This window comes from Nocardia sp. NRRL WC-3656 (assembly GCF_000720265.1).
GTDB lineage: Bacteria > Actinomycetota > Actinomycetes > Mycobacteriales > Mycobacteriaceae > Nocardia > Nocardia nova.
Window position 1 is genome coordinate 57,672 of the sequence record NZ_JOJF01000003.1, and the last position, 57,671, is coordinate 115,342.

At 68.1% G+C, this 57,671-nt stretch carries 47 protein-coding genes and 1 pseudogene (2 of these 48 cut by a window edge); 20 read left to right on the forward strand and 28 right to left on the reverse strand.

The window, feature by feature from the left end:
* The 3 genes from IG65_RS0105395 to IG65_RS0105405 all read right to left on the reverse strand — a co-directional run.
* On the reverse strand, positions 1 to 30 hold the 5' end (the start) of the coding sequence (locus IG65_RS0105395) for a helix-turn-helix domain-containing protein (protein ID WP_030513707.1). It extends 210 nt beyond the left edge of the window; the window shows 30 of its 240 coding nt (coding positions 1-30); it begins with the start codon at positions 28 to 30; the stop codon falls past the left edge of the window.
* 99 nt (positions 31 to 129) lie between these two features.
* Complete coding sequence (locus IG65_RS0105400; protein WP_030513708.1) at positions 130 to 948, reverse strand: hypothetical protein; 819 nt, start codon at positions 946 to 948, stop codon at positions 130 to 132.
* A 107-nt stretch (positions 949 to 1,055) separates the two neighbouring features.
* Positions 1,056 to 2,264: an erythromycin esterase family protein gene (locus IG65_RS0105405; protein ID WP_030513709.1), complete on the reverse strand. Its 1,209-nt coding sequence runs from the start codon at positions 2,262 to 2,264 to the stop codon at positions 1,056 to 1,058.
* A gap of 113 nt (positions 2,265 to 2,377) precedes the next feature.
* Here IG65_RS0105405 and IG65_RS0105410 point away from each other — a divergent pair, with 113 nt between their 5' ends.
* Both IG65_RS0105410 and IG65_RS0105415 read left to right on the forward strand, forming a co-directional pair.
* Complete coding sequence (locus IG65_RS0105410; RefSeq protein ID WP_030513710.1) at positions 2,378 to 3,073, forward strand: MerR family transcriptional regulator; 696 nt, start codon at positions 2,378 to 2,380, stop codon at positions 3,071 to 3,073.
* 89 nt (positions 3,074 to 3,162) lie between these two features.
* Positions 3,163 to 3,633, forward strand: a complete 471-nt coding sequence (locus tag IG65_RS0105415; RefSeq protein WP_030513711.1) for a hypothetical protein — start codon at positions 3,163 to 3,165, stop codon at positions 3,631 to 3,633.
* 89 nt (positions 3,634 to 3,722) lie between these two features.
* Here IG65_RS0105415 and IG65_RS0105420 read toward each other — a convergent pair whose 3' ends face one another.
* From IG65_RS0105420 to IG65_RS38925, 3 genes and pseudogenes are all read right to left on the reverse strand, one after another.
* Positions 3,723 to 4,058, reverse strand: a complete 336-nt coding sequence (locus IG65_RS0105420) for a hypothetical protein (RefSeq protein ID WP_030513712.1) — start codon at positions 4,056 to 4,058, stop codon at positions 3,723 to 3,725.
* 519 nt (positions 4,059 to 4,577) lie between these two features.
* Positions 4,578 to 5,411, reverse strand: coding sequence for a collagen binding domain-containing protein (locus tag IG65_RS38920; protein WP_231509075.1), 834 nt, complete (start codon positions 5,409 to 5,411; stop codon positions 4,578 to 4,580).
* A 144-nt stretch (positions 5,412 to 5,555) separates the two neighbouring features.
* Positions 5,556 to 7,274, reverse strand: a pseudogene (locus IG65_RS38925) (MFS transporter); the annotation flags it as partial.
* A 287-nt stretch (positions 7,275 to 7,561) separates the two neighbouring features.
* Here IG65_RS38925 and IG65_RS0105430 point away from each other — a divergent pair.
* Positions 7,562 to 8,524: an acyl-ACP desaturase gene (locus tag IG65_RS0105430; protein WP_030513714.1), complete on the forward strand. Its 963-nt coding sequence runs from the start codon at positions 7,562 to 7,564 to the stop codon at positions 8,522 to 8,524.
* 32 nt (positions 8,525 to 8,556) lie between these two features.
* Here the strand turns inward: IG65_RS0105430 and IG65_RS0105435 are convergent, their stop codons facing one another.
* The 14 genes from IG65_RS0105435 to IG65_RS0105500 form a co-directional block, all read right to left on the reverse strand.
* Positions 8,557 to 9,261 (reverse strand): MBL fold metallo-hydrolase, encoded by a 705-nt coding sequence (locus IG65_RS0105435; RefSeq protein WP_030513715.1) that lies wholly within the window; start codon positions 9,259 to 9,261, stop codon positions 8,557 to 8,559.
* On the reverse strand, positions 9,258 to 9,488 hold the full coding sequence (locus IG65_RS34415; protein ID WP_036523422.1) for a hypothetical protein: 231 nt from the start codon (positions 9,486 to 9,488) through the stop codon (positions 9,258 to 9,260). The genes IG65_RS0105435 and IG65_RS34415 overlap by 4 nt, the downstream gene beginning before the upstream one ends.
* A 59-nt stretch (positions 9,489 to 9,547) precedes the next feature.
* Positions 9,548 to 11,848, reverse strand: coding sequence for a glycosyl hydrolase family 65 protein (locus IG65_RS0105445; protein WP_156055497.1), 2,301 nt, complete (start codon positions 11,846 to 11,848; stop codon positions 9,548 to 9,550).
* Between the two features lie 88 nt (positions 11,849 to 11,936).
* Entirely contained in the window at positions 11,937 to 12,740 is an 804-nt protein-coding gene (locus tag IG65_RS0105450) for an acyl-CoA thioesterase domain-containing protein (RefSeq protein WP_030513718.1), read from the reverse strand.
* A gap of 42 nt (positions 12,741 to 12,782) precedes the next feature.
* Positions 12,783 to 13,412, reverse strand: a complete 630-nt coding sequence (locus tag IG65_RS0105455) for a hypothetical protein (protein ID WP_030513719.1) — start codon at positions 13,410 to 13,412, stop codon at positions 12,783 to 12,785.
* 40 nt (positions 13,413 to 13,452) lie between these two features.
* On the reverse strand, positions 13,453 to 14,409 hold the full coding sequence (locus IG65_RS0105460) for an MlaD family protein (RefSeq protein ID WP_030513720.1): 957 nt from the start codon (positions 14,407 to 14,409) through the stop codon (positions 13,453 to 13,455).
* Positions 14,406 to 15,503: an MlaD family protein gene (locus tag IG65_RS0105465; protein WP_030513721.1), complete on the reverse strand. Its 1,098-nt coding sequence runs from the start codon at positions 15,501 to 15,503 to the stop codon at positions 14,406 to 14,408. Before IG65_RS0105465 ends, IG65_RS0105460 begins: the two co-directional genes overlap by 4 nt.
* Positions 15,500 to 16,603 (reverse strand): MlaD family protein, encoded by a 1,104-nt coding sequence (locus tag IG65_RS0105470; RefSeq protein ID WP_036523477.1) that lies wholly within the window; start codon positions 16,601 to 16,603, stop codon positions 15,500 to 15,502. The genes IG65_RS0105465 and IG65_RS0105470 overlap by 4 nt, the downstream gene beginning before the upstream one ends.
* A complete protein-coding gene (locus tag IG65_RS0105475) occupies positions 16,603 to 17,646 on the reverse strand; it encodes an MlaD family protein (protein WP_231509064.1) in 1,044 nt (347 codons plus the stop codon). Before IG65_RS0105475 ends, IG65_RS0105470 begins: the two co-directional genes overlap by 1 nt.
* Positions 17,634 to 18,638 carry an MlaD family protein gene (locus tag IG65_RS0105480; protein ID WP_030513724.1) on the reverse strand — a complete coding sequence of 335 codons (1,005 nt, stop codon included), beginning with the start codon at positions 18,636 to 18,638 and terminating at the stop codon, positions 17,634 to 17,636. The genes IG65_RS0105475 and IG65_RS0105480 overlap by 13 nt, the downstream gene beginning before the upstream one ends.
* A complete protein-coding gene (locus tag IG65_RS0105485; protein ID WP_051755414.1) occupies positions 18,639 to 19,697 on the reverse strand; it encodes an MlaD family protein in 1,059 nt (352 codons plus the stop codon).
* A 4-nt stretch (positions 19,698 to 19,701) separates the two neighbouring features.
* Entirely contained in the window at positions 19,702 to 20,565 is an 864-nt protein-coding gene (locus IG65_RS0105490; protein ID WP_030513726.1) for an ABC transporter permease, read from the reverse strand.
* The gene (locus IG65_RS0105495; RefSeq protein WP_030513727.1) at positions 20,565 to 21,422 is read right to left on the reverse strand and encodes an ABC transporter permease; all 858 of its coding nucleotides are present in this window, start codon (positions 21,420 to 21,422) and stop codon (positions 20,565 to 20,567) included. Before IG65_RS0105495 ends, IG65_RS0105490 begins: the two co-directional genes overlap by 1 nt.
* 148 nt (positions 21,423 to 21,570) lie before the next feature.
* A complete protein-coding gene (locus tag IG65_RS0105500; RefSeq protein WP_030513728.1) occupies positions 21,571 to 22,470 on the reverse strand; it encodes a phosphotransferase family protein in 900 nt (299 codons plus the stop codon).
* A 208-nt stretch (positions 22,471 to 22,678) separates the two neighbouring features.
* On the opposite strand from IG65_RS0105500, the gene IG65_RS36425 reads away from it, so the two are divergent.
* Positions 22,679 to 24,991, forward strand: coding sequence for an MFS transporter (locus IG65_RS36425; RefSeq protein WP_063833538.1), 2,313 nt, complete (start codon positions 22,679 to 22,681; stop codon positions 24,989 to 24,991).
* Between the two features lie 43 nt (positions 24,992 to 25,034).
* On the opposite strand, the gene IG65_RS37615 is transcribed toward IG65_RS36425, so the two are convergent.
* From IG65_RS37615 to IG65_RS0105530, 5 genes are all read right to left on the reverse strand, one after another.
* Positions 25,035 to 25,199 (reverse strand): hypothetical protein, encoded by a 165-nt coding sequence (locus tag IG65_RS37615; RefSeq protein ID WP_156055498.1) that lies wholly within the window; start codon positions 25,197 to 25,199, stop codon positions 25,035 to 25,037.
* Positions 25,200 to 25,266: 67 nt separating this feature from the next.
* Complete coding sequence (locus IG65_RS0105515) at positions 25,267 to 25,962, reverse strand: PAS and ANTAR domain-containing protein (RefSeq protein WP_051755416.1); 696 nt, start codon at positions 25,960 to 25,962, stop codon at positions 25,267 to 25,269.
* A gap of 108 nt (positions 25,963 to 26,070) precedes the next feature.
* Positions 26,071 to 27,018 (reverse strand): AraC family transcriptional regulator, encoded by a 948-nt coding sequence (locus tag IG65_RS0105520; RefSeq protein ID WP_030513731.1) that lies wholly within the window; start codon positions 27,016 to 27,018, stop codon positions 26,071 to 26,073.
* Positions 27,019 to 27,197: 179 nt separating this feature from the next.
* A complete protein-coding gene (locus IG65_RS0105525; protein ID WP_030513732.1) occupies positions 27,198 to 27,866 on the reverse strand; it encodes an HAD family hydrolase in 669 nt (222 codons plus the stop codon).
* Between the two features lie 153 nt (positions 27,867 to 28,019).
* Positions 28,020 to 30,251: an MMPL family transporter gene (locus tag IG65_RS0105530; RefSeq protein ID WP_081879284.1), complete on the reverse strand. Its 2,232-nt coding sequence runs from the start codon at positions 30,249 to 30,251 to the stop codon at positions 28,020 to 28,022.
* Positions 30,252 to 30,792: 541 nt separating this feature from the next.
* Between IG65_RS0105530 and IG65_RS0105535 the strand changes: the two genes are divergently transcribed.
* From IG65_RS0105535 to IG65_RS0105550, 4 genes are read left to right on the forward strand one after another with little or no spacing between them, the layout of a single operon-like run.
* On the forward strand, positions 30,793 to 37,233 hold the full coding sequence (locus IG65_RS0105535) for a type I polyketide synthase (RefSeq protein ID WP_030513734.1): 6,441 nt from the start codon (positions 30,793 to 30,795) through the stop codon (positions 37,231 to 37,233).
* 42 nt (positions 37,234 to 37,275) lie between these two features.
* Entirely contained in the window at positions 37,276 to 38,682 is a 1,407-nt protein-coding gene (locus IG65_RS0105540; RefSeq protein ID WP_030513735.1) for a condensation domain-containing protein, read from the forward strand.
* Positions 38,683 to 38,715: 33 nt separating this feature from the next.
* Positions 38,716 to 39,399 carry a hypothetical protein gene (locus tag IG65_RS0105545; RefSeq protein WP_030513736.1) on the forward strand — a complete coding sequence of 228 codons (684 nt, stop codon included), beginning with the start codon at positions 38,716 to 38,718 and terminating at the stop codon, positions 39,397 to 39,399.
* Complete coding sequence (locus tag IG65_RS0105550; RefSeq protein ID WP_081879285.1) at positions 39,396 to 40,832, forward strand: MFS transporter; 1,437 nt, start codon at positions 39,396 to 39,398, stop codon at positions 40,830 to 40,832. The genes IG65_RS0105545 and IG65_RS0105550 overlap by 4 nt, the downstream gene beginning before the upstream one ends.
* A gap of 420 nt (positions 40,833 to 41,252) precedes the next feature.
* Here IG65_RS0105550 and IG65_RS0105555 read toward each other — a convergent pair whose 3' ends face one another.
* Positions 41,253 to 42,527 (reverse strand): MFS transporter, encoded by a 1,275-nt coding sequence (locus tag IG65_RS0105555; RefSeq protein ID WP_030513738.1) that lies wholly within the window; start codon positions 42,525 to 42,527, stop codon positions 41,253 to 41,255.
* A 545-nt stretch (positions 42,528 to 43,072) separates the two neighbouring features.
* Here IG65_RS0105555 and IG65_RS0105560 point away from each other — a divergent pair.
* The 6 genes from IG65_RS0105560 (at position 43,073) to IG65_RS0105585 (ending at position 49,204) form a co-directional block, all read left to right on the forward strand.
* Positions 43,073 to 44,656: a lipase family protein gene (locus IG65_RS0105560; RefSeq protein WP_231509065.1), complete on the forward strand. Its 1,584-nt coding sequence runs from the start codon at positions 43,073 to 43,075 to the stop codon at positions 44,654 to 44,656.
* Between the two features lie 97 nt (positions 44,657 to 44,753).
* Positions 44,754 to 45,941, forward strand: coding sequence for an NAD(P)/FAD-dependent oxidoreductase (locus tag IG65_RS0105565; RefSeq protein WP_030513740.1), 1,188 nt, complete (start codon positions 44,754 to 44,756; stop codon positions 45,939 to 45,941).
* A 108-nt stretch (positions 45,942 to 46,049) separates the two neighbouring features.
* Positions 46,050 to 46,874: a DUF1684 domain-containing protein gene (locus IG65_RS0105570; protein ID WP_030513741.1), complete on the forward strand. Its 825-nt coding sequence runs from the start codon at positions 46,050 to 46,052 to the stop codon at positions 46,872 to 46,874.
* A complete protein-coding gene (locus tag IG65_RS0105575; RefSeq protein ID WP_030513742.1) occupies positions 46,871 to 47,899 on the forward strand; it encodes an LLM class flavin-dependent oxidoreductase in 1,029 nt (342 codons plus the stop codon). The genes IG65_RS0105570 and IG65_RS0105575 overlap by 4 nt, the downstream gene beginning before the upstream one ends.
* Before the next feature lie 74 nt (positions 47,900 to 47,973).
* Positions 47,974 to 48,567 (forward strand): DUF4291 domain-containing protein, encoded by a 594-nt coding sequence (locus tag IG65_RS0105580; RefSeq protein ID WP_030513743.1) that lies wholly within the window; start codon positions 47,974 to 47,976, stop codon positions 48,565 to 48,567.
* 226 nt (positions 48,568 to 48,793) lie between these two features.
* Positions 48,794 to 49,204 (forward strand): hypothetical protein, encoded by a 411-nt coding sequence (locus IG65_RS0105585; protein WP_156055499.1) that lies wholly within the window; start codon positions 48,794 to 48,796, stop codon positions 49,202 to 49,204.
* On the opposite strand, the gene IG65_RS34420 is transcribed toward IG65_RS0105585, so the two are convergent.
* A complete protein-coding gene (locus IG65_RS34420) occupies positions 49,191 to 50,507 on the reverse strand; it encodes an MATE family efflux transporter (RefSeq protein ID WP_081879288.1) in 1,317 nt (438 codons plus the stop codon). The two genes, IG65_RS0105585 and IG65_RS34420, sit on opposite strands and share 14 nt — an antisense overlap.
* A gap of 146 nt (positions 50,508 to 50,653) precedes the next feature.
* On the opposite strand from IG65_RS34420, the gene IG65_RS0105595 reads away from it, so the two are divergent.
* From IG65_RS0105595 to IG65_RS0105610, 4 genes are all read left to right on the forward strand, one after another.
* A complete protein-coding gene (locus tag IG65_RS0105595) occupies positions 50,654 to 51,169 on the forward strand; it encodes a GtrA family protein (RefSeq protein ID WP_081879289.1) in 516 nt (171 codons plus the stop codon).
* Between the two features lie 77 nt (positions 51,170 to 51,246).
* Complete coding sequence (locus IG65_RS0105600) at positions 51,247 to 52,635, forward strand: hypothetical protein (RefSeq protein ID WP_036523485.1); 1,389 nt, start codon at positions 51,247 to 51,249, stop codon at positions 52,633 to 52,635.
* Positions 52,636 to 52,685: 50 nt separating this feature from the next.
* Entirely contained in the window at positions 52,686 to 53,924 is a 1,239-nt protein-coding gene (locus IG65_RS0105605; protein ID WP_030513748.1) for a MoxR family ATPase, read from the forward strand.
* The gene (locus tag IG65_RS0105610) at positions 53,921 to 55,150 is read left to right on the forward strand and encodes a VWA-like domain-containing protein (protein WP_030513749.1); all 1,230 of its coding nucleotides are present in this window, start codon (positions 53,921 to 53,923) and stop codon (positions 55,148 to 55,150) included. Before IG65_RS0105605 ends, IG65_RS0105610 begins: the two co-directional genes overlap by 4 nt.
* A gap of 16 nt (positions 55,151 to 55,166) precedes the next feature.
* Here the strand turns inward: IG65_RS0105610 and mug are convergent, their stop codons facing one another.
* Positions 55,167 to 55,730 carry a G/U mismatch-specific DNA glycosylase gene (gene mug / locus IG65_RS0105615; RefSeq protein WP_030513750.1) on the reverse strand — a complete coding sequence of 188 codons (564 nt, stop codon included), beginning with the start codon at positions 55,728 to 55,730 and terminating at the stop codon, positions 55,167 to 55,169.
* 289 nt (positions 55,731 to 56,019) lie between these two features.
* On the opposite strand from mug, the gene IG65_RS0105620 reads away from it, so the two are divergent.
* Positions 56,020 to 56,943 carry an alpha/beta hydrolase fold domain-containing protein gene (locus IG65_RS0105620; protein ID WP_030513751.1) on the forward strand — a complete coding sequence of 308 codons (924 nt, stop codon included), beginning with the start codon at positions 56,020 to 56,022 and terminating at the stop codon, positions 56,941 to 56,943.
* Positions 56,944 to 57,104: 161 nt separating this feature from the next.
* A protein-coding gene (locus IG65_RS0105625) for a family 1 glycosylhydrolase (RefSeq protein WP_030513752.1) crosses the window boundary here: on the forward strand, positions 57,105 to 57,671 show its 5' portion. Its footprint extends 780 nt past the window's final position; the window shows 567 of its 1,347 coding nt (coding positions 1-567); it begins with the start codon at positions 57,105 to 57,107; its stop codon lies off the right edge, out of view.

Below are 57,671 nucleotides of genomic sequence, written 5' to 3' on the forward strand. Positions count from 1 at the left end.
GACGGGCTGGGTGTCGAGTGGTTCCAGCACCGCCGCCAGCCCGGGCCGCGCGGCATCGCCGGCGGCGACGGTGTATTCGAACTGCAGATCACTTCTGCGGCAGATGTTTTCGTCACGGTCGAGGCAGCGTCAGAGTTCGGCGAGGATCCGGGCCTCGGCGTAGCCCGACGGTATGTCGGGCCGGGCCGCGGTCGCAATGCCCACCCAGTACGCCGGTGTCCTCCGGGACAGGCGGGTGCGCAGCAGCGCCGTCGTGTCGCGGCCGTCGTCGCCCGGCGGCAGCGGCATCAGCGCGACCCAGCCCGACATGTCCATTCGCAGAAGAACTCCCGGCATCGATTCGACCCGGTGGCGCAGATCGGCCGCCGTATCACCGATATCGGAGCCCAGCCGGAACACCGTGATCAGGTAGCGCTCGGCGAGCCGGACGGTGGTCCGCCCGGGCCATTGCTGCGGATCACGCCCGGTGAGCAGAGCGTCGGTCACCGCGCGCCGGTGTTCCATGAGCTCATAGTGGGGATCGTGCGCGCGGTCGGCCGCGGCCGCCACGATGCGCTGGGTGAGCAGGCCGAGATAGCGCATCAGCGGCGCGGCCGCCCCGAGCAGCAGTTCGCGGTCGCTCGCCGTCGCCGAGTCGAGCAGGCGATCCCAGACCAACGCCGCCCCGAGCCGGTAGCGGTCCAGGACATCGGTGACCGCCGCACCGTCGCGGACGCGTTCGACCGCGAGCCGCACCATATCGGCGGTGTCGTCCTCGCCGGGTTCGATCCCGGTGCGCAGATAGCGGAAGAACAGGTCGACGTTGAGTTTCACCCCGTGCGCGAAATCCGCGGCCACCAACGATTCCGGCAGCCGCGGATACGGTGGCACCACTGCGTAGAACCCGTCCACCATCGCCACGACGCTGCGGTGCAGCTCATCGATTCCCGGTCCCGGTGGCGATGTCATGGCAGGCCCCTCCGTCCCGCGCGACGATTACGGCGACAACATTCGCTCGATGGTATCGGTCCCGCGCCGGGGTGGCCTGCGGTTCGGATTCGAACCCGAAGGTTCCGCTACCAGTAGCGGACCTGCTTCCCGTCGGTGTCGGTGATGAAGACGGTGGCGTCGGCGGTGTCGAGATCCGCCCGGCGCAGCGGGATGTGGCCGAGGACGATCGGTTCGCCCGTGGCGATCGCGGCGGGCAGGTGCTCGCGCAATTCGCCTGTGGGAAAAAGGGTTCGGCGCGTCGTGGCCTCTGCCAGCACGCCCTGAAGGGTGGCCGGATCGGCGGCGGGGGCGCCGTCGGTCGTCACGACCGTGTAGCGGGCTCCCAGGCTGAGGGCGACGAGGGCTCCGGCTCCGCCCCAGCCGGGCGCCTCCTCACCGGGGGAGTGCGCGCGCTGGAGGTGGGCATTGTGCGCGAAGACGAGACTCGGCCCGCGATGCCGCTCCCGCTCGACGATCGTCAGCAGATTCGCGGCCATCATCTCGGCGCGCAGGCTCAGCAGGTCGCCGAGGCGATCGGTGGATGGGGTCGCCATGGCCGCGTGATAACGCAGCAGACCCTGTGCGGTGCGGGCATGGTCGGCAGCCCGGTCGTAGCCGGACGGATCGGCGGGCCGCAGCCCCGGACCCGCGCGGTGCAGGGCACTGGCGAGGTCGTCGGCGACGATGCGCAGGGCGCGGGCCCGGTCGGAATCGCCGATGGAGGCGGCCGGGTCGAACATGGCCGCCTCGTTCGTCCAGTCGGCATCCGCACCGGCCAGGGCGTCGAGGTCGGCTGCCGACGCCGGTCGCAGCGCCGCGGGCAGAGAGTCGGCGACCGCGGCCAGCGCATGTCGCGGACTCGGTGCCGCGGAGATCTCCACCGGTGCGTCGAATCCGTAGCAGTGCACGCGAGCCTCCGGCGACCGGCCGGTGTTGTAGGCGCGCAGCCATTCGACGAGTTCGCGATTGCCCGGTATCGCGCCGAAGCCGTGGCTGAACCCGGTGGCGAGGACCTCGTCGATATCCGCGGTGGCGCCGCGGACGTAGTCGTCGACGCGGGTGGCGGCGAAGAAGTCGATCTCGAGCGCGATCGACCGGAATCCCCGCTGCACGAGGTGGGCCAGAATATCGTTGCGCAGCAACGGAAATGCCGCGATGCCGTGTGTCGGCTCGCCGAGGCCGAGCAGGGCCGGGGCCTCAGGGCGCGCGGCGAGCAGTTCGTCGAGGGTGCGGCCCAGGTTCACCGGGTCGCCGAGCGGGCGGCCGATGGCACGCAGTGTGGTGGCAGTGGACATGGATACCCCTTTCCGGCAGCGAATACCTTCGACACTATCGTTGAAGGTTCGAGTGAAACTTCTGCCGAAGCGACCTGGAAAACACCCGTAGAAGTCTCAAACGGAGGTACATCCTGCGACCCGTCGATCTCGCCCGCGGACACGGATTGTCCGCTCAGGCGATCCGCAATTACGACGAGGCGGGCATCCTGCCGCCGGCCGAGCGCACCGACACCGGGTATCGCCGCTACACCGCGCTGCACGCGCTGGCGCTGAGCGCATTCCTCGCCCTTCGCGCCGGGCACGGACATCGGCAGGCCGCGGAGATCATGCGTTCGATCCATCGCGGCGACCTCGAATCGGCCTACCGGCTCATCGACGCCGCACATGTCGCGCTGCTGACCGAACGCGGCACTCGCACCGAAGTCGCCGCGGCCTTGAGCGGCCTGTCCGCCGCGCCCACACCGGTTGCCGGCCCGCCCCTGACCGTCGGCGAGCTCGCGCGCCGGCTCGGGGTACACCCGGCCACCTTGCGTACCTGGGAAACTCACGGCATCCTGCGCCCCGAACGCGACCGCGTGACGGGCTATCGCCGATACGGCCCGGACTGCGTGCGCGACGCCGAAATCGCCAGGCAACTGCGTCGCGGCGGCTATCTGCTCCCGCAGGTCGCGCAGTTCCTGGAGTCGTTGCGCGCGGCGGGCGGCGCGCAGGCGCTGAGTACCTTTCTCGATGCGTGGCAGGATCGCCTGATCACCCGCAGTCGACATCTCGTGACCGGCGCGGCTCGCCTCGACGAGTACCTGACACAGGTGGATCGGGTCCGGTAGCCGGTCCGGACGGTCGCGGCGCGCCGTAATGGGTTGTGGCGGTGGGGCGATGGGTACGTCAGGAACATGATCACACCCAAGGAGGCAGCGTGAAACGATGGATCGTGCGTACGTTGGCGATGGCCGGTGCGGCGGCGCCGCTGGCGTTCGGCGGCGTGGCCGGCGCCGACACTCCCGGGCCCGTGTACTTCTCCGCCGGGAGGTTGAACTGCTCTATCGCCGACGACGGCAGCGTGGGATGCGACCTCGCCGATCCGACGTGGATGTCCATCCAGCTCGGCGGCAATGTATCGGTGCCGGTGCCCTTCCCGGTCCGCGAGGTCGTCATCGACGTGCCGTGGGCGCCCGCGCATCCGGGGTTCGATGCCGGGACTCCGCATACCCTGCCCGGCGGCAATCCGGACATCTCGACCTACGGCCAGAGCGCCGGGTCCGGGCCGACGGCCGGACCCGCGGTCTCCCACGCCGGGTCGACGTGTGCGGTCGGGTTCCACGGCAGCTTCTCCTGTGATGCGAAGGGCCACCACTTCTTCTACTACGAGCAGATCACCGGCAGCTGATTCCGCCGGCCAATCCCGGTGGCGCAATTCGCCCGCACTCCGATGGACGGAAGCCGGACGGATTGCGCACCAGGGTTTTTCCGGGCCGATCAAATGCCGTGCAATTCGGGCAGTTCGCCGCCGGCCCAGCGCGCATAGGTGTGTTCGGGGGTCACCGTGATGACGTCGGTGATCGCGAGGAGGTCGGCGGGGATAACCCGGTCGGCGAAGTGGTCGAGGCTCGGAACGACCACGGCCTCGGCATCGAGGCGCACCGCCGCGTCGATCAACTGCTGGATCGGATCGATGGTGCGGTTGCTCAGTGCCACGGTCTTGCACAGGTTGTAGCCCAGACGCCCTGCCAGCCATCGGATTTGGGACTCGTCCCAATGCTGGTGCCGTCGCGAGACATCTCTGCGCAGATATCCGAGGGCAAGGAAGGTCATGTCGGTCCATCCTCGAGTCGACTACACGCGGGCGAACTCGGTGGCCAGGGAGCTTCAGTCTCAGCATCTTTCTGGCAAACTCGAGCTTAACGGCGTTTTTCGTGCCGTGACAAGCAGCGGCTGCGGCACCGGCGGCCGGGTGTCCGGTCGAGTTTGCTGAGGCGGAAATCGTTCTGCGCAGGTAGCGGCCATTTTTCGGCGCCCCGCGGAGTGCGCCGAAGATCAACGGGGACAGGCGTTCAGGGCACTTTCATCGCCGCCGGATGCCCTCTTCTTCGCTGATGGCGTGGGTGGGAAATGTCGACCCGAGGCGGCCGCTGTCCCGTGCATCCGCAGTGCCGCGCCGATGTCGCGTCCAGCCCGCAATCTTCGGCGAATCATGTTTCTACGCAAGCCATTTCGGAGAGAGATGGCGATCGGCATCCCTGCCGTGTCGCCTCCTCGCGCCGAAACACACGTGGCCCCAGCACCGCACTGTGCTGGAGCCACGCGGAGGCCGACGATCTCGGCCGATCTCGGTCAGTCCCGGTCGTATGCCGGTTCCGAGGGGTCCGGTTCGGCGGCGTCGCTGCCGGAGGGCAGGTCGTAGCCGAGCCGCACATCGTGTTCGACGGCGCCGCCGGCGACCTCGACCCGGCCCTCGCGCGGCGGGTAGCCGCGAACCACCACGGTGTGGGTGCCTTCGGTCAGGTCGGTCACCGTGTAGCGGCCGTCGCCGTCGGTGCGGGCGGTGCCGAGTACCGCGCCGGTCTCGTCGAGCACCGTGACCAGGGCGTCGGGCACCGCCCGGTCGCCGGCCCGGACCGCGCCGGTGAGCACGGCCAGCGGGGTCAGTTCCACATCGTGGTGCAGGACGCCGCTGTCGGGCACGGTCAGAGTCATGGCGGCCGGGCGCAGATGCGCGGCCACCGCGACGAGTGTGTAGGTGCCGCCCACGACACCCGAGCACAGGTATCCGCCGTCGGCATCGGTGACCGCCGCGCCGACGACCTGGCCACGCAGATCGGTGAGAGTGACGGTCGCGTCGGGAACCGCCCGGCCCGCCGCGCGGACGAAGCCGGACAACTCACCCGAACCGTGCAGTGTGACGTCGAGGCGTTGCGGGCGGCCGTCGACCGAGACGGTGACCGCGGTCGGCTGCTGCCCGCGGGCCGACACGATCAGCACGTAGCTGCCGGGGGCCGGCGGATCGATCACGTACCCGCCCTGCGGATCACCGGTGGCCCGCGAGACCTGATGTCCCTGCTGATCGATGAGCGTCAGCGCCACACCGTCGAGCGGATGACCGTCGGTGCGCAGCACGCGTCCGGTGATCGAACGCTGCGACCGGGCGGGCGGAGCCGTCGCGGGCATCACCGCGGTGGCCGCGGGCGTGTGGCGACCGGCGGATACGGCATGTCCGTTGGTGGCCGGCCGGCCGGTTTCGGCCTCGGCGTCCACATCGGTGATCAGACCGGCGCCGGCCGCTTCGGCCAGTTCCTGCGCCTCGTGTTCGACGTAGTCGCCGCGGGCGAACCAGGACGCGATCGAACCGAGCAGCATCATCACCGCGGCGGCGAGGAACACCACCACCAAGCCCGAGTGGAACGGGTCGGAGATCAGGTGCGGGAAGAACTCCTGGCCGGTCAGCACATCGGAGTGCACCCCCGGCTTGTCCAATGTGCCGCTCGGGCCGAGCAATTCCTTGAACGGGTTGTAGCCGAGGAAGGTCGCGAACAGGCTGCCGACCGGCGGCATATCCGCGATGTGTCCCGCGACGTCGGCGGGGACGCCCTGGTCCTTCAGCCCGGAATTCATCGCGCCGGGCAGGGTGCCGGACAGGCCGACGATCATCAGCGAGAAGAAGATGCCGATCGACAGCGCCATACCGCCGTTCATCAGCGTCGCGCGCATACCGGAGGCGACGCCGCGCTGCGAGGCCGGGACCGCGGACATGACCTCGGCGGTGTTCGGGGAGGTGAAAATACCCATGCCGAGGCCGTTGAGCAGGATGATCAGCGCGAACAGCCAGTAGTTGAAGTTCACCGGGATCACGATCAGCAGGACGAAGGTGATCGCGGCGAGCAACAGGCCGCCGGTGGCGAACAACCGCCCGCCGAAACGGTCGCTCAGATAGCCGGACAGCGGTCCCGAGACCAGGAAGCCGATGGTCAGAGGCAACATGTAGATACCGGCCCACAGCGGCGTCGATTCGAAGTCGAAGCCGTGCAGCGGCAGCCAGATGCCCTGCAGCCAGATGATGAGCATGAACTGCAGGCCGCCGCGGCTGATCGAGGCCATCAGGCTCGCGAAACTGCCCAGCGCGAAGGTCCGGTTGCGGAACAGGCTCAGGTGGAACATGGGCTGGCGCGACTTCGCCTCGATGACGCAGAACAGCACGAGCAGCACGATGCCGCCGATGACTCCGGTCAGCACCCACGGGTTGCCCCAGCCGGTCTTGGAGTCGCCGTAGGGCTGGATGCCGTAGGTGATACCGGCCAGCAGCGCCGTCAGGCCGAGGGCGAAGGTGACGGTACCCGGGATGTCGAGCGACCCGGGCGTGCGTGCGCCGTTGTCGCGCAGCGACTTGTAGGACCAGATGGTGCCGAGGATGCCGAACGGCACGCTGACCCAGAAGATGGCCTTCCAGTCCCATTCGGCCAGCAGACCGCCGACCAGCAGACCCAGGAACGAACCGGCCACCGCCGCGACCTGGTTGATGCCCAGAGCCATGCCGCGCTGCCTGGCCGGGAAGGCGTCGGTGAGGATGGCCGTCGAATTGGCCATCAGCATCGCGCCGCCGACACCCTGCGCCACACGCCAGGCGATCAGCCATATCGCACCGCCGCCGAGATCGAACGGATCGAACGACAGCGCTATCGCGCAGACGGTGAATATGACGAAGCCGAGGTTGTAGATGCGCACTCGGCCGAACATGTCGCCGAGGCGGCCGAACATCACCACGAGCACCGCGGAGGTGAGCATGAAGCCCATCAGCATCCACAGCAGGTAGCTCACGTTGGCGGGTTCGAGCGGATCGAGGTGGATCCCGCGGAAGATCGCCGGCAGGGAGATGATCACGATCGACGAGTTGATCGTGACCATCAACATGCCGAGGGTCGTATTCGACAGTGCCACCCACTTGTAGTGCGGGTGGTCGTGATCTACCCGGAGCCGGCGGCCGACGGTCTGGATGTCGGAGGCATCCAGGTCCTCGGCGGGTTGGGCGGAAGCCAAGTTCTCTCCCTCATCGACAGGAAAACGGAATGGGTCTCCAAATAATATAGTTGCGATGGCTAACTAATTGAAGAGGAGTATGTCACGTCCGAATTGTCCGGACTCTAGGTTTGATTCGGCGGGCATGTAATCGGTGTGCGACGTGATCGGCGCTCTCGAACCGGGGACACGGCGGCGGAAACTTCCGGCAACCACAGGTCGACGGGTAGCGTATCGCCGCGCAACACTGCTCTCGGATCGCCCTTGTGTGTCGTAAACCCGATGGTTACCTTCTCGAAAGGAATTGCATGCCAAAGGATTTGACGCAGTTGCAGTTGCTCACCGAACTGGAGCCGGTCGTCGCGGACCAATTGGACCGGCATCTGGCCACCGCCAAGGAATGGCATCCGCACGATTATGTGCCGTGGGACGAAGGCCGCAATTTCGCCGCACTCGGCGGTGTCGATTGGGATCCCGAACAGTCTCGTCTGTCGGAGGTGGCGAAGGTCGCCATGATCACCAATCTGCTCACCGAGGACAATCTGCCCTCCTATCACCGGACCATCAGCGAGCATTTCTCCCGCGACGGCGCCTGGGGCACCTGGGTCGGGCGCTGGACCGCCGAGGAGAACCGTCACGCCATCGCCATGCGCGATTATCTGGTGGTCACCCGCGGGGTCGACCCGGTGGCGCTGGAGCAGGACCGGATGGTGCACATGACGCGCGGCGTGCACGCGCCCGAGTACTTCCACGGCGTGCTCGACCAGGTCGTCTACGTGACGTTCCAGGAGCTCGCCACTCGCATCAGCCACCGCTCCACCGGCCGGGTGTGCGGTGATCCGATCGCCGACAACATGCTCGCGCGGATCGCGGCCGACGAGAATCTGCACATGATCTTCTACCGGTCGATCGCGGCGGCGGCGTTCGATCTGGCGCCGGATCAGGCGATGGAATCGGTCACCGAGATCGCGAAGAATTTCGCCATGCCCGGCACCGGAATGCCGAACTGGCGGCGCAACGGTGTGCTGATGGTCAAGCACGGCATCTACGATCTGCGCCAGCATCTCGACGAGGTGCTCAATCCGGTGCTGCGGCACTGGAATGTCTTCGGCCGCACCGATTTCACCGAGCGAGGCGAGCGCGCCCGCCAGGAGCTCGCCGACTATCTCGACAAGCTCGGCCGCGACGTCGTGCGCTTCGAGGAGCAGCGGGTGCGCATCCTGGCCCGGGAGGCGGCCAAGGCCGAGACCCGGGATCCGGCACGCGTGTAGCCGGGCCGGTGAAATCGGTTGGGCCGGTGAGATCAGCGGGCCATGGGTTTTCCGTGGCCGGGTATCAGCAGCCGCGGCCGGTGGGCGATCAGGGATTCCGCGGTGGTGTGGGTCTGTGTCTCGTCGTGGTTGAAGACCTCGGGTAGTGCTTGGAGTCCGGTGTCGGGAAGCAGTGGATGGCCGGTGACCAGGGCGTCGCCGCTGAAGAGGATGCCCTCGTCGGGCATGAGGTAGGCGGTGTGGCCGGTGGTGTGCCCCGGCGTCGGGACGGCCACGATACCGCCGGGCAACTGCCGCAGGGTGTTCTCGTCGTAGGTGGTGGCGGTGGGGACGCTCATGCGGACGTGGCCGCCCAACGCGCGCAGTGTCTGGAACACCCACCGCGGTCCACCGGGAGTGCCGAGCTGGCGGGCCATGTCCACGGGAGTGATCTGCTGCAGATATTCGCGACGCGCGTGCGCGGCCTCGTCCGCGCCCGTGTAGACGGGCACACCCGTGCGTTCGACCAGGGTCGGGATGGCGCCGATGTGGTCGAGATGGGCGTGGGTCAGCAGAATCGCCACCAGATCGGCCGGTTCGTGGCCGATCCGGCGGAGCGAATCGAGTACCGCGCCGGTATCGCGCGGATAGCCGGCGTCGACGAGGACCACGCCGGAATCGCCGGTGATCAGCGACCAGTTGACGTTGGTTCCGGCCACCACGTACACCGAATCGGCGACCTGCTCGATGGCGCTCATGCGGCGATCCTCCCGCGCTCATGCCGTTCACCGGACAGTCGCGAGCGGCCGGCGGCGGTGTTCTCCCGCGTCCGCGCGCTCGGCGAGCGCGGGACGACTGCGGTGTCGGATGCCGCGTCGCGGCGGAGTGTGGTGACCCGGTGCTGCGGGTCGCCGAGGTCGAAGTGGTTGCGCACACCGGCGATGGTGGTCGTGGTTGCCGCATCGCGCAACCGCGCACCGCTCACCTCGGCCGTTCCGTCGCGAGGGGCCGGCCGTTGGCGCTGTCGCACATCCGCTGTACGTCTCAGCACGCGGCGCGGGTGGGGATCGAAAGGGGTTGTCCGGGAACCAGTTCGACGGGGCCGCCCGGCGTCTGCAGGGTGATCGGGTCGCCCGAGGTGAGGGTCAGCGTGGTGTTCGCGGGCGTGATGTGAACGGTCGTCCGGGTGGCGCCGATCGCGAGGCCGCGAATGGTCAGGCCGTCGGGGAAGCCGCCGGGCAGCATCGGATCGATGGACGGGCCGCCCTCGGTCCAGCGCAATCCGAGCGGTGCGTAGAGCAGTCCCTGCAGGAATCCCGCGGCACCGGTGACGAAGATCCACGCCGACTGCCCCTGCGCGTTGGCGCCCGACCGGTCCCCGCGCGCCTCGGCCTGGAATCCGTACGGTTCGCGGGCATATGGCTGCACGGATCGGTCCAGGTAGTACTGGGTGCGACACGGGTCGTAGCGGGCACTGAGGATCGCGCCGACGCTGTTGCTCATATTCGGGCCGTCCGGATCGGTGCGGTCGAAGTAGTAGCGCATGGTCGCGGCCGGCGAATAGCCGGGCGCCGCATAGGTGAAGGGGTAGCTGAGCAACACCGTGTCGGCCTGTTTGATCGGGGCGCCGGTGTAGCCGAGATATTCGGCGGGCACCCCCGGCGCGATATCGGGCGGCATCGCCATATGCGCTGCGATATCGGCCCAGCGCGGGTCGACGGGAAGACCGGAGAGTGCGGCGGCCCGGGCGGCGATGTCCATCGTGTTGCGCACGCCGCCGTTGGTGAGCGCGTTGTCGACCGAGAAGGTGACGTACTCGTCGGATCCCGCGGCCGGGGCGAAATGGTAGGCACCGTCGGGCAGTTTCGGCCCGATCCGCGCGGTCAGGTAGTCGGCGATCGCGGTGATCACCGGCGCGCCGCGGGTGCGCAGCCATTCGCTGTCGCCGGTGGCCAGGTAGTACTGCCATTGGGCCAGGGCGATCTCGTTGTGCAGATGTTCCTCGGTCAGGCCGCAGCCGATCGGGGACGCGCAGCGCTGCGCGGGCCCGTCGTCCCAGGGATACAGCGCACCGGGCAGTCCGTAGCCGCGGGCGTTGGCCCGGGCGGCGGGCAGTGCGGCGGCGCGGAATTCGACCACGGTGCGAGCCAGGTCCGGATACAGCGCCAGCAGCGTCGGGAAGATCCAGGTCTCGGCATCCCAGAACGTCATGCCCCCGTAGTCGTCGGACGACAGTCCGGCCGGTTGCACCGACCAGCGCTCGCCCGCGCGCACGCTGGCCAGAACGGAATACAGCGCGGCGCGGATCCATCGGGTGTAGTCGGTGCGCCCCGGAGTCTCGATGGCGGGCTGCCACAACCGATCCCACTGTGCGGCATGGGCGGAATGCGTGGCGTCGAACCCCTGGGCGCGGCCCGATTCGGCCGCGGCGGTGGCGGCGGCCAGGGGATCGAGTCCGTAGTCGGTGGAGGAGATGCCGGTGTAGGCGGTGAAGGTGTAGCTGTCGTTCCCGGTGACGGGCAGCAGATAGCGGATCCCGTCGGCGCCGGGCAGCGCGGTGCCCGCGGCCTGCGGCGGGGAATCGACGGACGACACCACGAATGCCGTATCGGAGGTTCCCTCGGCGCGGACTCCCGACACCGTGCGTCCGCTGCTCGGATCGGCCGTCGTCGTCACCGGGACGACCCGCCGCGCCGCCGCGCCGTCGATCCGGTCGACGACCGCGAGCTCGCCCGGGCGCTCGGGAGTGACGGTCAGTTTCTGCACCGCGAGATCCGGCCGGTCGCGGGAGACGAAGGTGTCGTAGCGAAGCCGCAGCCGATGCTCGGGATCCGGTGTCCAGTCGGCCCGGGTGGTCACCGTCGCGGTGCGGAAGTCCAGCGTCTGCCGGTAGTCGTGCACGGTCGCCGGGTCCACGTCCGCGTCGTAGCGGTGACCGTCGACTTCGACGGCCAGCCCCGTCCACGCGGGCAACGCCGCGATCACCTGGGTGTACTGCGGCGACCGGAGGTATTCCGGTGACAGTGCGGCCTGCGCGTAGAAGCCCGCCAAATACGTTCCGGTATAACGGGATTGCTGCAGCGGGAAGGAGGTCCGCGCCGCGTCGCCGTAGTCGTGGTAGCCGCCGCCGCTGGGCGGCAGTACCGTCCCGATCCGGCCGTTGCCCAGATACGGCGCGGCATGGAAATCGCCGGGTGCGAACGATTCCGCTGTCGAGGACCACAGCTCGTCCGCCGGGATCGCGGTGGCCACCGGTGGCGGTGCGGCCACCACACCGAGGACGACGATCACTACCGGCCACAAGCGCCGACGCCGCGCAGCGGGCGTCCTTCGGATCGGGCTCACCCCGACGATCGTCGGAACCGGCCGTCGCGTGGTCAACCCGACACGCGCGGCGCGGTTCGATATCGGGCCGGAAATATCGCCCGGCGCCTCAGTCTTCGGAGAAGTCGATCCCGTTCGCGGAGAAGTCGATCTGGGCGGCCGCGTTGCCGACGGCGGTCACCATGCCGGTGCCGATCGGCCCGCGGGAATCGAAAAGCGTTGCGGTGCCGACGGATACACCGTTAGCGGTGAGGTGGGTCTCGGCCCGCAGCCCGATCCGGTCGCCGACGGGCAGGCGGTCGAGTGCCACGGTGAGGTCGGCATTGATGTATCCGATGCCCTGCGACCCCCAGTTGGTCACCAGGCTGGTGGACTCGGCGGCGACCACGGCCTCCACGAACGCGCTGCGCTCCTCACCCTCGACCGCCCCCAGCGGCACCGCCCACAGGCTTTTGCGGCCGGAGTTCTGGTGATCGCCCATCGACGTCGACCAGTCGTTGTCGCTGCGATACCACCAATCCACCCCGGCGTCGGCGGGTGGGTCGAACGGATGCTCGGAATGCCACTCCTCGCCCGGAGGGGCCTCGGTGGCGCGCAGCTGAACCAGGCGCGCTTCCGCGACCTCGACCTCACCCTGGCGCACTGTGGCCGAGGCGATGTGGATCCGCCGCCCGGCGCGGATCACCTCGGTGTGCACCTCGAGGGGCTGTCCCTTCGCCGCCTTGAACAGGTCGATGGTGAATCGAGCCGGCACGAAACCGGCCAGCCCGTGTTCCCGTTCGAGGGTGCGCGCGGCGGCCGCGCAGACGGCGGGGCCGCTGAGCATGTCCGCGCCCCAGCGGCCGTACGCCCACTTCCGGGGCAGGTACCGACCGGCGTCGTCGACGGTGAACATGGCAGGCATATCGGTCATCAGCTCATAGTGTCCTATCGTCGTCGGCGGCCTTCGGCCGACTCACTTGGTGGGCAGGGCGTTCTGCAACCCGCCGACGTCGGTGATCTTCCAGTCCGCGTTGCGGTCGATGGTGAGCGAGTAGGTCACGGTGGTGCGACCGCCGTCGGGAGTCTGCGCGCTGGTCGATGTCACGTCCAGGTAGGCGTTGACCTTGTAGATGCCGTCCGATTCGGAGGTCACCGCGGCCGACAGTGGCGTCGCCTTCGACGTCCACTGCAGCGGGAGCAGGATCTGCTCGAGTTGCGGTGCGGTCGCGTCGAATTTCGCCGCCAGCTGCGTGGTGGTGCCGGCCTTCAACCGCTCGATCCAGCTCTTCACATCGTGATAGTCGATGGTCGACGCGCCGACGGCGTACTTCGATGCGATGTCCTCGGCGTGTTTGTCGCCGGCGGCCGCAGCGTCACGATCGGACAGGGTGGAACGCGCCGAGAAGTACAGGCACCCGAACACGATGCCGACCGCCAGCAAGACGACGATCACCGCGGTCGTCACCACGGTGGAGAGCCGGACGGCGATCGTCAGCGGCGCCCGCCGCTCGGTGGCAGCCGCGGAAGACTGTGCGGCACCGGATTTTTCGTCCTTGTTTGCCTCCGCCGCCCGGATGTCCTTCTCGTCTACTGCTGTGCTCATCGGTTCGTTCCTCCTGCCTGCTGGGCTGGGTGGTACTCGGCTATTTGACGGCGATCCGGAAATGCAGCGTCCCGTCGGGGTCGACGCCCTGCAGCGCCTGGCTGATCAGCGCGCTGACGTCGATATGTGGCGAGCGGTGCACGGCCTCGGTGAGGACCGGCTGTAGGGCCGGGCCCAATGGCGCCACCGCCGGCCCGATCTTGTTCAGCAGCTCGGTCAGTTGCCCGAGGAACGGAACGAGGCCGTCGCCGGTGTAGTAGCTGTCCACCGGTTGTTTGTTCGACAGCACGGACCCGCCCTCGACGATCTTGATCAGCATGGTGCCGAACAGTCCGAGTTGCGGTCCGGCGGTTTCCAGCGAGGGCCCCAGCCAGTCCATGTTCCCGCCGAGGGCCTGCATGTCGGCGAACAGTTGCCGCATGGCGCCGGTACGGCTCAGCAGTGTGGCCGCCAGCAGGTCGGACGAGTGCTGCAGCGTGCGCATCGCCTGATCGGTACCCGTCAGCGCGGTGTCGAAGGTGTCGACCAGCCGCGCCACCGCCTCCGGGTGGATCTGCTCGAGCAGCTGTACCGCCCGCGTCGACAGCGCCGTGATGCTCATCGGCAGGTGCACCCGCTCGGTCGACATCGTTTGTCCGTCACGCAGATACGGCCCAGCCGGGCTCGTCGAGGCGAATTCGATGTACGGCTCGCCGAGTGCCGACAGCTGTTCGATATGGATCTCGCTCGTAGCCGGGATGTGATACTTGTCGTCGATCTTCAGCCGGACGAGCACGCCGGAGGCCTGTTTGCGTACCGTCTCCGCCTTGCCGACCGCGACCCCGTCGAACAGCACCGGCGAATTCGGGCCCAGCCCACCGGATTCGGCGAGCCGGAGATCGGCGGTGAAGAAGGACTTGCGCGGATCGAGGTGCAGGACGCCCACCGTCATGTAGACGATGCCGAAGACGAGCACGGCGGCGATCGCCGTGAGCGAGACGATCGATCGAATTCTCATCGGACCGCTCCGATCATCCGCAGCGTGTCGACGATGCGGGAGGTCTGTTCCTCGGGTGTCGTGCCGACGGCCGCGGACGGCGGCACCGCGACGCCGACCAGGTTGATCTTCGGTCCGCGCTCGGCGAACGGAATGATCTGCGATTGCAGCAGATTCGTCAGTGTCGCCATATTCGACGGGGAGTCGGTGTCGAGCGGTGCGCTGCCGAACAACATCGGCACCACCGCGCGCGCGGCGGCCGTGGTCGAATCCAGCACCGGCCCCAGCCATTTCGTCGACGGCGCGAACGGGCCGAGGGCGGTGAGGACGAAGACGACACCGATCTCGGCGCGGATCACATCGGTGGTGTGCTGCACACCGTCCGGGGTGAGCAGCGGATCCCACGTCGACGTGTGATTCAGCAGGCCCTCGTCGACCGTGGCCTGAATACCGCTGACCAACTGGTGAATCGAATCGGTATGTGCGGCAAGGTCACCGAGATCCGATCCGAGGACCTCCGATATCCGCGCGGTCACCGCCGGATTCGGGGGCATGATCCCGTTCACGTTGTGCACGATGTTCTGGATGTCGTGCACCGCGCCGCTGCCGATGAAGGTGGCCAGCTGCGCGAGGATGTCCTCGATGGGAAGTTGCGGGCGGGTGTCGGAGATCGGGATCGTCGCATCCGGGCGGATCTCGCCGGCCGTGGGGTGGGCCGGTTCGGTGAGTGCGATGTGGACGTCGCCGAGCGGAGTCGCCTGCCGCAGTTGGGCGGTGGTGCCGACCGGAAGCCGGACCGAGGTGCGGATCGCGACATCGGCGATCACATAGCCGGTGCGCGCCGGAGCCGTGCCGGTGGCGGGCGCCGGGTCGACGACGGTGATGTGGGTGAGCTGCCCGATCCGCACGCCGTCCGCGATGACCTTGGCGCCCTGCGGCAGATTGAGGACATCGGCGAATTCGATGCGCAGATGGTAGGTCGGTCCGCCGACACCGGTGCCCGGCACCGGGACGTCGGCCGGCTGGAAACCGCAGGCCCCGGCCGATGCCGCGAGGGTGGCGGCGACCAGCGTGTGGGCGCAGATACGGCGGAGTTTCGCGGAAGGTCGTGTCACTTCGCGCTCACCGCCGACAGGAGGACCGGAAGCGCGGGCACCGTCACCACACCGTTGCCGGCGGTCCCGCACTGTTGCCCCGCGACCGCCCGCAGCGCCGCGCAGATCTGGTCGGTTTGTGCCTGCGGCAGAGCCAGTTTCGGTGGCGCGTAGCCGATGGTGAATTCGCCGCTGACCGGATCGACCGCGTCGGAGAACCCGGTGGCGAGGGCCGGGGTCATGCGGATGATCTCGGCGAGTGAGCCGACTCCCGACGCGATGAGCTTCGACAGGCCGGGGATGTCGTTCACCGCGCGCAGCGCGGGGGAGCCGAGCTTCATGATCACCTCGTTGAGTTCCGGGAGCAGCCCGGCCAGCGCCGTCACGAGATCGGCCACGGGCGGGAACGCGAGGGTGTTGATATCGGAGAAGGTCTGGGTCAGCCGCGGCACGATGTTCTCCAGGTCCGGCCATCCGTTGCGGGCGCGATGGGCCAGTGCGGCGAGATCGTCCATGAGCTGACCGAGATGTCCGATCGCCGCGTCGGGGGAGGCGAGCGCCCGGCTGAGTTGTCCGATAAGCGCGTTGAGCTGCTCGCCGGTACCGGATGTCGCCCGGTCGAGTGCGTCGAGACCGTCACCGACGGCGGCGCGCTGGGCGGGATCACCGGACGCATCGAGCTGATCCGAGAGTTTCGCCAGTGCGTCGAAGGTCTCCGACATGCTCTTGGGCGTCAGGGTTTTGGTGATGCATCGGCTCGGATCCCAACCGGCTCCGGCGGGTTCGGCGCCGATGAGCGCCAGAGTGCGATCGGCCAGGATGGTGTGGCTGACCGTCACCGCGCCCACGTCCACCGGGAGTTTGCGGTCGGCGCGCACGGTGAAACGCACTGTGGCAGCGCCGTTGTCGGGCTCGACGGCGGTGACCTTGCCGACCTGAACGCCCATGACGGTGACCGCGCTGTCGGTGTAGAGGCCGATGCTGTCGGGCATCCGCGCGCAGTAACTGCGCGTCGCCGGTTCGGATCTGCTCATCGTCACGGCGAATCCCGCGGCCAGGACGAGCACCAGCACCACCGCCGCCGACATCAGGCCGCGCGATCCGAGAATCCTGCTCAGCATCAGCATCCCCCTCCGGGCACCGGAACACAGATGCCGGTGACGGTGGCGGCGGACTGGTCGACGCTCACTCCGCCGCCCGGCTGGACCAGCGGTGTCAGGCGCTGCTCGAAGGTGTGCAGCGAATCGAGCAGGGCGCCCATGCGGTCGCCGAGTTCCCGCAGCTTCGGGATCGCGTCGACGAGCGGTTGCGCCTGTTCGCGTAGCGAGTCGTCCCAGATCCGTCCGAGCGGGACCAGCTTCTGCACCAGCTGGGCCAGGCCGTGCAGCGCCCAGCTGAGCTGTTCCCGATTGTCGGCGACGACGTTCTCGAGTGTGCCGAAGGTCCGCATCAGGGTGACGAGGGTGTCGGAATTCCTGTTCAGCGCCGTCAGATACTCGTCGGTCAGCGACAGCGTCCGGGATACGTCCGCGTTCTGCCGGTCCATGATGGCGACGATGTCGGCGACCGCGCGGCCGGCGTGCCGGAGCGCGTCCGGGCTCTTGTCGATCGAACCGGCCAGTGCGGCGAGATCCCGGCGGATGGCGTCACCGTCGGTCCGCCGCACGGGCTCGACGGCGTCCTGGAAAGCCTGGGTGAGGTTGTACGGCAGAATCACGCGCTGGACGGGAATGACGGTGTTGCCCAACGGGTTCGATCCCGCTGGTTGAACGGCCAGGTAGTAGCCGCCGACGAGGGTCAGCATTCGCACCGCGAGGGTGGTCTGATCGCCGATGGCGACCCCGTCCTTCACCGTGAACGTCATCCGCACCCGATCGGGAAGCAACCGCAGGGATTTCACCTTGCCGACCGGAATTCCCGCTATCCGGACATCGTCACCCGTGCGGATCGAACCGGCCTCGGCGATATCGGCGGAATATGTTCGCTCGGGCGTGGTTCCGACGACATCGATCACGCCGATCGCCGCCACCAGAACGAGAACCGCGACTATTCCGCTGATGCCCCAGCGCAATTGGGCGCCGCGCTCGTCGCGGCTGGTGAACATCCGGCGCCGGACCGTGCGCAGGGCGGCGGTGACCGACGCGGGGGTGACTACCGGTGGCATAGCGTGATCCTCTGTCCGGCGATCAGGACGGCCAGCGGTCCGGGCGCCGGTGCGATCCCGTGCGAGCAGGTCATCGCCGCGTCGGGCCCGGTCTGGGGAATGGTCGTCGTCATGGTCTGGATCAATCCGGGCAGCCGTCCCAGCACATCGGCGGCCTGACGCGGGTTCGGAAGGACACGATGCAGAAGCGCGTCCAGGTCGCGGTTCTTCTCGCCGGTGACGCCCAGGACATCCAGCAGGTCCAGCAGTGGGCGCAACATCGGCGGAATTTCCATTCCGAATTGCACGAGGCCGGGCAATTTGTCGGTGATGGTGACGAACAGTTCGGTCAGATTCGTCATCAATTGCATGGCGTTGCCGGATTTCCCGGCCATATGCGCGGAAACCTGGGCGAAATTGTTCACCAGGACCGACAGCACCTGTGCGCGGTCGGACGCGTACCGGCTCAGCGTGTCGATGGCGTCGAGCGCCGGCCCGATGCCGTTGCCGTCGCCCTGGACGACGGCGAGCATACTGCTCGCGAACCGATTCAGATCGTCGGGTGACAGCTGTGCCAGCACCGGCTGCAAACCGTTGAACAGGGTGGTGATGTCGAAGGCCGGAACCGTGTGCGCGGTGTCGAAGACCGCTGCCGCCGTACGGCGGGTACCCGGCTGATCCGGCTGCTGGATCTCGAGATACCGGAAACCGGTGAGGTTCTGATATCGCACCGCCACCTTGGTCTCGGTGTAGAGCGGATGGCCCTGCGTGACGGTGAAGCGCACGCGGGCCAGCGCTCCGTCCAAGTCGACGCTGCGCACCTTTCCGACCTGCACCCCGTAGAGCCGGACGTCGTCGCCGAGCCGCAAGCCGTTCGCATCGGTGAAAATCGCGGTGTAGGTGTCGGTGTCGCCGCTGACCGGCCGCTCGATCAACCGGAACACGCCGACGAGGACGACGGCCATGGCCAGCACGGACACGGCCACTCGAATCCACAACGCGCGGGTCGACATTCAGCGACCTCCCGCACCGGGCTGGTGCGCGAGCAGGGCTGCCAGCGGCGCCGCCAAGCCGGGGACGGTGGTCAGATCCACACGGGCGTTCAGCACCGGGCCCGAGGGCGAGTCGTGGAAGCCGGCGCCGAGGCGGTCGAGCAGTTCTCGCAATTCGCTCTCCGAACGCTGCGGGTCGGAGACCGAACCGGCGACCTGGTCGAGCATCGTGACGGCGATCGGCAGGAGCCCGCCGAAATTTCGCTGCGCCGTGTACAGGGTTTCCGTTGCCACCGGCAGCATCTCGTTCTGGACCCGGTTGAACATCTCCGAGAAGCGATCGACGTTCTCCTTCGTCGCGAGCTGCTGATTCGTCAGATCCGCGTGCAACAGTTCGGCCGCGCCGGCGAGCAGTGCCGGCACACCGTGCAGCGCCGAGCCGAATTGGCCCAGTACCAGTGACGGGGGGAGTTGCTGAGTTTCGGTGAACGAGCGCGCGGTCGTGCCGATCGCCTGCAGCAGCGGGGTGAAGGCGCTGATGTCGTGCGAGGTGGTGCGCAGCACCTCGGTGAGTTTCGGGGTCAGCACGTCGTCGGTGAGCCGGCCCGTGGATTCCAGCAGCGCGGCGAGGGTGGCATCGCGCACCCGGTCGGCGTCGCGATCGCTCAGGTCCACGGTCGAGCCATCCCGCAGCCGAGTGCCGCCGCTGTTCGGATTCAGTTGCAGCGCGGTGATTCCGAAGAGATTCCCGGGCGCGTAGTCGACGGTCAGCGCGTCGGTCAGGCCGAACAGCTGGGATCGGCGCAGCGTCAATTCGATGCGCTGCCGGCCGGTTCCGGCCATGGCGACCGAGGCGACCGAGCCGACCCGGACACCGTCGAGCCGGACATCGGTTCCGGCGCCGACGCCCTCGCCGACCTGTGCGGTGACCAGGTCGACGCGCATCTCGTCGGCCGGTCGGCTGTCGGGCAGCAGCCGCCAGCCGACGACGAGCACCGCGGCGAGCGCGACCGCACCGATGCCGAGGATCCGGGCGCGGCGGGGCCCGACCTCGGTGCCGGGCAGGGCATAAGGAGGCATGGGGTCATCCGGTGAACGTGATGGGGGACTGGAATCCCCAGAGGACGATGGTGGTGAGCATGTCGAGCGCGATGATCGAGACGAGGCTGGCCCGGATCGCGCGCCCCGAGCCGATGCCGACGCCCTCCGGCCCGCCGGTCGCGAAAAAGCCTTGGTAACAATGGATCAGGACGACGGCGACCGCGAAGACCATCACCTTGATCGTCGCGGCGATAACGTCCCAGCCCAGCACGAACTGATCGAAATAGTGGTTGTAGGTCCCGGCCGGCGTGCCGTGGATGGTGGTGACGATCAGGGAGCACGACAGATAGCTGAGAATCAGCGCCACCACGAAAGCCGGTGCGACGGCGATGATTCCGGCGATGACGCGGGTGGTCACCACGAACGGCACCGACCGCACGCCGAGCGATTCCAGTGCGTCGATCTCCTCGGAGATGCGCATCGAGCCGATCTCCGCGGTCATCCGGCATCCGGCCTGCGCCGCGAAGCCGACACCCGCCGCGATCGGCGCCAGCTCCCGCGTCACCCCGAACGCGGAGATCAGGCCGCTGAGCTGACCCAGCGACAGCAGGTTGAGCGCACTGAACGCCTCGATGCCGATGGAGGCGCCCATCGCCGCCCCGAGCAGCAACATCAGCGGGACCACGCCGCCGCCGATGATCACCGAACCGCGGCCCCACGTCATATCGGTGATCACCACGACCGTCTCGCGGCGGTAGTGCATCAGCGTGTAGGGCAGCGACGACACCACCTGCCACCCGAATCCGAGCACGAAGCCGATCGATTCGAACGGCCGCAGCGGATGGGCGCGAGGCCCCAGACGATGCACCCACCGCAGGCCCGCCGGCGCATACGGGGTCGCGGTCATCAGGCCATCCTCACCGGGAAGAACATGGTGACCACCTGTGTGATCGCGGTATTGAGCACGGTGACCGCGGCGATCGACATGACCACGGCCGCGTTCACGCCGTCGGCCACGCCGCGCGGTCCGCCCCCGGCTTCGAGCCCGCGCTGGCAGGCGATGATCACCACCAGGAAGCCGAAGATCAGCGCCTTGATCAGCGACACCCAGATGTCGAGGGTGGTGGTGAAGGCGCCGAACGACTGCCAGTAACTGCCCGGCGTCACCCCGAGCGCGGCGACCGCGACGGCGAAGCCGGAGGCGATGCCGACCGCGATGATCAGGATGTTGAGCAGCGGAGCGACCAGCATCATCGCCGCGATGCGCGGAACGACGAGACGCTGCACCGGATCGATCCCCATGACCCGCATGGCGTCGACCTCTTCCCGCACGGTTCGCGCGCCGAGATCGGAGGCGATGGCCGCCGAGCCGGCCCCGCCGAGCATCATCGCGGCGGCCATCGGCGCGCCCTGTTTGATCACCCCCAGCCCGCCGGCCGCGCCGATCATCGAATCCGCGCCGAGTTGGGAGACGATATTGCCGACCTGGGTGGAGACGATGACGCCGAACGGAATCGCCATCAGCACGCTCGGAATCGCGGTGACCTTGATCAGAAACCATGCCTGCGTGAGGGTTTCGCGCGTCTGAAACCGCATCCGCACCGCATCGCCGAGGCCTACCCGGATCGCATGGGAACCCATCTGCAGCGCCCGGCCGAACGTGGCGAGACTCGACAGCACCGTGTCGGAGAAGTTCCGGCGCAGTACCTGCGCCGCCCTGGGTTGCCGTCCCCCGAGGTGTACATCCAGATCAGTGGTCGACATCGAACCTCCGTCCGCCGAACCATGCGGCAGAACGTACCATATGATCTGGACCACATTCCAGACACCAATCCAGATGGGTGCTCTGATCTGTGGGCGAGACGTGTCGCGTGCTCGCGCAAGGGGGAAACCGCGTGACGGCCAGGCGGTTTCAGTGCAGGGGCACCCAGCCCGGCCACTGCCGCGGACCTTCATCGCCGCGGATACAGGCCAGCCGCCAGCGTGCCTGGTGGAGGTGAACCGGGTCGGCGACGGCGGCGCGGACGGCATCCATCGTCATCCGCAACTCGACGATGTCGCGCAGCAGGAAGAATCCCGGCCACCGCAGGACGTCGAGGTGGTAGGCGTTGCAGAACCGGGCGTACTGCGCGCTGGTGATCCAGCCCAGCGAGGCGTAGGCGATCGCGGTCGGTACCAGATCCCATTCCGGCGGGCCGATCGACATGTTCTCCAAGTTCAGCATCAGGACGTCGTGGTCGACGGTGGCGGCGAACTCGCGGCCCCAGGCCTCGCCGTGGATGACACACCACTGCATCCCGCTCGGCAGATCGGCCCACCGCCCGCGCAATTCGGTGAGATGCTCGCGCAGCCAGCGGCGGTCGTCGGCGGTGAACAGCTCGGCGGTGTCGATCAACTCGGCGATTCCGCGAAACGGCTGCAGCTGGCCGAGAGCGAACGTCGTCGGCGGCGCCAGGCTGTGCAATCGCAGCAGCGCCTGGGCCATATCGTCCAGCGCGCCGTGCTGATACAGCGGCGGAACCTGCCAGAAGGTCACCGTCCGGCCCTGGATTTCGAGCGGCTGACGCACGTCGGGCAGGGTGTGCGGCGCGGCGACGCCGGAGGCGGTGAGCCAGCGGGAGACCTCGATTTCCCGGCGCGCCTCGGGCCGATGATCCGGGTGGCTGATGCGCACCACGACCCCGCTGGGCAACCGGTAACCGGTACCCGCGCCGAACCGCACCTCCTGTGCGCCGCCCGCTTCCATGCCGGCACTCAGGCATGCGGCGCGCAGAACCGACAGGTTTCCGTTTCCAGCCAGCTGTGCGGTCATGCGCATACCCGAGTTCCTGCCGAATCCCTCATCCTTGCCCTCATTGTGAGGGATCGGCGGACCGTGCGACGCGGTTTCGCGCAACATCGTGGTTACCGATTACTGAGGTCGAGATCACGTCGGCGCGGCCGGGCACTGCCTCACATCCCTGTTAAGGTTTCTAACCGGAGATTCACTCCGCTTCCGTCTCGTGGGGAGGAAACCACCCGTGGCGCGCGTCAAATCCCGCCCGCACTACAACGTCGTCTTCGCGGTGCTGCTGCTCGGCATCTCCGCCTACGCGCTGCTGCAGTCGATGGTCGTTCCGGTACTGGCCCTGCTGATTCCGGCGCTGCACACCACGCAGAGCACCGCGACCTGGCTGATGACCGGATATCTGCTCTCGGCCTCGGTGGCGACGCCGATTCTCGGGCGGATCGGCGACAAGGTCGGCAAGGAACGCATGCTCGTCGTCACCCTGGTCGCGCTGACGGTCGGCTCGCTGATCGCGGCGCTGACCGAATCGGTCGGGGTGATGATCGTGGCGCGGGTGATCCAGGGCCTGGGCGGTGGCGTGATTCCGTTGGCATTCGGCATCATTCGCGACGAGTTCCCGGCGAAGAAGCTGCACGGCGCGGTGGGGATCGCCTCCTCGCTCATCGCCGTCGGCTCCGGGCTCGGGCTGGTGCTGGCGGGCCCGATCGTCGAACATCTGAACTACCACTGGCTGTTCTGGGTGCCGATGATCATCACCGCGATCGCCGCGGTGGCCGCGATCGTGTTCGTGCCGGAATCGCCGGTGCGCAGCCCGGGCAATATCAATTGGGGCGCGGCGATTCTCCTGTCGGCCTGGCTGGTGGCGCTGCTGCTCGCGGTGAGCAAGGGGCCGTCCTGGGGCTGGGGTTCGGCGCTGACGCTGGGCCTGTTCGCGCTGGCCGTGGTGGCGGCGGCCGCCTGGATCGTGGTCGAGCTGAAATCGGGCACCCCGCTGATCGATATGCGCACCATGCGCATTCCGGCGGTGTGGACCACGAACCTGGTGGCCGTGCTGACCGGCGCCGGAATGTACGCCATGATGACCTTCCTGCCGCAGCTGCTGCAGACCCCGAGAGCGATTGCGGGATACGGCCTGAGCGCCGGCATCACCCAGTCCGGGCTGTACATGCTGCCGTTGTCGGTGGCGATGTTCGTGATCGGCCTGTCGATCGGGCCGCTGGCGGCGCGCATCGGCCCCAAGGCGATCGTGCTGATCGGCAGCGTCATCACCGTCCCGGCGTTCGTGATGCTCGCGGTCGGGCACGACCGGAGCTGGGAGATCTACCTGGCCGGTGCGCTGCTGGGTGTCGGTATCGGGCTGGCCTTCTCGTCGATGCCGGCCATCATCGTCGCCGCGGTGCCGCCCGCCCAGACGGGCGCGGCCACCGGAATGAACGCCAACGTCCGCACCGTCGGCGGTGCGATCGGCAGCGCGGTGTCGGCTGTGCTGCTGACCTCGGGTGCCGGCACCGCGCACGGGCTGCCGGCGGATGCCGGGTACTCCCGGGTCTTCTGGTTCCTGGCCGGCGTTTCCGTGCTCGCCGCACTGGCGGCGGTGATCATTCCGTCGGTGCGCGCGCATGCGCCGCAGGCCGTCGCCGCGGAGTCGGACGGTGTCGCGGAGACGGCGGAGCTCTCGGAGCCGGAACCGGTTGCCGCGCAGCACGGTAGTGCGGTGGCCGCCGGGATCGCGGGTGTGTCGGCGCCGCAGGCGGTGGATCTGGCGGGCGACGACCGGGCCATCGGTGGCAGCGTCCGGCGCGAGAACGGCCGGCCGGTGCCGGATGTGGCGCTGACGCTGATCGACCAACGCGGACACCAGGTTTCGCGCGCCACGGGCGAAGCCGACGGCAGCTACCGTCTCCCGGCCCCGGCGCCCGGCAACTATGTGCTGATCGCTTCCGCCGCCGCGCATCGCCCGGTGGCCGTCACCGTCGTCGTCGGCGCGGTGGCCCAGACCGTGGATCTGACGCTGCCGAGTTCCGGTGAGCTCACCGGCACCGTCCGCCGCGCCGGCGATGGGAAACCCGTTGCGGGAGCGACGGTTACCCTCACCGACCCGCGCGGAGAGGTGATCGGGGCAGCGGTGACCGGCGGCGACGGCGGCTACAGCTGCGGCGGCGTCGCGTCGGGTACCCACACCCTGGTCGTGGTCGCCGACCGGATGCACCCCACCGCGGTCACCCTCACCATCCCCGACAGCGGACGGTTGCACCACGACGTCGACATGGAACCGATGGCGACCCTGGCCGGCGCCGTCCAGGCGCAGGGCAAGGCGGTCGCCAACGCCGAGGTGACCGTCCTGGACGCCGGCGGCGATCGGATCTCCACCGCTCGCACCGACCACAACGGCCGCTACGTGGTCTCCGATCTGCCCGCCGGGCAATACACCGTGGTGGCACGCGGATACCCCTCGGTGAGCAGCACCGTCACCGTGGGCGCGGGCCGGATCACTCACGATGTGGAACTCGCCTACGACGAGTCGGCATCCGTGCGCTGCGGCTGAGTCAGGCCTCGATCTGCGGGTGTGACGGCGACATCCCGGCCGTTCAGCCCAACACCACGAACAGCACCACGATGACGACCAGCACGATGACCATGGTGACCACCAGCAGGAGCGGGCTCTTGCGGTTGGTCACGGGCGAGTCGCTGAGCGAGACGTCCTCGCGCTCCGGATTCGCGGGCCGGCTCTGGTCGTCGAATCGTTCGGACATCGAGCACCTCCGGGTCTGCGAAGCGGTCGCTGCGTAATACCCGGGCGGTGCGTCGGCAAACTCGCCGCTAGCCGCCGACCTTCGCGCCGGGGATGCGGGTGTGCACGGTGAGCAGCAGGTGGTCGAAGGCGGTGATGGTCTCCGGTGCCGGCGGCGCGACGAGGGGAAGTTCCGCGATGATCTGGGCGGCGAGGTCACGCAGTTTGATGTTGGTTTCCTGCGAGCGCCATGCCAGGACCTTGAAGGCCTGCTCGGCGTTGATGCGGTACATGCGCATCAGCACGCCCTTGGCCTGTTCGATCACCGCGCGGTTCTCGATCACGTCGGGCAGCGTCGCGGACAGGGTTTCGCGTTCGTTCTCGGCGAGGGTGTCGGTGAGGTCGATGTAGAAACCGGCGGTAGCGGCGACCTGTCCGGCGTCGTCGAAGATCCGGTCGGCGACGACCATCACGTTGTGCACGGTGCCCGCGGTATCGACGAACCGATGCCGGCTGGAGAACGATTCGCCCAATTCGATCGCGCGGGCAATGGTCTTGGCGACCTCCTCGCGGTCGTCCGGATGTTTGTGTGCGAGCAGCAGTTCCGTGGTGGGGACGACTCCGCCGGGGGTGTACCCGTGCATCCGGTACACCTCCTCCGACCATTCCCAGCGACGGGTGGCGAACCAGAACCGGAACGACCCGACCTTCGGCATCCGGCCGGACGCGCTGGTCACGGGTGTCGTGTGGTCGGCACGGGGGTCGGTTCTATGCACAAGCATCATTATGCTCACGCGGGGTGCCCGCTGCCCGCGTTCGGACGCACAGTGGACTGAATCGTTCGTTTTCCGTCCTGAGGACGCCCTGTACCGACATATGCCCCGGTCCAGCGCTCAGCCGGCGAGTGTGGCGGCGGGTGAGCGGCCGTAGTGGCGGCGGTAGAGCGCGGCGAAACGACCGGGGTGGCCGAAACCCCATGTGGCGGCGATGCCGGCCACGCTGTCGCCGTCGTCCGCACTGCCCGCGACCAGGTCTTCATGGGCACCGCGTAGCCGCATCCGCTTCAGATACGCGGTCGGCGTCGTGTCCAGGTGCCGGCGGAATGCGATCTGCAGCGCCCGCACGGTCACATAGGCCGCCGCGGCGATGTCGGTCACCGCGATGTCCTCGTGGATGTGGGATTCCATGTAAGCGATCGCGCGGCGCACAGTGACCGGATGCGCGTCTCGGCGATCGACCGGGGTCGCCTCGAGCCCGGCCGTATTCGGAAACGCGTGCAGCACGGTCGCCGCCAGATATTGCGACGCCGTGGCCGCCACCAGTGGCGGCACGTCACCGTCGTAGGAGGCGGCGAGCTGTTGCATGTGCGAGATGACCGCGGTGAGCCGATGGCCGGCCTCCGGAGTGACGGTGCGATGGCTAGTGAGGGCCACCTCCGGGGTTCGGGGCCGATTCGCCGAGGCGACTCTGCCGAGCAGGGACGGATCGAACATCGTGATGGTGAAGTCGGCCCGGTGGACGACACCGGAGTACGGCAGGTCCGGCGGGGTCAGAATTCCGATCTCGCCGGGCCCGAACGTATCGTTGCCCGCGTCGACGTATTCCTCCTCGACCCATCCGGCTTCGACCCCGATCAGGCAGATCTTGTTCAGCGGATCGGCGTCGTAGCTCATATCGAATCCGAGTTCGAGCCGGTCGAGACTCACCTGGCCCAGCATGTCGCGCGCGATCCGGCTGCGAACCGGCACCTCCGTGGCATTGCCGATCTCCATGGTCGTGTAGTTCCGGTTCAGAAAACACTCGGTGGCAGCCAAGCTCTCGCTGTCGAACTCTTCTGTCATCGATCGGTGATCCTCCGCTGTGCCACTGCCACTGCCACTGCTCCGGGCACGGTCGCCTGGTCCAGGCCGCGCCGTGCGGAATTCGAAGCCTACTTGTCCATAGTGTTGCGACAGCGCGCATCGTGTCACCCGACGGTGACATGATTCTCGAGGCAGTAACGAACTGGCGCCGGAAACGATCAGAGAAGTGACGCGAGCGGGCTGCGATCCAGGTCACGGCGCAGATGGGCGACATCGTCGCAGACGTAGGCCGCACCGTCGGCAGTCAATTCGCCGCGGGATATTCCGCCGCTCAGGACGCCGATGGCCGCCACGCCCAGCTTCGTGCAGGCGCGCATATCCCAGACCGTATCGCCGACGAACACCGCTCGCTGCGGCGTGACCCCGGCCCGGTCCAGCGCCACCTGGACGATGGTCGGGTCGGGTTTGGCCGTCTCCACATCTTCGGCGCCGGTCACCGCGTACAACCACGACTCGGCATCGAGCAGGTCGCGCAATCGGGCCAATTCGTCGGGCGGTGCGGAGGTGGCGAGGACGACCCGCAAACCCGCGTCGTGCAGATGCCGCAGGATCTCGCGGGCGCCGGGCAGCAGGGTCAGCTCGTCGGCGCGGTCGAGGTAGTAGCGGCTGTGCAGATCGCTCGCGGCATCGGCGGTCTCGCTGTCGAGGTCGGGGGCGAGCGTGCGCAGCAGTTCGTCGCCGTCCATGCCGATACTGCGGTGGATCCGCCAGATCGGAACGTCCGCGTCGACCTCGCGGAAGGCTCGATGCCAGGTCACGGCATGCAGATAATTGGAGTCGACGAGCGTGCCGTCGATGTCGAAGAGGACGGCTGCGGGTTCGGGCACGGCATCTCCTTCTTCCGGTATAAGCCTGCGCGACGAGCCATTCGAGACCAGACGCCACTGTACCGAGGAGACCCTCGATGCGGCGGCGGACATCCTCGCCGGAGCCGGCAAATGGCCACTACCAGGGCGCCGGAAACGAAGTGGCCACAACGGTCACCGGTTGCTCGCCACCGGCGCGGGCAGCGAAGGCACGCCGTCGGTGTCCGCGAAAGCGTCTGTCCTGACATCGGTTTCGCGCTCTGCGGCCGTCCGCTCTCGTTCGCGGCGCAACCAGCGCGGTGCCCACCAGCAGGCGTCGCCGAGCAGGCGCATCGTCGCCGGAACCAGCAGCACGCGCAGGATCGTCGCGTCGATGACCAGCGCGGCCACCATGCCGAAGGCGATGTACTGCATCATCACCAGATCCGACAGCGCGAAGGCGCCGGTGACGACCAGCAGGATCAGGGCGGCGGCGGTGATGATGCGCCCGGTGTGGGCGACGCCGGCGCGGATCGCCTCGCGGGTGGACGCGCCCGCGGCTCGCGCCTCGACCATGCGGGAGAGCAGGAATATCTCGTAGTCGGTGGACAACCCGTAGATCACCGACACGATCACCACCAGGACCAGCGCCATGATCGGTTGCGGGGTGAAGCCGAGCGGCCCGGCGCCGTGCCCGTCGATGAAGATCCAGGTGAGGATGCCGACCGTGGCGCCGAGCCCGAGCAGATTCAGCGCGGCGGCCTTCAACGGCAGCACCAGCGACCGGAAACTCCATGCCATGAGGGCGGTGGTGGCGAGGAATACGAGGACGACCACCAGCGGTATCCGGTGCACAAGGGCGTCGATACTGTCCTTCTCGATGGCGGGTTGCCCACCGACGAACAGGGTGGCGCCCTTCGGCAGCGGCATCGAACGCAGGTAATCGATCGCCGCGTCCTTGTCGGCGGTGGGCGCGAGCACCGTTTGCGTGGTGAGAACGCTGGACTGCGCGGGCCGTTGCAGCCAGGCGGGGAACGGCGCCGCGAGGCCCGGGGCGTGGCCGGCCTCGGCCAGCACGGTGTCCGCGGCGGCGGGATCGTAGGTGATCAGCACCAGGTCGATCGGGTTGATGCGGCGCAGCGGGAAGATCTCGTCGAAGTGCTGCTGGGCCAGCCGCGTCGGATGGTCCGGTGGCAGGAACCGTTCGTTGATCGCGCCGAAGGCCAGATCCCGGATCGGCGCGATCAGCACCAGCAATCCGATGACCACCGAAACCGTTACGAGCAGCGGCCTTTTCATCACACGGTCGGCGATCCGCCCCCAGAGATTGTCCGGAACCCGGCCCGGTGGCGTGGTCCGGCGAAACCAGGAGACGCCGAAGCGGTCCACCCGGTGGCCGAGCACCGCCAGCATCGCGGGCAGCAGCGTGACCGAGGTGAACGCGGCCAGCGAGATGGTGATGATGGCGCCGTAGGCGAACGAGCGCAGAAATCCCTGCGGGAACACCAGAATTCCGGCGGCGGCCACGGCCACGATGGTCGCGGAGAACATCACGGTGTGGCCCGCGGTCGCCACGGCACGCCGCACCGCGTCGTCGACCTCGCGGCCGTCGGCGAGTTCGTCGCGGAACCGGCTCAGCACGAACAATCCGTAGTCGATGGCCAGGCCCAGCCCGACCATCGAAACCACCGGCGAGACGAAGGAATTCACCTCGGTGACGGTGGTCAGCAATCGGATGAGCCCCCAGGCGCCGAGGACGGTGAGCCCGCCGACGATCAACGGCAGCGCCGCCGCCACCACACCGCCGAAGAGGAAGAACAGCAGCACCGCCACCGCGGGGATCGCGAACAGTTCCATGCGCTGCTGATCGTGGGCCATGGTGTCGTTCAGGGCGCCGGCGACCGCTTGCCCGCCGGCGACCTCCATATTCACTCCCGGAACATCGAAGGCGTGCGCGACGGCTCGGAAGTTGCGCATCTGCTCGGTGGGGTTGTCGCCGTGGATGGCGATCGAGGCGAAGGCGTTCTCACGGTCCGCGGAGCCGAACACATCCGGGAGCGCCACACCCGTTCTGGTGGGCCAGTACGCGCCGTTCACGCGGTCGATCTGCCGCGGGTAGCGATCGGGCAGACTGTTCAGGCTCGCCACGATCGGCGCGGCGAAGGCCGGATCGTCGATCGTCGTGCCGGGCGGTGCGTGATACAGCAGCACCACGTCGGCGCTGTGGTCGCGCCCGAAGATCTGCTCGTGGACGTGCGCGGCCCGCACCGATTCCGAGGACGGATCGTCCCAGCCGCTGGAGCTGAGATGCGCGCCGAGGCCGAGCCCGTACCAGCCGAGGGCGAGCAGGCCCGTCACCAGCACACCGATCACCGTGAACCGCCGGCGCAGCACGACATCGGCCCAGTGATTCGATTCGGCGGACAAGTGCCGGCTCCCAACTGTTTGCGCGGATCGGTTCGGCTGTCGTTTCGCGACGCTCGCCGAGAGACCGGACCTGGAGTTTCGGCGGAATTTCCGGAAATTAACCGCCGTATCGACGTGGGGACGGCCGACAGCTCCCTCGAGAAAATGAGCGTTCGAGGAAAGATAGGACGGGTTACGCGCGAATTCGGCCTATGTACAGCGATTTACCGACGGATCATAATCGCGGTCCGTCGCTCTTGTGAGCGGTGAGCAAGCCCTCTGTGGGGCCGGGCCGGCCGTCGGCGATTGTACCGAATATTGGTGCGGCACTGTGGGTTCAGTGGCCGGTAGCCGGCACCGAACATTTCGGCGCAGCCGCTGGGCGGGATCACAAATTCGCCGCGCGCCGTTGGTTGGAGGGTCCAAAACTGCAATGAATCTCTTCCTTCCTCGATCACGGTCAATAGCGTGGGCGCCATCGGTCAATGCCCAGGACCGCAGAGAGACGAGTGAGTCGCCGAGATCAGCCGGTGGCCTCTGAACGCGAGACCGGAGGATATTCGTGTCGGATATTGCAATTGTGGGTATCGGCTGTCGATTCGCGGGCGGAATCGACTCGCCCGAGACATTCTGGGACTTCGTGGTCGACAAGCGCGACGGCGTGGTCGAGATGCCGGCGGATCGATGGGACTACCGCAGGTACTACGACCCCGAACCCCGCACCCCGGGCCGCAGCTACACCAAGCGCGGCGCCTTCATGACCGTCGACCCGTGGCAGTTCGATCCCGACTTCTTCGGGATCTCCCCGCGTGAGGCGACGGTGCTGGACCCGCAGCAACGCCTGATGCTCGAGGTCACCTGGGAGGCGCTCGACGACGCCGGGATGGCCGGCCGCGCGGCCGGTTCCTCGGTCGGGGTGTACGTCGGCGGATTCGTGGTCGACCAGTCCGTGATCGGCGTGGTCGGGCCGGCCCTGTTCCACACCGATATGCACACTCCGGCGAGCGCGTCCTACACGATGCTGTCGAATCGAATCGCCTACGCGCTCAATCTGGTCGGGCCCGCGCTCACCGTCGACACCGCCTGTTCGTCGTCGCTGGTGGCCTTTCATCTGGCCTGCCAGGCCCTGGACAACGACGACTGCCGGGTGGCCCTGGCCGGCGGCGTGAACGTGATGCTGCAGCCGGAAACCTTCGTGCTGATGTGCAAGGGCGGCTTCCTCGCCGCCGACGGCCGCTGCAAATCCTTCGACGCCTCCGCCGACGGATACGGCCGCGGCGAGGGCGCCGGCATGGTGGTGCTGAAGAAGGTCGACGACGCCGTGCGCGACGGCGACCGCATCTACGCCGTGGTCAAGGCCACCGGCTCGAATCAGGACGGGCGCACCACCGCCATCACGGTGCCGAATGTCGATTCCCAGGAGGCGCTGGCCCGCACCGTCTGTGAACGCTCGGGTCTGGCGCCGCAGTCGATCACCTACCTCGAGGCGCACGGCACCGGAACCCTCGTCGGCGACCCGGTCGAATTGCGCGCGCTCGGAAAGGTTTTCGGCGCCCCCGCCGGACGCGCCGAGTCGGTCGGCGTCGGGTCGGTCAAGGCGACGATCGGCCACACCGAGGCCGCCGCCGGAATCGCCAGTGTGATCAAGGCGGCGCTGGCCATCACACATCGCACGCTGCCCCCGCAGGGCTGGCTGGACAAGCAGAACCCGGATATCCCCTTCGAGGAACTGGGCCTGCACGTGCAGACCGAGGCGCAGCCGCTGCCCGTCGACGCCGGCCCGATGTCGGTGGCGGTCAACGGTTTCGGCTACGGCGGAACCAACGCGCACGCGATCCTGCAGGAATACGTCGGTACCGCCCCGGCGCCCGCCGTGCACCGCCACTTCGGCATTCTGCCCATCTCGGCCCGCAGCACCGCCGCGGCTCGCGCGCTGGCCGGACGATTCGCCGACCTGATCACCGCGGGAGCCGTCCCCGATCACCTCGCCGAGGCGGCGTGGACGCGGATGGCGCACCACGCGTTCCGCACCGGCGTACTGGTCGGTGACTCCACCGAGGACCTGGTGCGGGAGCTGCGCAGCTACGCGGCGGGGGAGGGACGCGACGCGTCCCGCACCATCGTGTCGCGCGCGGCCGAACCGGTCTTCGTCTTCTCCGGCATGGGCCCGCAGCACTGGCGGATGGGACGGGAACTGCTCGCGGCCGGTGGTGTGTTCGCCGATACCGCGGCCGAGATCGATGCCGAGTTCCGCGCCCTGGCGGGCTGGTCGATCATCGACGAATTGCGCAAGCCGGAGGACGAATCCCGCGTCACCCGAACCGACGTCGCGCAGCCGGCCAACTTCCTCGTCCAGGTCGGCCTCGTGCGCGAGCTGGAGCAGTACGGCATCACCCCGGCCGCCATCGTGGGACACAGCGTCGGCGAGGTGTCGGCGGCCTATGTGAGCGGCATGCTGTCGCTGCGCGACGCCGTGCGGGTGGCCTACCATCGCGCCCGGCTGCAGGCGACCACCGCCGGCACCGGCGGCATGCTCGCGGTGGGATTGCCGAAGGACAAGGCCCTCGAACTGATCGGCGACGATCCGGGCATCGATATCGCGGCGGTGAACAGTCCCAGCGCCGTCACCCTCTCCGGCGACGCCGACCGGCTGGACCTGCTGGCCGAAAAGCTCACCGAGGACGGCGTTTTCGCCCGCCGCCTGCGGGTGGAGGTGCCGTATCACAGCCGCCTGATGGAGCCGATCGAGGCCGAATTGCGGTCGGTACTCGCCGATCTGGAGCCCCGGACGCCGACCGTGCCGCTGTATTCGACGGTGACGGGTATGCGGGTCTCCGAGGCCGACTGGGACGCGTCCTACTGGTGGTCGAACGTGCGGCAGCCGGTCCGGTTCTTCGATGCCGTCGGCGCCCTGATCGGCGCGGGTCATCGGATCTTCCTCGAGGTCGGCCCGCATCCGGTGCTGTCGGGCAATATTCGCGAAGCCCTGCTCGGCGCCGATGTGCAGGGGACCACGGTGCCGACGCTGGACCGCGAACAAGCGGATTCCGACAGCCTGCGCCGCACGCTGATCGGCCTGCACGCCGCCGGTGTCCTCGACCGCGATCTGCTGTTCCCGCCCGATCGCCCGGCCACTCCGCATCTGCCGCTGCCTCGTTATCCGTGGCAGCGGACCCGCCTGCACTCGGCGCTGCCGCTTTTCGAACAGGCCCGCCTCGGCACCCCCGGCTCCTACGCGATGCTCGGCGATCCCGATGTCGAAGGCCGGCCGGAATGGCTGCTGCAGGTCGGCACCGAATTGCTGCCGTGGCTGTCGGATCACGTGGTCAACGGCATCAAGATCATGCCCGGGGCCGCGTATCTGGACGCGGCGCTGAGCGCCACCACGTCGCGGATCGGCTCGGAACAGGTTGCGCTGGAGGGAGTTCGGTTCGTCGCACCGCTGATCATGGGTGCCCCGGACGTACCGCTGGTGGCGCTGAGTATCGAGGAGGCCAGCGGCCGGTTCCTGATCCGCTCGCGTAGTGCCACCGGTACCGCGTGGACGGTGCACGCCTCCGGGCGCACCCTCACCGGCAGCCACGAGCAGACCACGGTCGATGTTCCGGAGATCGAGGTCGGCATCGACGTCGACCCGGCGATGTTCTACACGGGCCTGGCCGCGGCCGGACTGCAATACGGGCCGTCGTTCCGGCGGGTCACATCGGTGCGGGTCGGCCGCGATGTGGTGGTGGCGACCGTCGACGGCTCGATCGCCGCGGATTCCGGCCATCTGGCGCATCCGGCGGTCGTGGACGCCGCCATGCAGTGCGCGGCCATGCTGTTCGCCGACGAGCGCATCGACGAGGGCGTGATGGTTCCGGTCGGCGTGGGTGCGGTGCGCTTGCTGGCGGCGCTGCCCGAGACGGTGACCGTGGTGGCCCGGCGCGATCCGAACGCGCGGCTGCGTGCCGATGTGGATCTGCTCGACGCCGACCACAAATTGGTGGTCCGGCTGTCCGGCCTGCAGATCGGCGCGCTGCGGCCCGGCGACGATCCGCTGCACCGGATGGCCGACTTCTACTACACCGAGACCTTCGAGGAACGCGATCCGATCGACCCGGCCGCACTGGCCGAGGCCGGTTCGGTGAGTACCGTGGTGGTCCGCCTCGGTGAGACCGCACGGGCCGACCGGTTGGTGGCCGCGCTTCCGGATTCCCGCCTGCACGTGGTGGATTCGACCGGGCCGGAACTGGAGTCCGAGCTCGTCGAGCAGTTGCGCGCCGCCCGCGGCGAGCCGACTCGGCGGTTGCACATCTGCGTGGTCGCCGGTGCGGTCGCCGACGACGTGGCGCAATTGTGGACGCTCAAGCGCATCGCGGTGGCTGTCGCCGAATTCGTCGAACCGCCGAGTGAGAACGGCACTCCGCAAACGATTTTCGGCGATGGTCTCGTGCACTGCACCCTGGTCACCGAATCCGCGTTCGCCCTGCCCGGCAGTTCCGCCGTGCCCGACACCGGGCAGGCCGCACTGGCCGGCGCGCGGCGCGTCCTGCTCAACGAGCAGACCGCACTGCGCTGGCGGCTCGTCGACACCGAACCCGCCACACCGATCGCCGATCTCGTGGCGGAACTGGCGGTGCCAGGCGCCTTCTCCCTCGACAACAGCGACGAGGTGCTGTTGCGCGACGGCAAACGCTGGGCGACGGTGATCACCAAACCGCTGCCCGAACGGCTGGAAGCCCTGGACACCTCGGCGCCGGTGACGGATCCGGAGGCCAACTTCGAACTCGACATGCCGCGCACCCGGTTGCTGTCGGCACTCGCCTGGCGGGAATGCCCGCGCGTGGAACCGGGCCCGGGCGAAATCGAGATCCGGATGCAGGTCATCGGATTGAACTACAAGGATCCGCTGAAGGTCATCGGGTTGCTCGGCGAACGTGAGCTCGCTCCAACGTATTTCGGCACCGTGCCCGGTATGGAGGGGGTCGGCACCGTGGTGCGGGTCGGGCCCGGCGTCGAGGGCCTCGAGGAGGGGGATCTGGTCGGTGTGGCCGCCAGGGGCATGATGCGCCGCTTCGCGGTCGTGGACCGGCAGCTCGCGGTCGTCCTGCCCGAGGGCACCGATCCGGGGCACTGCACCAGCATCATCGCCTTCGGCACCGCCGAATACGCTCTGCTGGATCTGGCCCGGCTGGAACCGGGGGAGACGGTGCTGGTGCACGGCGCGGCCGGCGGTGTCGGCACCGCCGCGATCCAGGTCGCCAAGGCCCGCGGCGCCACCATCATCGGCACCGCCAGCACCCCGGAGCGGCGCGCGCACGTGCTCGCGATGGGGGCGGACTACGCGGTGAATTCGCGGTCGCTGAACTTCGTCGACGAGGTCGCCGCGATCACGGGCGGCGCGGGCGCCGATGTGATCGTCAGCAGCGCACCCGGTGAGATTCTGCGCCAGAACTTCAACGCCGCAGCGGAATTCGGCCGCATCGTCGAGGTCGGCAAGGCCGACATCTACACCGGTGGTCTGCTGGAACTGGCCAATTTCGACAAGAACCTGTCGTACTTCTCGATGGACCTCGACCGCCTGGTCAAGGTGAAGCCGCAACGGCTCGCGGCTCTGCTGCAACGGGTGTTCGAGAAGGTCACCGAGGGCACCTACCGCCCCCTGCCGTACCACATGTTCGACACCGCCGAGGTGAGCAAGGCGTTCGAGGAGACGCTGCGCTCGTCACGGCCGGCCCGGATCGCGCTGCGCATGGACGCGCCGGAACCGCCGGTGCGCCCGTCCCTGCCGGATGTCGAGATCAGCGACAGCGCAACGTATTTGATTACCGGTGGTTTCGGTGGGTTCGGACTGGCGATCGGCCGCTGGCTGACCTTGCGTGGTGCGCGGCGGCTGGTGCTGGCCGGGCGGCGCGGCGCGACCACCGAGGAGGCGCGCCGTCAGCTCGAGGCGTGGCGCGCGATCGGGATCGAGATCGTCGAGGAGCTGCTCGATGTGACCGACGCCGAGGCGGTGGCCGACGCGATCGCACGCATCCACAGCGCCGGCCATCCGCTACGCGGGGTGTTCCACGCCGCGGGTGCGGTCGCGGACAACAATCTCGCCAAGATGGAAATCGGCCAGCTCGAACAGGTCTATCTGCCGAAGGTGCTGGGCGCGCAGATCGTGCACCGGGCGGTCGCCGACGCGGGCATCGACCTCGACATGTTCGTGCTGTGCTCGTCGGGCGGATCGATGTACGGCATCTACGGCCAATACAGTTACTGCGCGGCCAATGTCGCGGTCGAATCGCTGGCGCTGCGCTGGTCGCAGGCGGGGGAGCGGGCGTTGTGCGTCGGCTGGGGTCACCTGTCCGGCGCCGGCGGCATGGCGGCGAACGAGACCTCCGAGAAATATCTGGACCTGGTCGGATTCGGCCCCATCGATATGGGCGACGCTACCGCCTATCTGGAACAGTGCCTGCGCCTGGGAGCCTCGCGCGTGGCCGTCATCCCGACCGATTGGGCCAAGCTCACCGGTACCTTCCCGCAGCTGGCTCGCACCGGTCGCACCGCCGCACTCGCGCGGGCCTCGGCGAAGGACACCTCCGAGCTGGCCCGGTTGCGTGAGGAGCTGGCCGCGATGGAGGAGTCCAAGCGCGGTCCGCACATCGCCCGGCTGATGGCCGGCGAACTGGCCGTCGTCATGGGTGTGGACGTCGACACCATCGATATGACGATTCCGGTGCCGGAGCTGGGTCTGGATTCGCTGATGGCGGTCGAACTCGGCGCACGCGTGACCAAGACGCTCGGCATCGACCTGATGTCGTTGCAGATGGGCCGCTCGTTCAGCCTGGAGCAGGCCGGACCGAAGGTGGCCGAGCTGATCCTGGCGCACGAACCCGGTGGGGCTCAACCGGAACCGGCTGCCCTGGCCGCGGCGGTGGACGGGACCGTCCCGGGCGGATCACAGCCCGCGGCCGAGTCGAACGGCCCCGACGCGCCGGCCGGTGCGGTCGCGGAGATGGCGGTAGTCGGCTGATGGGCCGCCGTTTCGAAGCCCACCGGTGGAAATGAGGTAGTCGTGGTCGACTTCGGACTCATCGACGAATGGTCACCGCCGCCGGGGCGGATGGTCACCTGGGTCGCGTCACCGGAAGCGGTGGCGCGGGCCCGGACCGCCCCGGTGCATCCGGCGCCGCCGTCGCTGCAACAGGAACAGTATCTGCGCCAGGCGAATCGGCACGCCGCCGCCGACTTCCGCTTCTCCGGACTGTGCCTGGCCACCGCGCAGATCCCGACCGGCGGCCTGGACCGGGAGGCGATGACGCGGATCATCAACACCTTCCTGTTGCGGCACGACACCTTCCGGACCTGGTTCGACATCGACGCCGACGGCACCGTGCGGCGGCATCTGGTGCCCGAGGACGTGGTCGACTTCATTCCGATCGACTACGGGTGGATCGACGATCCGGCCGCGATCCGTCAGCACGTCGAGAAGACGACTCCCGATCCGTTCCAATGGGATTGCTTCACCTTCGGAGCCATCGAACACGGCGACGCGACCACGGTCTACCTCGCCGTCGACCACCTGCACACCGACGGTCTCGGCCAGTATCTGTCCGCCTCCGATTTCGCGCAGCTGTATCTGGCCGAACTCGGCGGCGAGGCGGAGCCGCTGCCCCCGGCGGCGAGTTATCTGAACTACTGCGTCACCGAGCGGGCCTACAGCGAGACCCTGACGCTGTCCTCACCCGGTGTGCAGAAGTGGTTACAGTTGTTGCGCGGCAACGACAATCGGCTACCGTCCTTTCCGCTGGACCTCGGCAAGCGCTCCGACGGCTACAACCGCAGCGCGCATCGCACGGTGACCCTGCTGGACGAACAGCAGGCGCTGGCGTTCGAGGAGGTCTGCCGGGCCAATGACGCGGAATTCGTGGGCGGGGTCTTCGCGGCGGCGGCCCTGGCCGAACGCGATCTCATCCATTCCGACTACTACTTCGGGATGACTCCGGTGAGCACGAGAACCTCGGCGGCGGAAGGTAACTCGGTCGGCTGGTATGTGACGCTGGTGCCGGTGGCCTTTCCGCTCGGCCCCGGCACCCCCGTCACCCGCACGCTGAAATTGGCCCAGCGCGCCTACGAGAACGGGCTGCGACTGGCGCCCACCTCGTTCCACCGGGTGCTCGAACTGCTGCCCGCCGACTCGGAGATCAAGGCCGAACCCGGCTGGGTCACACCGATGATCTCGTTCATCGACGCCCGCGACTTCCTGGGCCACGAATTCTTCGACGAGGTCACCGCCGGCGTCTACGCCAACCGTGCCGCGTCGGAAGAGGCGCTGATCTGGGTCAACCGGCTGCCGTCCGGGACCACGCTGAGCGTCATCTATCCCGACACCGCGGTCGCCCACGACTCGGTGCAGCGCTATATCGCGGCGATGCGCTCGGTTTTCGCGTCGATCATCGACCGCGGCGCGGAAACGAACTGAACTACAGGAGGTTTCGTGGTTTCAGGAGGTACGGTGCCCACCCTCTTTCGCGACCCGGGCATACCCGACGGCGAGAAATGCCGGTACGTCGTCGAAACCGGCGGGCGCAGTGCGGGTTTCGAGCTGACCAGCGTCGTCACCCACGAGAACGGCGGTTACCGGACACTGCTCGAGGCATCGAGCGGCGACGGCGAGCTGGAATTGACCGTCGACCAGCGCTTCGGCCGACTCGACGGATTTCTGCGCGCCGAGGACTACCGCGCCGAAACCCGCTCTCGCGGCGCGGTCGTCTCTCGCGAGGAGGCGCATTTCGTCGACACCGTCCACCTCCCGATAGGCGGCGCACCCACGCCGTTTCCTACCGACATCATGCCGATCGTCGGCGGCCTGACCCTGCTGCGCGGCCTCGACCTCACCGAGGGCTCGGTGCAGTCGATCGATACGTGGCTGGCCTTCTCGGTGCACTGGCCTTTGGTCGCACGCGTGGACAAGCGCACGGATTCGGTGGTCGGCGCGGGCGAGATCGAATGCCGCCAGGTGCGCCTGCGGCCCAGCTTCGGGCAGGTGAACATGTTGCTGGACAAGATGATCGGCGGGCTACTGCCACCGTTCGTGGCGCATATCGAGGTAGCGCCACCACATCGTGTGGTGCGCTTGAGTTTTCCGACCGAACTGGCGTTGTCCGCGCCCCGCAGCGTGATCGAGTTGGCCGGATGAGGGGCAATACCGTCGGTGAGCCGGAAAGCGTTGTCCTGCTTCCCGGCTCGTCACCGTCCGAATCGGCGGCGTGGCTGGCCTTCGCCGGCTGTCTGATCGCGGTGTTCATGCAAATGATCGACGTGACGATCGTGAACACCGCCCTGCCTCGGTTGACCTCCGATCTGGGGGCCTCCCGCTCGGCGGAGTTGCTGGTCATCTCGGGCTATTCGCTGGCCTTCGCCTGTACGTTGCTCAGTGCAGCCCGACTCGGGGCCGTGGTCGGCCGCCGTGCGATGTTCCTCACCTCGGTGGTGGCGTTCACCGCTGCCTCGGTGTGGTGCGGATTGTCCACCGGCGCCACCGAATTGGTCGTAGCCCGCGTAGTGCAGGGCGCCGCGGGCGCGGGCATGGCGGCGCAGACCATCGCGATCCTCATCGCCAGTTTCCCTCGCGAACGCCATTCCCTGGTCTTCGCCATGTACGGCGGGGTGGCCGGTTTCGCCGGCATGCTCGGCCCGATCCTCGGCGGCGCGCTACTCACCGTCGACATCGGCGGCTGGGGCTGGCGCACGGTCTTCCTGATCAACCTTCCCATCGGCATGGTCGCGTTCGGCCTGGCCTGGCGCTATCTGCGGATCGGCCGACCGGCGTCACCCGAGCGCCTCGACCTCGGCGGCGCGGCATTGTCGGGCGCCGGGCTCCTGCTGCTCGTCTATGCCCTCGCCCTGGTCCAACAGCACGGCTGGCAATCCCGGCCGATCGCCCTCGCCCTGGCCGGAGTAGTGGTGTGCGCCCTGTTCGTGGCCCACCAGATCAGGCGTTCGTCCCGCGGAGCCGGCCCGTTGATGCGGCTGGAACTCTTCTCCGACAGAGGTTTTCGCATCGGCTCGATCCTGATCTGCGTGTTCTTCGGCTTGTTCACCGCCTTCGTCTTCGCCGCCTCCATCACCATGCAGGACGTGCTCGGCTACACGCCGTGGCACACGGCGATCGTCATGACGCTGTTCGCTCTGGGAGCGGGCGCGGGAGCGATCGCCTCCCTGTTCCTGGTCCGGCAGTGGGGAATCCTGATCCTGGCCGGCGGCGTCACCCTCTACGGAGGCTGCATGGCCGGCGGCGCGATCTACCTCCACCTGACCAGCGGCATCGCCAACCCTCTCATCGCCACCCCCGCCGTGTGCGCAGCCGGTTTCGGAGTAGGGATCTTCGCGGTCCAAATCCAGCCGATCATGCTGTCCGGCCTGAACGCCGACCACATGTCCGAGACATCGGGAGTCGTCCCGACCATCGAACAGATCGGCAACGCACTGGGTTTGGCAGTGCTGACTACCCTGTTCTTCCGCTCCCACACCCTCGACGGCGCGATCACCATGATGCTGGCCTTGGCCGTGGTGTCGTTCGGTTTGGGAGCGCTGACGTTGGCTCTGCCGCGAGCACAGCACATGAACTGAGGTTCCCGGCGTGCGTGCCGGCTTCCATTCGGTATCCGGCGGCACGCCGGGATGTGGGCTCTGCCGCGTCTTGCGGCAGCTGTCTTTTGTTGGCACGCTTGTTCGCGCATGCCGAACTCCGATACCGCATATGACAGCCTTGTGGGCTTATCCGTTGGTGATGCGCTGGGTGCGCAGTTCTTCGTTCCCGGGCGCTCCGTATCCGATCTTCACGCCGGGCGACCGCCGGCGCCTCCGTGGCAGTGGACCGACGTCGGCTGCCGAGGTTCGATACGCGGAATACCCGAGCAGTGGCTGTCGGCGCGCGAGTCACTGCCCGCATGGGCGACAGAGCGACGCCGCCCCCGCGAATGTCAGTCGGCCAGGTGACGCCAGTACCGCAGTCGTCGGCCGCTGCTGCCGGGACTGTTCCACCGCACGTTATTCGGATGAAGCCCGGTTATTGTCGCGTCGCGCGGTTGTGTCGGTTCGCCAGGGCAGCAAAGCCGAGCTGGCGAGCACGGCTACGGTCGCGCAGCCGATCGCGACTCGCGTGTTCGTCGCGCCGGCCAGGAGCCCGCCCAGGGCGATGAACACGGGCTGGACGCTCTTCGAACTGATCGACCACGCGGTGCGGACGCGGCTCATGTGATCGTCGTTGGTGCAGTTCATTCGGTAGGTGGCGAAGATCGGGTTGAACACTCCGGCGCAGAGCAGCAGAAGAGTTTCGGCGGTCAGGATGACGAGGAGGCCCCGAGCACTGGGCCCTGCGATCAGCAGTAGCCCCATCCAGCAGGTTCGCAATGTACCGGAGCCGAGAAGTACTGCGCGTCGACCGAATCGCGCGACAAGTTTCGGGCTGCACAGTGATCCGAAGAGGCCACCGAGGCAGGGCAGTCCCAGGGCGAGTCCGTACTGCCACGGCGCGAAGTGCAGTTCGCGCAGCATGAGCAGAGCGAGCAAAGGCGTGGTGAGGGTGACTGCTCCGCCGAAGAGCATCCCGTTCCAGAACAGCCTGCGCAGTACGGGATGATCGAAGATATAAGTCCATCCGCTGTGGATGTCCCGCCGCCAGTGGTGGCCAACCGATGTGTGCGCGGGTATCGGTTCGATGGTGGCGATCCTCCGGATCCCTGACGCGGACAGCAGATAGCTGACCGCGTCGAGCGCCACGGTGATCGTTGCCCCGAACACCGTGACGAGAACGCCGCCGATCGGCGCGCCGATGGTGGATGCGGTCCAGAAGGTGGCTTCGAACCGGCTGTTGGCTCGCACGCGGTCCGGCTCGGCGACGGTGGCTTTGACATACGCCCCATTGGCGGCGTTGAACACCATTCCGCAGAGGGTTTGCAGCGTGAGGACGACGCAGAGTTGCCCGTAGCTGAGCGCACCGAGGCACGCGGCCAGAGGAACACTGGCGAGGGCCGCGAACGAGACGAGGTCGGCGTACATCATGACGGGTCGCTTGCGACGGAACTCGATGAACGATCCCATCGGCAATGCGATTGCCGCACCGGCGAATCCGGCCAGCGCCGCCATCAGCGAGACCTGCAGCGCGGAGGCGTGCACGACGAGGATGGCGACCAGTGGGAACGCACCCGCGCCCAAGGCGCTGCCCATCTGGCTGACGGTGGAGGCCCGCCACAGGCGGTCGAAGTCGGGTGAGAGTCGATCCGTCTCTGCGGCAGTACCTGTCACAGGCCGACTCCGATCCATCGGTGGTGGCGCCCATTGTGACTGTCCCTGCCGCCCTGGGCGACCGCTCGAGGACACGAGATGGTGTGCCGTCGCAGATCCGCCGATTCTCGCTGGTCCGGGGGTATCTTTCGAAGGTCGGTGCGGCCTCGGCCGCCGCCGACGCGCGCCCTTGCGTACCGGATAGCCGGGACTGCTCCACTTCTGCACGACCTTCGGTTCGAGTACCACTCCGACAGGACGGGTGTGTTGTCGTGAAATGTCTACGGGGCATTGCGGTCACACTGGCGATGGGTTGTGCACTGACGTTGGGGCAAGCTGCCGCGGCCGCCGACCCGTCGTCGCCGCCCCCCGCCCCGACCACTGCCGTCCCGACAACTCCGCCGGCATCCGACCACGGAGAGTCGTCCGACTCCGAGCAGGCTGTTCCTCCGGCGTCCGGTCCGGATGTGCCGTCGGCTTCCGACGGTGTCGCGCCGTCGGAGTCCGGTCCGGGCGCGGCGTCGGCGCCCGACGGTGCCGAGCCGTCTGCGTCCGGTCCGGGCGAGTCGACCGCGGATCGTGGTGTGCCGTCGGGATCCGGTCCCGCGGCGCCGTCGACCACTGACCAGCCTGCGGCGCCCGCCTCGGGTCCGGCTGCGCCGCCGGCGTCCATTTCTCCTGCGCCGTCGGCCGGTGATCCGGACGGTGCGTCCTCGGAGCCGAATCCCGCAGTCACACACAAGGATCCGGGGCCGTCGGCGTTCCAGAAATGGCTGGACGACACCATTCCCGCGCCGTCGTCGGTGCTGCCCGGGATCGGGTCCGCTGCCTCCGATCCCGGCGGGGCGTCGGACCCGCAGGCGCTGTGGAATGCGATTCAATCCAGTCCGACCGGGGATCCGTTCTTCGACCAGGCCCCGGCGAATCTCGCCCAGTACGCACCGGGTGACGTCATCGAATCGCGCGACGTCAGCTGGCCGGGGGTGCCGATGGTCTTCCTGACGGTGCTCACGCCGGTTCAGCGGGCGATACAGCTGAAATTCCGGACCACGAACTCCTCGGGCGCGCCGTCCTTCGGGACCGCGACGCTGCTGTTGCCCTTCGGCCGGTGGACCGGGCCGGGAAGCCGGCCGGTGCTGCTGAACGCCCCGCCGATCAACGCGCTCAACCGGCGCTGCACTCCCGGCTACGTGTTCTCCCACGGATTCGACATCACGACCGGCGGCACCGGCAACGATTTCGTCCCCTCACCGACGATGTGGGCCGCGAGCCGGAACTACGCGGTGGTGGTCCCGGATCACGAGGGACCGTTGATGGCGTATGCCGAGCCGACCGTGGCCGGCCACATCATGCTCGACACCGTGCGTGCGGTACGGCATCTGATGCCGGACGAGTTCGGCGAGAGCCGTTTCGCGATGACCGGCTATTCCGGCGGTGCCATCGCCAGCTACGCCGCCGCGATGCTCTCGCGCGAATACGCCCCGGAACTGGCCCCCAACCTGGCCGGTGCCGCGATGGGCGGTCTTCCCGTCGACTACGAATCCTTCGCGAAGACCTTCGACGGCACCTACGCCTCGGGACTGATGATGACCGTGACACTCGCGCTGGCCCGAGAGCATCCCGAAATCCTCAGCCGCATGAATCATCTGGCGCAGTGGGCGGCCATTTCCCCGCTCAAGGACGTGTGCAGTTCGACCATGGCCGACATCGGCGTCTTCGTGCCCTTTGCGGCCGTGGCCAATATGGCCGACCCGCTCCACACCGAATTCGCTGACATGATGTTCCGGCGGTTGAGTCTGAAAGGCAAGAAGGCCGGCATGCCGATCTATGTCTACAACGGCGTGCACGATCCCTGGATGCCGGTCGCGAAGGCCGAGGCGTTCTATGCCGAACAGTGTGCTCTGGGAGTCCCGGCCACGAAGAGCATCGTGGGCGGGGAACACATCCTCGGCTACTTCGACGGCTTTCTCGGATCGACGCAGTGGCTGGGTGAGCGGTTGTCGGGTGTCCCGGCGCCGAACGCCTGCGAAGTGGCACCGCGCGCGGATGGCGCAGCACAGCAGAGCACCTCGAACAGCGCGCCCAGCGACGTCCCCCGGGCCGAAAAACCCTCCGCAGCGCCCGTACGGCGAAAGCCGAGCGGAGCCGATCCACGTCGGCACCGCTGACATCCGCCCATATTTTGTGATCCACGTCACTCGTTGTCACAGCCGTGAGGGATGCGGCGTCTTATGCCCGAACCCCTCAGCACACGGAGGAAAGACGATGAACAACAAAGAAGTCGTGGTGATCGGCGGCGGATACGCCGGTGTGATGGCAGCCAACCGTCTGACGCAGCGAGACGACGTGCGGGTGACCGTGATCAACCCTCGCCGAGTCTTCGTCCCGAGGCTGCGGTTGCACCAGTTGGTGGGCGCGACTCACGAGGCGGTCGTCGATTACCAGGACGTCCTCGCCGAGAAGGTGCGGCTGGTCGTCGACAGCGTGACGCGGATCGACCCAACCGAGCGCACCGTGCACTCGGCCGAGGGTGGCAGCATTCGGTACGACTATCTGATCTACGCCGTGGGGAGTGGAACCCCCGCGCCGCCGGTACCGGGCGCGGCCGAATTCGCCTATCCCGTAGCGACTTTGGAGGCGGCGCAGCGGCTGCGATCGGTGCTCTTCGATACGCCCTCATCGGCCCCGGTGACGGTGATCGGGGGCGGGCCGACCGGGATCGAGACCGCCGCCGAGCTGGCCGAGCAGGGACGCACGGTCACCTTGGTCTGCGGCAGCGTTCTCGGACCGTATCTGCACCCGAAGGCGCGGCGCACCGCCCACAAGTACCTCGCAAAGCTCGGAGTGAAGGTCGTCGAAGGGCCTGACGCGACAGTCACCGCGATCCGGCGGGACGTGGTGAAACTCGGCGACGGCCGGTCCCTGGTCAGTGCCGTGACTATCTGGGCTGCCGGCTTCGGCGTACCGGACCTGGCCGCTCGCAGCGGATTGAGCGTCGATGCCGCCGGACGGCTGCTCACCGACGAGACATTGACCAGCGTCGACGACGAACGCATCGTCGCGGCGGGTGATTCGTCGGCACCCTCGGATCTGCCGTTCCGCATGAGCGCCTACACGGCGTACTGCCTGGGAGCACACGCCGCCGATACGGTGCTGCACCGCATCGCGGGGGAACAGCCCGCACCCGTCGACCTCGCCTTCCCCGCGATGTGCCTCAGCTTCGGCCGGGACGCCGGGATCTACCAGCTCGGTCACAAGGACGAGACCGCCATGCGGTTGTACTTCGGCGGATTCGCCGGCAAGAAACTCAAGGAATTCGCGTGTGAGGCAGGAATCAAGCACCTGGCGACCGAGGCGCGCAAACCCGGCTCGCATCACTGGTTCTCCGACGGCAAGCACCGGCCGGCCCAGCTGGAAGCCCGCCGCGACGGCAGGGTCGTGCCGGTTGCCTAGGTGACCGGCCGTTCTTCCTCCCCCTGCTCGCCACCGGCCGAGAGTCGAATTGCGTTCGGGCTGAGCGCAAGTCTGTGCCCGGGCCGCGACATCCGCTTACATCGAGACATGGCAACTCAGGCACCCTCGCCCGCCGACGCGGACACTTTCACCACCGAGTGGCAGGAATGGCATCGGCGGCAGGAGGCGCACCTGTCCGATCGGCACGGGTTCCTCGCCATCACGAGCCTGCACTGGCTCACCGAGACCCCGCAGCGCTTCGACGATGCGCCCGGCGCCTGGTCGATCGGGACCGACGGCGTGGTGGTCGTGCTCGACGACGGGGAAGAGCTGGTCGTCGACGACGCGCCGGTGCGTGGCCGCTACGGGTTCGGCGTCGTTCCCGAGCGCGGTGGCGTGAACGCGGTGTGGGGTGACGCGGTGATCGAGGTCGCCAAACGGGGCGGCCACGATATCGTGCGGCCGCGACATCCGAACAACCCGCTGCGCACCGCTTTTCGCGGCACCCCGGCCTTCGCGCCGGAGCCGAAATGGGTGGTGCGCGGACGCTATGTGGCCTTCGAGGAGCCGCGTCCGACGACGGTCGGTGCCGCCGTGGAAGGGCTCGAGCACGTCTACGACGCGCCGGGACGGATCGAATTCGAGATCGACGGTAAGCCGTTGCGCCTGACCGCTTTTCCCGGCAAGAACCCCGGCGACCTGTCGGTGTTGTTCACCGACGCGACCTCCGGAGTGACCACCTACGTGGCGAATCGGGTGGTACAGGTGCCCGCGCCGGATGCCGACGCAACGGTGGTGCTGGACTTCAACCGCGCGGTGAATCTGCCGTGCGCGTACACCGATCTGGCGACCTGCCCGCTGCCGCCGGCGGAGAACCGGCTGCCGATCGCGATCGAGGCGGGGGAGAAGATCCCCTACGAGCGTCAGGGATGAGTTCTCCGCGGATCGGTTCGCTGGCGTTTCTGACCCCGGGCAATTATCTCGACGACGATCCGTACACCGGCCTCGAGGACACGCTGCAGCTGTTCGAATACGGCGAGCGGCTCGGGTTCGACGGCGCGTGGGTCCGGCAGCGGCATCTCGAGCACGGTGTCGGTTCGGCGGCGGTCTTCCTGGCCGCGGCCGCCCAGCGCACGAATCGGGTCGAGTTGGGCGCGGCGGTGATTCCGATCGGCTACGAGAGCCCGTTCCGGCTGGCCGAGGACCTGTCGCTGGCCGATGTGTTGTCCCAGGGCCGCTTGCAGCCGGGGTTCAGCGCGGGGACGCCGCCGCATGCCGAGCTGATCGGCGATCTGGTCTTCGATGGTGACTGGCGCGGCTTCGACCTGTCCTACGGCCGGGTGGCCCGGCTCATCGAGAATCTGCGCGGCCACTACCTCGGCGATGCCGACACCGTAATCCACTCGCCGGGTAACACCCAGCGCCCTCGGCTGCAGCCGCACAGCCCCGGCCTGGCCGACCGAGTCTGGTACGGCGGCGGCAGCACCCGGTCGGTGCGCTGGGCGGCGGAGAGCGGACTGAATCTGCTGAGCGGAAATATCGTATTCGGCGATCGCAGTGAGGATTTCACGACCGTGCAGCTGGGACTGCTCAGCGATTATCGTGAGCGGATCGATCCGGCGCGACCGGCGCGTGTCGCGATCGGCCGGGTGATCGTCCCGTTCGACAGCGCCGACCGCGCGACCCGGGAGCGGTACCGCGCCTACGCCGCGAGCCGGCACGAACGCACGCTCGGCCCGCAGGGCGAGCGGCGGGTGTTGTTCGCCCCGGATGTCGTCGGCACCGCCGAGCAAATCCTCGAACAGCTGCATGCCGATCCGGTTCTCGCGCAAACCAGCGAACTACGCCTCGAACTGCCCTACGAGTTCCATCGCGCGGACTACGAGCAGATCCTGCACGACACGGTGGAGTTGATCGCTCCGCAGCTGGGATGGAACCCCGTTCGCCTAGATGAATGATTCCACGGGGCCGGAGGTGGTAACTGGGCGAAATTCGCTCGCCGACCGAGTCGTTCGGCGTCACGCTCTACAACATGGAAGAACCACAACACAGGATCCGCGCGCTCCATACGGCATCCACGGTCACTGTCTACCAGGCATACTCCCCGGACATCGGCAGGCCCGCCATCCGCGACGGCGCCTTCCCCGCGGCATGGAACCGGGACCGGATGACGTGGATCAAGCCGTCGTTCCTGTGGATGATGTACCGCTGCGGATGGGGCTCGAAGCCGGATCAAGAGACCATCCTTGCCGTGGAGATCTCACGCAGCGGTTTCGAATGGGCATTGCGCCATGCGTGCCTGTCGAGCTACAAGCCCGGGCTGCATCCCGACCGCAGCACCTGGCACCACCGGCTCGAGCGCGCGCCCGCCCGCGTCCAGTGGGATCCCGAGCGGGATCTGCATCTGCGGCCCCTTCCGTACCGCTCGCTGCAACTCGGGCTCTGCGGTGAAGCCGTACGGCGCTACGCGGACGAGTGGACAGTCGCCATCAGCGACATGACTCCACTGGCCCACGAGATTCATGAGCTGGTCAGGGATGGCGACCTCGACTCTGCTGCCCGGCTACTGCCTCATGAGCACCCGTACCCGGCCGCGGACGAACTGCTGGCACACCTTCGTTCGTGACTGCGGACTCGCATCCGCAGGTGGTCCCATGCCTCGAGCGTCGGTGGACACGACTCTGTGGAGCGAGTTTGAAGCTGTGCTTCCGGGTATCCACACCACGGCTCGATACTGGTGTCGGCGGGTACGCGGGCCTGTCATCGCGTCCGCCGACCCGCGAGAGGTCCGACACCGGCGTTCCAACGATTCGGTATCACCGTTCGTACGACAAGCCAGGAGGACGAGATCGATGATGACCGGCCGGAACTACCGAAGCTCAGCTCTTTTCGTCAGCGCCCTGGCAGCGATGGGGTTGGCCGCTGTCTCGACGGCCGCTCCGGCGCTCGCCGCCAATACGATCGACATCAAAGGTGTGGGACCTGCGAACGTGGGGGTCGACTACACCTGTGATGCCAACTCCGGCGCATCCGCCGTCAAAGTCATGGTGGGTGATCCCAACGCCGACGCACCGTCCGCGATGGGTACGCAACCGCAGGTCACGTGCGATGGGCAAGCGCAGAGCACCGTCGTCGTGCTGACCGGGCCCGACGGGTCGCCGGCGCAATTGCAGCAGGGCCAGACGGTGCAGGTCCGGGTGGCGTTGGTCGATCCGCAGGACACCGTGGTCTCCGGAAAGGCGAATGTCTTCAAGCTGGGGTAGTGCCCGCTTCTGCGCGCCGGCGCCGGTGTGTGGCCGCGGCCCGAGCGATCCAGCCGGCCACGATCCCGAGGTAGACACCGGTGAGCCCCCAGTGCAGCACCGCGGCCGATATCCATACGGCGGGCAGAGTGACGCAGACGACCGAGAACACGGACGCGGACATCACCGCTTTCGTGTTCCCGGCCGCGCGTAGCTGAGCGGCGTAGACCATGCCGATCGACATGATCGGCGCCAGTACGGGCAGCGACCACACCACCCCGCGAGCGGTCGCACCGACCGCGGCGTCGCCTGAGACGAGCCGGAACAACACTGGCGAGAGTGCGGTGAGCAGCAGCGCGACCGCACTCGAGGCACCGACCATCAGCGCCGCGCCGGCTCGCACGACGGCGTGGTGCTCCCGATGGTCACCGGCGCCGAGGCACTGTCCCGCCAAAACCGCTGTCGCCACACCGATTCCGAACACGAGCATCCACACGGTCGCGATCGCCAGGCTCATCACCCGGTGCGCGGCCAGGCTCACCGTCCCCGCTTGGGCGACCACCGCCGCGATGACGGCATCGCTCCCGTAGCCGACAACTCCGAATACGACATCCGGCACGGCGAGCGCGGTCACCGCGTGCCATACCGTGCGATCTGTCCTGGCCCAGACGACCGCGAGCCCGGTGGCCCGGCGAACGCGCGGGATCAGAGCGACTGTGCCGGCCGCGACGGCGAGGGTGGAACCGACCGCGGAACCCGCCGGTCCCCATCCCGCGGCGAAGATCAGGATCGCCGACACCATCACATTCAGCACGGCCACCGCCACCGCCACCTGGGCGCTGCCTCTCGTATCACCGATTCCGGCGAGCACACCACGCACATGGGCGGTGACGGCTGTGAACGGCAACCCGCACAACAGAATCCACAACATGACCGTTGCTTCGCGGCGATCCAGGCCCGCCGGCGCGGTCACCGCCACGATCACCGGCGCGGCCGCCGCCGCGGCCATCGCGACCGCCACGCCGACCGCGGCGGCGCCGGACAACCCGGTCGACGTCACGTTCCGGATCGCATCGGAGTCACCGGCGCCGTGCCGGCGGGCGACGAGTATCTGCGTCGCCGATCCCCACGGCACCACCACCGCGGTGCAGAAGATCCATATCGGCAGCACCGATGCGGCGACGCCGAGCGCTTCGATCGAATGGTGGCCCAGGAGCGCGGTATCGGTCACGCCCAGCACCAGCGTCGTCGCGGAAGTCAGCACGACGGGCCCCGCCAGTTCCGCTACCTGACCGAGTCGCGCAACTTGCGCGTGCCGCCCCATGGAGAGAATCTAATAGGTTCTCGCACAGAGCTTTCCGGTGGTTCAGGCGAATCAGTCCGGGCCGAGCTACCCCAGTGGAGTCCGGTGTAAGCATCGTGTCAGCGCGGCGTCAGTCCGGTGACAGCGGCGTGGAAGACAGTCTTCCCATGAACAGCGGAGCACTTGCCACCTTCGGAGCGCGGAATGCCGTGTGGGACACGACCCTCGCCGGGCGTTTCGATGCGCCCCTCGGTGGCGGACTCCCGCAATGGCTCGATCGCGGCCGGCGATATCTGCGAGGTGATCACGCTGTCGCCCAGTTGATCCGCTTCGCCCTGGTCGGTGGCGCCGCCAATATCGCCTACGCCGTGCTGTTCCTGGTCATGAGCGAGCTCGGCCCGCTGGTCGCGAATATCGCGGGCTCGCTGGTCAGTACGGCGATCGCGAACGAAATGCACCGCCGGCTCACCTTCCGAGCGGCCGGGCGCGTCGGCTGGTTCACCGCGCAGTGGGAAGGCGGCGGCCTCGCGCTCGTCGGCGTGCTTATCAGCACCGCAGCGCTCGCCGGCCTCCGGTTCTGGGCCCCCGGCCTCGGCGACCTCGCCCAGGCGAGCGCCGTCCTCGCCGTCACCGGTGCGGTCGGCGGTATGCGGTTCCTGGCACTGCGTGACTTCGTGTTCTGAGAGGCGGTATCATCGGCCGTGATGATGACTCATTTCGGAACAGGATTGGGGGTCTCGTTCGCGCCAGGTGAGTGCTGATGCACCCTGTGACCGCGAACGGGAACGATTCCCGAATTCCCTTGTGGCTGCGGATACGCGAGTTCGCCGTACCGCCCTCCATGATCGAGACCGCGACCACCCGGCGCCGTGCCGGGGACTGGGCCGGAGCGTGTGCCGCGGCGGGGGTCGATGTCGATGTCGATCCGCGCGCACTGGCACGTACCCACGGCAGCGAACTCGCCGCCCGGGTACGGGGCGATCTGCGGCATCTGGCGCCGGATCTACTGCGCTGGCATATGCCGAGGGTCGCCTCCGACGGCGTGTTACGGCCGGGCCTCACGACGACTCTGGCTCGATACGACACCGGAGAGCGCAGAAAGCGATGTCGTAGAGCCAGTTTCGTGCATCTCGTCGTCCGCACCCCGCCGGCCTGGGCGGACTCCGGACAACGCATGAGCCTGGCGCTGTGGGACGAATCGTGTCCGGACCGCGGGATCGGCTCGCATCCGCATCCCCGACCCAACCGCCGTTTCCGATTCGATCTGCACCGTCACCTCTGGGACGCGCGCCACACCGACGAACTCGGAACACGATGCGGCACAGCGGAAACAGCCGACGTCAGCCGCACGGAGAGTGGGGTCGCGGAGCACGCCCCGCCCGGGAGTGCTGTCGATCGGTGGGCGGCCGAGGCGGACTTACTGCTGTGCGCCGACGGATATCGGCGCGGACCGGTGCTGGTGCGATTCGGCGTGCGACATCGGGTGATCCTCGAGTACGAAGGGGATCCTCCCGCGCTGCGGGTCGCGCAGAGATACCCGCGGGGCGCGATACCCGCGCTTCCGATCCTGCCGTACGCGGCGACCTGGGTGCTTCCCGATCTGGCATTGTTGCGCGCCGGTGCGATCACGGCCGATCGCCTGCATCCGCTGGTCGCTTCGGCAATCGTGCCTGAGTTCTGCGCGGCCGCAAAGTCGTTCGAGGCAGAACGGCACGATCATCCGCATCTGGTGCAGTGCCGGGGAGAGCAGCACCGCATCGCACTGGTGGACGGCGAGCTGACCGCGCTCGATCACAGCCCCGCCGAGATCCGCCGCGAGGAACTGCTCGTCGCACTGTCCGGCACACCGCTGCCCTGCCTGCAAGCGATCGATCTGGCGCACCGCCGGCCGGATTGCCTTGCCGGTGTCCGGGATCGGTTGCGTCACGGAGATATCGCCGGAGCGTTGGCCGTCGTCGAAAACCTGCTCGGAACCGCGGCGCTGTTGCGTCCGGGAGCGTTGCGAGACGAACTGGAGGCGGCCGCGCAGCGGGAAAGCACGTACCGGCAATTCCGCACCGGGCTGTCCGATTCCTCTGAGGCCTTCCCGCCGGCGAAACGACGCACGCACTCCCACCGCACACATCCCCGCCACGCGACGTCGCGCTGACCGCGCACCGCGCATGTGCCCGATTCTTCTGAAACCAAGGGTGATTCACGATGACCACACCTGTTCCGACCACGGCACGAGCCGGCGCCGCCCGGCTCGACGCCGCCGGTGAACTGCTGACTCTGCTGAACGAGGCGACCACCGAGCCGCGCTCCGACATCCAACTCGAGGCCCTGACCGTGGCCGTGGCCGCCGACCTTCCGGTGCTCCTGTGGGGCGAACCCGGAATCGGGAAGACCGCGGCCCTGACCCAACTCTCCGAAACCTTGGACCTTCCGCTGACCACCGTGATCGCGAGTGTGCACGAACCGTCCGATTTTTCGGGCCTGCCCGTCGTCGGAGAGGATCCCGCGGCACACGGTGTGCCGCTGGCTCCGCCGGATTGGGCGGTACGGCTCGTGCGCGCCGGTCGGGGTTTGCTGTTCCTGGACGAACTGTCGACCGCACCGCCCGCGGTGCAGGCGGCGCTGTTGCGGCTCGTCCTGGAACGCCGGATCGGTGCGTTGCGGCTGCCGGCCGGTGTCCGCATCGTCGCTGCCGCCAACCCGCGCTCCTCGGCCGCGGACGGCTGGGAATTGAGCCCGCCGCTGGCCAACCGATTCGTCCACCTCACCTGGACTCACGACCCCGATGTCGTGGTGCGCGGCTTGGGCGGAGTCTGGCCCCGCGCGGATCTGCCCACGCTGGACCCCGAAAAGTTCCCGGAGGCAGTGGCTTTCGCTCGGCGCGCGGTGTGCGGGCTGCTCGCTGCCCGGCCCGCGTTGGTGCATCGCATGCCCAGCGGTGAAGCACGACGGGGCGGCGCCTGGCCGTCGCCGCGCAGCTGGGATATGACCCTGCGACTGATCGCCTTCGCGACCGCGGCCGGCGTCGGCCGGGATGTGGTGTCCATGCTGGTCCGGGGCACCGTCGGTGACGGCCCCGGATTCGAACTGCTGACCTGCATCGACCGGATGGAACTTCCCGACCCGGAGCAGTTGCTCGCCTGCCCGGACACCGCTGACCTGCCGGAACGCGGTGATCTGCGCCAAGCCGTGCTCGACGCCGTGGTGGCGGCCGTCCGCCGGCAGCCGGAGAAGTCGCGCTGGGACGCGGCCTGGGCGCTGTTGGCGAAGGCCGTCGAGACCGGAGCTCCGGATCTGGTGGTCGTTCCCGCAACCACCCTTGCCACACTGCGCCGCGAGCAGTGGGAGGTCCCGGCATCGATCGAGCACCTCGCCGGAATGGTGTCGGTGTCCCGACAGGCGGACCGCGCCGCGGAACGCGTTGCCGCGCAGGCGAGACGATGACCGCGGGGGCCACGACGGTGGATTTCGAGAAGCTCGGCGCCGCCCGCCTGCTGGCCGCGCGGGCCCGCCCCTATCTGGCCACCGCCCTGTACGCGTTGCACATCGTCGAGTCGCCCGCGGTGCCGACGATGGGTGTGGACCGGTATTGGCGGTGCTACGTATCGCCGGTGTTCGTCGGCCGCACGGCCGTGGAGGAGCTGGCTTCGATTCTGGTACACGAGGTTTCGCATCTGCTGCGCGACCATCACGGGCGCAGTGACCGATTCGCTCGTGAGCACAATCTGACCGGTCCGGCGGAACGGCTGCGAATGAACATCGCCGCGGACGCCGAGATCAACGACGATGCGTTCGGTGACGGGTTGATCGAGCCGGAAGGCGCTGTCGTACCGGCAAGTCTGGGACTGCACAGCGGTGAACTCATGGAGGACTATCTGCGTCAATTCCGCTTGGGATCACACACCCAGGACATGGCGTGGCTGGATTGCGGCAGCGGTGCCGACGGACTGGACCGCGCATGGGAGTACGGGCCGGACGGTGCGAACGGCCTCAGCGATCAGGAACGCGAGGCCGTCCGGTTCCGCGTGGCCCAGGGCATCGACGGTCATCCGGGTAACGCGCCCCGGGGGTGGCGGCGCTGGGCGGAGGAGGCGTTGCATCCACCGCAGCCGTGGCGGGACCTGCTGCGCGGCGCCATCCGCTCCGCGGTCTCCGCGTCCGGTGCCGGCGACGACTACACCTATGGCCGGCCGGCTCGGCGATCAACCGCAGTGCCCGGCGTGGTGCTACCGAGCCTGCGGCACACCCCGCCGCAGGTCAGCGTGGTGATCGACACCTCGGGGTCGGTGAGCGACGCGGAACTGGGCAGCGCCCTGCTGGAAACGCTGGCGATCTTCCGTGCCGTGGGCGGTCGCCGCGATCTCGTCCGGGTCCTGTCCTGCGACGCCGCGGCTCGGATCGCGCAACCCCTGTGCCGAGCGGACGGCATCGAGCTGGTCGGTGGCGGCGGCACGGATCTGCGCGCGGGTTTCGCCGAAGCGCTACGCGCGCAAGTCCGTCCGGACGTGATCGTTGTCCTGACCGACGGTCACACACCGTGGCCGGCGGGCCGGCCCGCGTGCCGGACGGTCGTGGGCTTGCTGGGACGACAGCGGTCGTGGAACGAGGCTGATCCGGATCACGTTCCGGCGCGGCCGCCCGACTGGGCACGGGTCGTTCGAATCGGGTGACAGTGACATCCCGACGTCAGCCGGTTTCCGTCGCCTCCCGCAGTGTGCGGAATTCGGCTGCCAGGGCGTCGAGGGTGTAGTGGGCGTTGAGGCCGCTCGGGTTGGGCAGCACCCAGATCGCGGTGGTGCCGAGGGTTTCGGGTTGGCGTCCGACGGTGGTTCGCGGCCGGCCGAATGCGGTGCGGTAGGCGCCCAGGCCGAGGACGGCCAGGACGCGTGGGCGGTAGTGCCGGACTCGCTCGGCGAGCGCGCGACCGCCCTCGCGCAGTTCCTCCGCTGTGAGCTCGTCGGCCTTCGCCGTCGTTCGTGCGGCGACGTTGGTGATGCCCAGCCCCAGTTCGAGCAGTTCTTCCTGCTCGTCGGGGCGGAACAGGCGTGGTGTGAAGCCGGAGCGGAACAGCGCGGGCCAGAAGCGGTTTCCGGGGCGAGCGAAATGGTGGCCGGTCGCGCCCGACCACAGTCCCGGATTGATACCGCAGAACAGCACCCGCAGGTCGGGTGCCACCAGATCGGGAATGGTCCGGTCCTTCGCGGCGGCGAGGTCCGCCGGCGTGGGGCGGAACGCGGCGGAATGTGCCATCCGCCCAGTCTGCCGGAACGGGTGCGGCGCCCGGACGCGGTGGTCGCGGGCTGTGTGCATGTCCGCGGGTTCGATGAAGTGCGCCGGGACAACCTGCGGGGACGGCCAGTCGTGAACCGCTCAGCTGCATGTTCAACCAATGGTTGTGCGTACTGCCACACTCGGTTGTTTGATGCAGGTCGCCGACCCTGATTGCATTCGCCTGAACAACGTGAGGTTGTTCGATGCCGATGTGCCGAGGGCAGCTGCCATTCGATGCCGCACGGCGTGCGCGTCAATGAGGAGGATTATGGAAATCGGACTGAAGCGGCTGATCGATGCGCGACTCGACGCGCATGTCGAGGAGAGCAGGCGGTTCAATGCCGCCTCGAAAGCTGTTGCGGGCCCTGTGGATTTCCAGGAACTGCAGCGGGTCCGCGCAAGGCATGCCGCGTCCTGCCCGTCGGGTGGCAGGGCCGCCGAGCACATCGCCGAAGTCGGTAGCCATCGAGTTCCGGTGCGGGTCACCGTTCCCCGGCATACCGAGATTCGGGGCGCCTACCTCGATATTCACCCCGGCGGTTTCTACCTGGGCTCGGCGGCGAGCGGTGATGCGCGCAATGCGATGCTGGCCGATACGCTCGGTGTGGCAGTGGTGAGCGTCGACTATCGACTGGCGCCCGAACATCCCTGGCCCGCCGCACCCGACGATTGCGACACCGCGGCCCTGTGGCTCCTGGAACGGGCGGAATCGTTGTTCGGAACAACCGCATTCGTCGTCGGCGGAGCATCGGCGGGAGCCACCCTGGCCCTGACCACGCTGCTGCGTCTGCGAGATCGAGGACTGGCCGATCGGTGTGCCGGTGCCGTGCTGCAGTACGGCGCCTACGACCTGAGCGGGCGATCTCCCGGCGGCAGGCTGTACGCCGGCGACTACTTCATCGAGGCCTATGCCGGCCACGTCGCCGACCGCACCGATCCCGACATATCTCCCCTCTACGGACATCTCGGCGACCTACCACCGGCACTGCTGGTGGTAGGTCGGCTCGACATCCTTCTCGAAGACAATCTCGCGCTGGCCGCCCGGCTCTCCGCCGCGGGCAACGATGTCGACGTCCGTGTCTACCCCGAGTCGACGCACGCCTTCACCGCTCGCTCCACCGGCATGGCCGCCGCCGCGCTCCGGGAGATCGACACGTGGGTCGCGGACCGACTGCGGGAGAAAACGATCTGACCAGGCCGGAGTCTGGCGGCTGACCGTCCTCCGATGCGGTGCGGCGCGCGAGCCGTTGCGATGCTCGCGGGTCGCTGGTGCGCCGGCGGAACCCATTGTGACGGTGACGTAGTGGTGACCGATCACCAGCGCGGACGGACCGTATTCGTTACCCTGGCTTGATGCGATCCCGGTTTCTGCGCAATGTCTCGGCCGTGTTCGTCGCTGTTGCGTCGGTGTTGCTGAGCGGCACTCCGGCCCTCGCCGGCCCACCGATGCGGGCGGCGGCGCTGTCGTCGCTCGACTCCGGTTTCCTGTGGGGCGTGTCGAGTTCCGGTTTCCAGTCCGAAGGACATGCGCCGGACAGCAACTGGACTCGGTATATCGCTCGCAATCCCGGCTACGAACCACTGCAGGATTCGGTCGACTTCGTCGATCGCTACGACTCCGACATCCGCCTGGCCGCCGATATGGGCATGCGCGTGTTCCGGGTCGGGATCGAATGGGCGCGGCTGCAGCCCACGCCCGGGAAGTGGGACGACAACGCGTTTCGCTTCTACGATTCGGTCGTCGACAGCATCGTGCGCGCCGGGATGCGGCCGATGATCACCCTCGACCACTGGGTGTATCCGGGCTGGGAGGCGGACCGGGGCGGCTGGCGCAATCCGGGCATGGTGGGGGACTGGCTGGCCAACATGCGCGCCGTCGTCGATCGCTACTCCTCGCGGAACCCGTTGTGGGTCACCGTG

Excerpts from the sequence above, each read along its gene's own strand:
- IG65_RS0105600 (WP_036523485.1), top strand. The coding sequence starts at position 51,247 with ATGCACCCTGTGACCGCGAACGGGAACGATTCCCGAATTCCCTTGTGG.
- IG65_RS0105485 (WP_051755414.1), bottom strand. The coding sequence starts at position 19,697 with ATGCCTCCTTATGCCCTGCCCGGCACCGAGGTCGGGCCCCGCCGCGCC.
- IG65_RS0105430 (WP_030513714.1), top strand. The coding sequence starts at position 7,562 with ATGCCAAAGGATTTGACGCAGTTGCAGTTGCTCACCGAACTGGAGCCG.
- IG65_RS0105470 (WP_036523477.1), bottom strand. The coding sequence starts at position 16,603 with ATGCTGAGCAGGATTCTCGGATCGCGCGGCCTGATGTCGGCGGCGGTG.
- IG65_RS0105500 (WP_030513728.1), bottom strand. The coding sequence starts at position 22,470 with ATGACCGCACAGCTGGCTGGAAACGGAAACCTGTCGGTTCTGCGCGCC.
- IG65_RS0105565 (WP_030513740.1), top strand. The coding sequence starts at position 44,754 with ATGAACAACAAAGAAGTCGTGGTGATCGGCGGCGGATACGCCGGTGTG.
- IG65_RS0105480 (WP_030513724.1), bottom strand. The coding sequence starts at position 18,638 with ATGTCGACCCGCGCGTTGTGGATTCGAGTGGCCGTGTCCGTGCTGGCC.
- IG65_RS0105400 (WP_030513708.1), bottom strand. The coding sequence starts at position 948 with ATGACATCGCCACCGGGACCGGGAATCGATGAGCTGCACCGCAGCGTC.
- IG65_RS0105515 (WP_051755416.1), bottom strand. The coding sequence starts at position 25,962 with ATGATGCTTGTGCATAGAACCGACCCCCGTGCCGACCACACGACACCC.
- IG65_RS37615 (WP_156055498.1), bottom strand. The coding sequence starts at position 25,199 with ATGTCCGAACGATTCGACGACCAGAGCCGGCCCGCGAATCCGGAGCGC.
- IG65_RS34420 (WP_081879288.1), bottom strand. The coding sequence starts at position 50,507 with ATGGGGCGGCACGCGCAAGTTGCGCGACTCGGTCAGGTAGCGGAACTG.
- IG65_RS0105610 (WP_030513749.1), top strand. The coding sequence starts at position 53,921 with ATGACCGCGGGGGCCACGACGGTGGATTTCGAGAAGCTCGGCGCCGCC.
- IG65_RS0105595 (WP_081879289.1), top strand. The coding sequence starts at position 50,654 with ATGAACAGCGGAGCACTTGCCACCTTCGGAGCGCGGAATGCCGTGTGG.
- IG65_RS0105490 (WP_030513726.1), bottom strand. The coding sequence starts at position 20,565 with ATGACCGCGACCCCGTATGCGCCGGCGGGCCTGCGGTGGGTGCATCGT.
- IG65_RS0105555 (WP_030513738.1), bottom strand. The coding sequence starts at position 42,527 with ATGGATCGGAGTCGGCCTGTGACAGGTACTGCCGCAGAGACGGATCGA.
- IG65_RS0105460 (WP_030513720.1), bottom strand. The coding sequence starts at position 14,409 with ATGAGAATTCGATCGATCGTCTCGCTCACGGCGATCGCCGCCGTGCTC.
- IG65_RS0105585 (WP_156055499.1), top strand. The coding sequence starts at position 48,794 with ATGATGACCGGCCGGAACTACCGAAGCTCAGCTCTTTTCGTCAGCGCC.
- IG65_RS0105495 (WP_030513727.1), bottom strand. The coding sequence starts at position 21,422 with ATGTCGACCACTGATCTGGATGTACACCTCGGGGGACGGCAACCCAGG.
- IG65_RS0105575 (WP_030513742.1), top strand. The coding sequence starts at position 46,871 with ATGAGTTCTCCGCGGATCGGTTCGCTGGCGTTTCTGACCCCGGGCAAT.
- IG65_RS0105620 (WP_030513751.1), top strand. The coding sequence starts at position 56,020 with ATGGAAATCGGACTGAAGCGGCTGATCGATGCGCGACTCGACGCGCAT.
- IG65_RS0105435 (WP_030513715.1), bottom strand. The coding sequence starts at position 9,261 with ATGAGCGCCATCGAGCAGGTCGCCGATTCGGTGTACGTGGTGGCCGGA.
- IG65_RS0105475 (WP_231509064.1), bottom strand. The coding sequence starts at position 17,646 with ATGCCACCGGTAGTCACCCCCGCGTCGGTCACCGCCGCCCTGCGCACG.
- IG65_RS0105520 (WP_030513731.1), bottom strand. The coding sequence starts at position 27,018 with ATGACAGAAGAGTTCGACAGCGAGAGCTTGGCTGCCACCGAGTGTTTT.
- IG65_RS0105420 (WP_030513712.1), bottom strand. The coding sequence starts at position 4,058 with ATGACCTTCCTTGCCCTCGGATATCTGCGCAGAGATGTCTCGCGACGG.
- mug (WP_030513750.1), bottom strand. The coding sequence starts at position 55,730 with ATGGCACATTCCGCCGCGTTCCGCCCCACGCCGGCGGACCTCGCCGCC.
- IG65_RS0105450 (WP_030513718.1), bottom strand. The coding sequence starts at position 12,740 with ATGACCGATATGCCTGCCATGTTCACCGTCGACGACGCCGGTCGGTAC.
- IG65_RS0105605 (WP_030513748.1), top strand. The coding sequence starts at position 52,686 with ATGACCACACCTGTTCCGACCACGGCACGAGCCGGCGCCGCCCGGCTC.
- IG65_RS0105570 (WP_030513741.1), top strand. The coding sequence starts at position 46,050 with ATGGCAACTCAGGCACCCTCGCCCGCCGACGCGGACACTTTCACCACC.
- IG65_RS0105455 (WP_030513719.1), bottom strand. The coding sequence starts at position 13,412 with ATGAGCACAGCAGTAGACGAGAAGGACATCCGGGCGGCGGAGGCAAAC.
- IG65_RS38920 (WP_231509075.1), bottom strand. The coding sequence starts at position 5,411 with ATGCCCGCGACGGCTCCGCCCGCCCGGTCGCAGCGTTCGATCACCGGA.
- IG65_RS0105580 (WP_030513743.1), top strand. The coding sequence starts at position 47,974 with ATGGAAGAACCACAACACAGGATCCGCGCGCTCCATACGGCATCCACG.
- IG65_RS0105405 (WP_030513709.1), bottom strand. The coding sequence starts at position 2,264 with ATGTCCACTGCCACCACACTGCGTGCCATCGGCCGCCCGCTCGGCGAC.
- IG65_RS0105550 (WP_081879285.1), top strand. The coding sequence starts at position 39,396 with ATGAGGGGCAATACCGTCGGTGAGCCGGAAAGCGTTGTCCTGCTTCCC.